A 57,671-nucleotide genomic window follows, 5' to 3' on the forward strand; every position below is an offset into this window, starting at 1 on the left:
AACATTACACTGGAAGTAACCAGAGCAATGCTATTGGGGGGAAGCCCCCACGATTCCTGAATTTGTGGTAAAATGGCATTGCCGGCAAACCAAAGTGAAGTGCCGGCAAATTGAGCCAATACAATAATGGGCAATATGTATGCAGGTGGTTGCTTCAAGGTCTATTGAAGTAATCCGGCTCTTCTCAATAGTGCCTTCACATCGGGTTCCTGACCTCTAAAGCGCTTGTATAGCTTCATTGGGTGTTCAGAACCACCGGCCGAAAGTACATGCTCTTTGAACTTATCGGCAATACTACGGTTGAATATGCCATGTTCCTTAAAGTATTCAAAGGCGTCTGCATCCAACACTTCGGCCCATTTGTAGCTATAGTATCCGGCCGAATAGCCTCCCTGAAAAATATGAGAGAAGGAGCAACTCATATTGGTGCCTTCAATGGGTGCCAGAACATCGGTTTTACTCATAATGTCACTTTCAAAGGCTGCCACATTTTCTACTTCGAGGTTTTCTGTACCGTGCCAGGCCATATCTAACATACCAAAGCTTAGCTGGCGCATGGTTTGATAACCTTCCATAAAGCTGGCACTCTCCTTAATGCGTTCAATATACTCCTGTGGAATTTTCTCACCGGTTTTGTAATGGCGTGCAAACAGGTCGAGACATTCTTTTTCATAGCACCAATTTTCCATGAGTTGAGAAGGTAGCTCCACAAAGTCCCAGTACACACTGGTTCCGGAAAGACTCTCGTAAGTGCCATTGGCCAACATACCGTGCAGGGCATGTCCAAATTCATGAAACAAGGTAGTTACTTCATTGAAGGTAAGGAGGGAGGGGGTGGTTTTACTTGGCTTAGTGAAGTTGCACACAATTGAAACCAATGGACGATGATTGCCTGATTCATCTTTATACTGTCCCGCATATGAGGTCATCCATGCCCCGGCACGTTTACCTGCTCTGGGAAAAAAGTCGGCATAGAAAGTAGCTACATCGTTGTCGTTTTCATCCTTTACCTCATAAACGGTTACGTCTTTGTGGTAACGGTCTATCGATGGGTTTTCGATAAAGCGAATTCCAAAAAGCTTTTCGGCAGTTTTAAAAACGCCTTCCACCACATGCTCTAACTGAAAATAGGGCTTCAAAAGCTCATCGTCTACATTATATTTTTCTTTCTTGAGCTTTTCAGAATAGTAGGCAAAGTCCCATTTTTCTAACTTCTCCAGGCCATCTAGCTTTTGAGCAAACGCAGCCACTTCTTCCACATCTCTGCGAGCTCCGGGCTTACCATATTTTTCCAATTCACTTAAAAAATCCATCACCTTGTCTGGCGATTGAGCCATGCGCTCTTCCAATACGAAATGAGCATGAGTTTTATAGCCCAGTAGTTTTGCACGTTCATTCCTGAGCTTCACAATTTGCTTTACAATCTCCCGGTTGTCTAAATCATCGCCTTTAAAAGCCTTAGAGCCAAAAGCCTTCGCTAGTTTTTCGCGCAGGTCTCTTCTAGCCGAGTACGTCATAAATGGCACATAGCTGGGGTATTCAAGGGTAATCACCCATTTACCCGGATAGCCTTTGTTTTCTGCGGTTTCCGCAGCTTGTTCTTTAATCTGGTCGGGCAGACCGGCCAAATCGGCTTCATTTTCAAGAACCAGTTCATATTTATTGGTTTCTGCCAAAACGTGTTCCCCAAATTCCAGAGATAACTGAGCTAGTTCAACATCAATTTTTCTAAGCCTGGCTTTCTTTTCATTGGAAAGTAAAGCTCCGTTTCTTGTAAAGCTCTTGTATGTTTTATCGAGCAGAGTTTGGGCTTCGGGTGATAGGTCTTCCCTGTTTTGTTGATCGTAAACAGTTTTAACACGCTTAAAAAGCTGTTCATTCAACAATATGTCATTTGAAAACTCAGTAAGCATGGGCGATACCTCTCGGGCAATGGCCTGCATTTCATCGTTGGTTTCAGCACTGTTCAGGTTAAAGAATATGGCACTTACTCTGTCCAGATCTTTACCGGCAAACTCCAGCGCTTCAATGGTGTTTTCAAAGGTAGGTTGCGCCTCTGATGCACCGATTTTATCAATTTCTGCTTTTGCTTTTTCAATGAGTTGTTCGAAAGCAGGTTTAAAATGATCATTGGTGATTTTGGAAAATGCAGGTGGATTATTTAGCGAATTTGATATTGTCAGTAATGGATTCATTCGATATGGTTTTATTCCAAATTTTCTGTGGTGTTGAAAGTCCTAAAAAGGGCAATACAGCCCAAAAATAAGGTAAATTTCGAACTATGCAGGTAGGGTGTTTGTTGCCGTTCAGGTAATTATAGCGACACTTTTCAAATACAATTTTTTGTCGTTAAAAAAACAAAAGAAATTTGGTCATAAGTCCATCTGAAAGTGCGCGGTTTTCGTACATGTCAGCGGCTTGTATTATTTCACCTAAATGTCGAAGTCTTTAATCGGTTTATTGCTTCTGATTGCGCTTGCCCATATGGCTCAGGCGCAAGGGGTGTTTGTTTCTGCAGGGTCTGGGCAATGGCGCGATAGAAATACCTGGACGCTGGTAAGCGGTAGTGATGCCAATGGTCGACCGGATGGAGATGATCAGGTGACAATACAATCGGGCCATACCATTACCATATCTAACAATGAAGATTGCAATGTGCTCATTTTACAGTCGGGCACCATTAACTATAGCGGCAACCGTACCCTTACTATTAATAGCTCTGTAACAGCAACCGGCACTTTTACTCTGTCGGGTTTTAATACCAATCATGTATTCGATAACCTGGGGTCTCTCACAGTAAATTCGGGGGCTACTCTTAATATAGGTGCACTGACTTTTCAAACCGCAGGAGCCACCTCAGTGAACGGAACCATATCCGTTTCAGGTTCTTCCCGAACACGCACCTTTGGAGCAGTAACTGTAAACTCTGCCGGTAGTTTCTTAAATGCCGGTAGCGGATCCACATGGACTATTGGCGGGAATTTGACTGTGAATAATGGTGGTACAGCCACCTTCAACGGCTCATCCAATACTTTTAATTTTTCGGGCAATGTACAAAACAACAGTGGAGGCTTTATGACCATGAATGCCTCAAGCGGTACATATAATTTTGCCGGAAACCTGGTGAATAATGGCACATTTACCAATACGGCCTATGGCACACAGTTTAACTTCAATTCTGCTTCGGGAAGTATTAGCGGTTCCGGGCTTATTAGTCTTTTTCAAGCCAATTTCAACAGTCCATCCAATTATACCAATACCGGTAATCTACAGATTAGAGACGGCATGGCCGGAACGGGTGCTTTTACAAATGGTGCTGGCGCCCAGCTGGAGTTGCAAAATGGTGGGCCTTTTGCGGTAACAACCTTTAATGCAGCGGCTACGGGAAATACCATCACCTATACGGGCTATGGCAACCCTACGGCATTTTCAGGTAACTATTACAATCTGGTATTGAACAAGTCGAGTGGCAACCTGAGCTTTGGTAGCAGCCTTACGGTGGGTAATGACCTGACTATTCAAAGTGGTATTTTACAAGTCAATGCCGTAACTCTCAATATTGGTAATAATGTGAATATAAGTGGGGGAGAACTTACTCCCGATAATGCTTCGGCTGTGGTGAATATTGGAGGTAATATGAATCTTTCGGCCGGAGAGTATGACCACAACAATGGCGATGTGAATGTAACAGGAGCCATAACCGTAACGGGAGGAGACTTCTTTCTCAACGGAGCATCATCTACCATCGATGCCGGGTCGGTAAGCTTGCAAAATGTGTCTCTCACGCTTTCGCAAGGTACCTGGACAACTACTGGCGATTTTAATGTGGGTTCTGGTGCGAATGTCACAGCCAATGGAGCGGCTATTTCTGTTGGAGGGGCGTTTAATCTCAATGCCGGAGCAGCTAATTTTACAGGAGGATCGCTTTCGGGCAATTCATTATACGTGGCTTCCGGTAGAGAGCTTTTTATTAATTCCGTAAACCTGGCCATGACAGGAGCTGCGGTGCTGGATGGTACAATGACCTTTAACAGCTCTACCGGTACAAAGTCTGTTGGTTCTGTGTTGGTTAATTCTGGAGGTAACTGGAATGTGACTCAACCGCTCAATATTACAATCAGTGGAAATATTACCAATAACGGCACCTTTACAGGAGATCCCGGTTACGGAAGTAGTGTGTATACCCTCACCAGTAGCTCAGGCACCATTGGGGGCAGTAACCCGCTTACCATACGCGACATAGTGATTAACAGTCCGGCTAGTTATACCAATACAGGCCAGCTAACAGTGAGCAATACCCTTACAGGTTCCGGCAGCTTTATCAATGGAACGGGAGCAACATTTACCTATTCAGGAAACAATAGTTCGGGTTCTAATTTTACGATTACCAACTTTACTGCTTCCGCAACAGGCAATACCGTAGTTTGGGCAGGCACCACCCATAGTCAGCAATGGCGAACTACCACCAGCACCGCCAATGATTACTACAATGTGGTGGTAAACCTGGGTACGGGAGACTATCAACGCCTCAACTTAGTGGCTGATGTTCGGGTAAATGGTGTGTTGACCATTACGGAAGGAGACCCTGTGTTGGGGAATTTCGATCTGGAACTGGCCACAGGAGCTTCCATAACCGGAGGAAGCAGCAGCAACTGGATTCGGCAAAATGGATCGGGAGTGGTCAGAAAATACTATAGTGGTTTTGGAGATGACCTGAGTCTACCTATTGGAGACAATAACAACTATTCGCCCATTGGCTCTTTTGTGGTGCATTCGGCCACACTTGGAGCCAATCCATATGTAGAGTTTAGCGTAACCGATGCGGCTCACCCCAATCGAAGTACAAGCAACACCGCTCAGGGGGGGGGATGATGACGGTACGGCTGCGGCTGACTATATATCCAGATACTGGACTTTGACAGGCAATGACATGACCGTTCCTAACTTTAGTGCCAGCTATACCTATATTGATGGCGATGTGGTGGGTACGGAATCTAATCTGGTGGCTACTTTGTATAGGCAGCCAATAGGGTCTTCATTTATGGACTGGGCCCAAAAAGGTACGGTGAATGCAGTAAATAATACAGCCACCATCAACAATGGAGATAACTGGGGAGTACTTTATGCCATGGATAACAACATGCAAAGACTGCCGGTAGAGTTGGTTGAATTCAAAGCAAAAGCAGTCAACCGACAGGTAAAACTATACTGGACTACCTCGAGCGAGGTAGACAATAGTTATTTTGAGATTCAACGCTCCAAAACAGGTTACGATTTTAAAGCCATTGGCACCGTAGACGGGCAGGGCAGCTCTGGCACATCGGTTCATTATCAGTTTACTGATCAAAGCCCCGGCTTCGGCCATGTCTTTTATCGCCTTAAACAGGTAGATTTTAATGGAGCTTCTGATTATTCGGAAGTGGTAGGGGTAGATGTGGTTAACCATGAAGGCCAACCCATGTCTGTTAAAGTATATCCAAACCCTGCGCCATCGGGAAGCCATGTAAAGCTGTTGGTGGAGGAGGGAGCTACTTTAGAGCCCGGAGCACAATTGCTATTAATTAATTTGTGGGGTCAGGTGGTTTGGGAGTATACGGTGGCAAGCGAGTCTATAGAAGAGTTAGATCTTCCGCAAATGGCCAGCGGTACTTACGTGCTCAGAATTGCCAGCAAAAACCGACAAATGACTAAGCGATTGGTAGTTCGATAGATTAGAACTCTGAATTACAGAGGGTTATGGACCTGTCTCCATTTAGGTAGCTCTGGTTTTGTGTGCCGTTAATGCCAATGTTGGTGGCTCCCAAAATTTCATCTTTCATAGGTCCAGAGGCCTCAAAGTGAATTTTGACGCTTCCATCAAACACCAGAAGATCACTATAGGTAATAGACTCTCCATTCTCCAGCTTACTCAATAGGGTTATACTTTGGCCTACACCGTCAACTTCAACTACCGGGTTGAGCATGGTGGCTATACTGCCATTATCTTCGAGACTTCCGTAGTGTAAATGTGCCGGGTGATTGGCATTGTTAAATACACCGTTTAGGGTAATTTCTATCTGAGCCACACCACCGGTTCGTTCACGAATAAGCAATGTGCCTGTGGTTTCGTTGCCCTGAACATTGCCGGGTATTAATTGATAGCTAATCTGGTTGCCGGTAAATTCGGCATCGCCTGAATTGTCGCAAGCCGAAATTATCAGTACAGAAGCAAGGGCGATTATAAAATTCTTCATGGTGCTTAAATCTGCTAATTCAACGCAGCAACGCCATGTTTGGTGCAAAGCTGGGCGGAAAATGTGCCTTGAAAGCAAGACCTAGGCAAAGCCAATGGCTTTTTTAAATCGCTGTAATACTTCCCGGGCAATTACTCTGGCCTTTTCCTCACCAATAGAGAGCTGCTTCTCCAATTCATCGAGGTTGTTCATGTAATCGTTGTATAGGGCTCTTTCCCTGGCAAATTTTTCAACAATCAGCTCAAAGAGTTCTTGTTTGGCGTGGCCGTAGCCATAATTACCTGCCAGGTATTTTTCCCTCATGGCTTTAGCTTGTTCTTTATCGGCCAATATAGAATAGAGCGCAAAAGTATTGTCAGTATCCGGGTTCTTAGGTTCTTTCAGCGGAGTACTATCGCTTACAATTTTCATGATGTTCTTGCGCAAGGCCTTATCGGGCTGAAAAATATCGATGATGTTGCCGTATGACTTGCTCATCTTCTGCCCGTCAATTCCCGGTATGGTCATAATTTGCTCATCGATTTTGGCTTCGGGCAAAACAAATATTTCACCATACTGATGGTTAATGGCACTGGCAATGTCTCGGGTTATCTCCAGGTGCTGCTTTTGATCTTTGCCCACGGGCACTACATGTGCATCGTAGAGCAGAATATCGCAGGCCATAAGTACCGGGTAAGTAAATAGTCCGGCATTGACATCGGCAAGCCTATCCGACTTATCCTTGAAGCTGTGCGCATTGGCCAGCATAGGGAAGGGAGTAAAGCAGTTGAGATACCAATTGAGTTCGCACACTTCGGGTACTCTCGATTGCCTGTAGAATGTATTTTTACTGGTATCGAATCCAAATGCCAACCAGGCTGCGGCTACGGCATTGGTGTTTTCTATTCGAGTTTTCGGGTCTTTAATGGTGGTGAGAGAGTGCAAATCGGCAATGAAGAAGAACGATTCGTTGCCCTCATCTTTAGATAGCTCTATGGCTGGCTTTATTGCACCTAAAATATTACCCAAATGTGGTTTTCCGGAACTCTGTATACCAGTAAGTATTCTTGCCATCGGTAAAATTTTGGGCAAATTAAAGAAATATGACCCGCTCAAATCAAATTAACATCGTTTATTTTGGTTGATATTACATATGGAAAATATGACTAGGCTTTCGAGGTTAACTCTTATTTCGTTTATGTGTCTCGTTTACACGGTATTAGGGGCGCAGGAGTTAGAATTTATTGATTTGGGAGTGGTTGAAGGGGAGTTCAGAACCCTTCACAAAGAGGTTGCCTGGGTTAATACAACCCATGAGCAGGTCGACTTACGGGTGGTAAGCAAAAGCAGAAATCTAATGGTTAGCCGGGAGTCGTTTTCTTTAGCTGTAGGGGATACGGCTCACATTGCCTTTGAAATTGCCCTGGCCCAGCGTCCCGGATATTACGAATATGAGATTCAACTGCTGGCCGGTGAGAATTTTCTGTTACACGGAATGCAATTTGGTTTGCAGGTTTTGGCTGCTGAAATAGATGTTTTTAGAGCGTATAGAAATATTCATTGGCCTTTTCGGGCAAAAGAGAATGTATTCAATTTACAGGCTGGCTATAAGGGAGATACCCTTCGAAAAACTTTTGATGTATTCAACCTGAGTGGTGAAAATTTATCGCTCGAATATGTTCAGGCCAATGATTCTACCTGGGTTACTTTTGAACCTAAATTAATAAAACACAATCAGTTTGGTCACATGACCATAGCCGTACTATCGGGCAAAAAGGCTCCTTCAGGCTTCCAAAGGTATAATCTTGAGCTTATCAATGAGGGAAAAACATTGGCCAACCTTCCCATACAGTTTACCCTTTTGCCCCCTCCGGTACAGGCCGATTCTGTGGTTCACGAGCGACCAATCTTTACCAGCAGCTTAATTAATCACGATTTCAAAGAGGTTAAAAAAGGGCAGGTAAGAGAAGTAGAGGTAGTGCTGGCCAATGTGGGCAATGCAGAGTTGGTTATAGAGCAGTTGGAGTCTAACTGCACCTGCCTCACGTATTCTTTGGCCGAAAGCAAATTACAGCCTGGAAGCAGTACCGTATTGACAGTGACATTTGATGCTACCAACCGGAGCGGACTTGAAAAAAAGACGCTGGCCGTCTTTACCAACGACCCCAATAACCCAACTCAAGTACTTACTTTTAGGGCTCATGTAAAGTGAGGCATACCTTTGACAATAATAAGGTGCTATAATTCTTAAATAGGGCTGTTCTTTAGTAGTTTTTTCTATATTAGTCGCCCCTGATAAGTAACCCAATGAGCGAGTTTTTAATAACAGACGACTCTATTAATAATAACCTACAGGCTTCTAAAAGGCTGACCAACGCTGATTTTAATAAAATTAAGACACGGGCCGACCTTGAAGCAGTATTGCAGAGTAAGAATAGAGATTACAGCAAGGCCCTTTTTAATCTGGAGTATGAACGACAGTTGGAACAACTACAGATTGAACTGGTGAAATGGCAACGATGGGTGGCCGAAACGCAGCAGCGGGTGGCAATAATTTTTGAAGGCCGTGATGCTGCCGGAAAAGGGGGATCTATAAAGAGATTTATCGAGCACATGAACCCGCGTTCGTTACGCGTGGTAGCTCTTAACAAGCCAACCGATCTGGAAAAAAAGCAATGGTACTTTAGGCGCTATATCAAGGAGCTTCCCAATGCTGGCGAAATAGTATTTTTTGATCGAAGCTGGTACAACAGGGCGGTGGTAGAGCCGGTAATGGGATTTTGCAGCGAGGAGCAGTATCAGCAATTTATGCGTCAGGTGCCTGAGTTTGAACATATGTTGTTTGAGGATGGGGTTCATGTAATTAAACTCTGGTTTTCCATTAACAAAGAAGAACAGCATCGGAGGTTCGAAGACCGCAGAAACAACCCACTTAAACAATGGAAGTTGAGCCCGGTTGATGAAAAGGGACAGGAAATGTGGGAGAAATATACCTACTACAAAGAGCAAATGTTTGCCCGAACGCACACCACATTTAGCCCCTGGACCATTATTAAAACCAACAAAAAGAAGATAGCCCGCTTGGAGAGTATTCGCTATGTGCTTTCCAAATTTGAATATGATGGTAAGGAAAGTGCCAATACCACCGTGTTGCCCGATCCGAATGTGGTAATGAGGTTTCACCGTTCAATTTATCACCTGGTATAATGGATAAGAAGTATATGTTTTCAGAAAAGGAGCTAAGGCTTCTTAATACCAATAAGGCCATAAAACTATTGCTGGCACAGGGCGATGAAATTAACCCCGAGAAAGTGTTGCGTTATGTGCGTTATGAAAAAACTCTCGAAGACCTGCAGGTAGAACTTATTAAAATGCAGCAGTGGGTGATTAAAAATAACAAGCGGGTTTGTCTTCTGTTCGAAGGCCGTGATGCGGCCGGAAAAGGGGGGGCAATCAGACGGGTGACTCACCACCTGAATCCTAGAAACTACCGGGTTGTGGCCCTTCCAAAACCCACCGAACAGGAGAGAGGGCAGTGGTATTTTCAGCGCTATATTACCCGGTTGCCTAACCCGGGAGAGATTGTTCTTTTTGACAGAAGTTGGTACAACAGAGCTGTTGTGGAGCCGGTGAATGGCTTTTGTAGTCAGGAAGAGTATGAACGCTTTATGAGTGAGGTGAACGACTTTGAGAACATGATTACCAACGATGGCATTATTCTCATGAAATTCTACTTCTCCATTACCAAAGGTGAGCAGGCCAACAGGTTCGAAGATATTGCTTCTAATCCATTGAAAAGATGGAAAATGTCTCCGGTTGATGCCAAAGCGCAGGAGCTATGGGATGTATATACCCAATACAAAGAGCGCATGTTTGCCCATACTAATACAGACAGAAACCCCTGGATAATTCTACGGGCCAACCGAAAAACCACCGCCAGGGTGGCAGTGATTAAGCATATCCTAAAACGAATTCCGTATAAAGAAAAAGCTTAACAAAACCCAAGTGGGTGCTTAAACCCCAGTGTTCGAAACATTCTCAAAAATTCAGGCTGGGGAGAAGCCTGTATTTGAATCTCCCGGCTCAAAATTGGATGTCTGAAGCTTAATGAACAAGCATGCAAGAGCATAGTGTTCATGTTCCATTTTTCCAAAAAGAGCTTGTTTTGTTTATTGCAGCCATGAGGCCTGTCGCCAATAATTGGGTGCAGAATATGAGCAAAGTGCTTCCTGAGCTGATGCATTCTTCCGGTTTCGGGTTTGGCTTCAACCAGTGAATACCTTGAAGTAGCATGCTTGCCAAATGGAACTGCAATTTCAGTTCTATCCAACGTCTTATAATGCGTTACCGCTTCCTGAGTTTTGCCTTTGTCGTTGGTTAAGGCATAGTCAATAGTGCCTACATCATCCGTGTATCCTCGCAAAATGGCCCAATAAATTTTGGTTACGGAGTGTTCTTCAAACTGCACCATCAAATCCGTTATCAGTTCTTTATTCAACGCGAAGAGTAAAACTCCCGAGGTCTTTCTGTCTAATCTATGGATAGGGTACACGTGTTGACCGATTTGATTCCTTAGCTCCTGAACGGCATAAGTATCGGTGTTGGTAGCAATAGGGGAGCGATGTACCAGCAGACCATGGGGTTTGTTAATGGCTATGAGGTGGGAGTCTTGGTAGAGGATTTTGAGCATTTGGCGTAATGAGTATTGCGTACCGGGTATTGCGATGATGCAAGGTTCAAAGATACGTCACCCTGAATTTATTTCAGGGTCTTTTTCAGCGATAAAATAGATGCTGAAATAAATTCAGCATGACGTTTTTTCTTAGTGTCGCCACCCTGGACTTGATTCGGGGTCTTCCTCAAAGATTGACAAGATGCTGAAACAAGTTCAGCATGACGTTGTTTTATTGTGCCGCCACCCTGAACTTGATTCAGGGTCTTCCTCAAAGATTCAATAGATGCTGAAATAAATTCAGCATGACGTTGTTTTATTGTGTTGTCACCCTGAACGCGTTTCAGGGTCTTCTTCAAAGATTCAGAGGATGCTGAAACAAGTTCAGCATGACGTTCTTTTTTAGTGTTGTCACCCTGGACTTGATTCAGGGTCTTTCTCAAAGATTCACAAGATGCTGAAACAAGTTCAGCATGACGTTCTTTTTTAGTGTTGTCACCCTGAACTTGATTCGGGGTCTTCCTCAAAGATTCAGAGGATACTGAAACAAGTTCAGCATGACGTTCTAAGAGAGAATTTCCTTTACTCGCCCGACCTGACCATCTTCCAGCCGTACTTTGATGCCGTGGGGATGGGAGGGTGACTTGGTGAGTAAGTCTTTCACAAAGCCATGCGTGAGTTTACCGGTTCTCTGATCTTGCTTGAGCACAATGTTGACCTCTGTACCCGGTTTGATATCTGCTCTTCTTGTTCCGTCCATTAGATTTCTTCTAAAATTGAGGTGCCTTTAGACAGGTTTCCCGATGTCCATTGCCAGTCTTCATGCAGTCTGATTTTGCCATTGGGAAGAATTTCAGGAGTGGAAGTGCACTTACCAGTATTTTGCTTCAATTCGGTATTCACCTGGGTGTAGTTCATGTCAATCACTCCATTTTCATCCACTGTGCCTTCCAGCCAGCCCTCCAGAATTTTACCACCAAAGTACTGACAAACCAGTCGATTTCCTTCCTGCTTGTAATGAAAGATCAAATCCCCCGTAACCTCGCCATTGGGTGAGTTCTCTATGGCCCTGAATCGTTTGTCGTTGTAGTTGATCATCTTTGCATGGCTTTTAAAATGAAAACCGAACCCACAGAAAGACCTAAAAATTCCATAAACCCGACCATATAGTAATCGAACCAGCCGGTTTGAAATGCGAGGCCTTGTAACAATCCAATAATAACTAATGGAATCAACCATTTCATTTTCTTTCGAATGCTGAAATCTATAATAATGCCGATGTAAACAGCTATGGAGGCAAAATAATTATGAAGAGAGATGTACTCTGTAAAGTAAGAGCTAAAGGTTGCTAAGCATATAAAACCAATGCCCACAAACCACTTGTGATAAAGAAGGTAACAACCGATTGCCAATAAAAAGAATGTATAGAAATAAACTCTATCGGTATCCATACCCATTATGGATGAGTAGGAAGTTTTACTGTGGACAAGTAGGTCCACAAGGCCTGTAATGATGAAGCCAAATAATAAGATGCCCGTGACTAATTTATTTGGCAAGTCTTTCTTCAAAACCTGATTCCTTTATTAGGTATTAAAATGAGTTGATTACCCTCTTGAATGTAATGAAAGATCAAATCTCCGGAAACTTCCCCGTTGGGTAAATTTTCAATAGCTCTAAATCGTTTGTTGTTGTAGTTGATCATTTATAAGATAACTGTTTGGCCTTTTTTTACTAAAGGGTTTTAAGGGTACGTGTCTGTCTTAATTCACCAAAATCCAAATTACGCTGAGCTTAGGTTGTATGAATTACTTTTTCTTAAGAGCTTCTAGTTCTTTCTCGAGTTTTTCGATTCGAACTTGCTGTGCTTGATTTTGCTTATTTTGCTCAATGAGGTAAAGGGTTAATTCTTCTATTTTCTGTAATAGTTTGGAGTCCATTTGACCAAGGTCAATTCCGTTAAGTTTGACTTCTTCGGCACTTGGGATTTCAGGAAGGTGCTTGTGGTGTGAGATGAATAGCTCCACTTCTTTGAGAGGTCTTAGATAATAATCGTTTTCAAATACAAAGTCTGACCATCCTGTGGCTTCTACTTTAACCTTTCTAGCCCCAATTGAGCCGTCTACCGCTAGGCGATGAGTTCCCGTGCTACCGGTTCCAATTCCAACACTGCCATCAGCTTTTATTCTCATTCTAATTTGACTATCATAAATATTGGATCCGCCAGTACTAAAAACCAGTTCTCCTGAAGCGTGGCTGGCAGCAATGTAGTTTGAACCGGCTCGATTAAAATTGATAGTCTCTCCGCTCATTGTCAATACTCGCCCATCAGTACCTGTCGTAAGTCTAAATGATTCTTCTGCTATAGCATTGTATATGTCCAGCTTTTTCGATGGAGCTGTAGTTCCAATACCAACTAAACCTCCACTAGCAATAGATATTCTAGTTCCATCAAGTCCTTTTTCTATGATGTCTAGGGATGAATTTACACCAACACTTCTAACACTAAATCCCCAGCCTCTTCCTCCTATGTTTTCATTAGCAACACCTAGGTATAATCCGATATTCCCGCTATTGGCAAAGGAAGTAATTGAGCCCAGAGAATATGCGGTTCCTGAGCCTGTATAGCTATTTACTTGAAGTTTTGATAGAGGGTTAGCAGTGCCTATGCCAACATTGTCAGAAGTTGTAAGATTGTTTCCACTGTCTGTCCATTGAGCGTCTAAAGAAAAAGTCCCAAAAGATAGTAAAAAGATTAAAACAAGTTTTTTCATTGTAAAGTGTTTATGATTCAAAAAATAACATTGAATTTAATTAATAATAGGATTTCTATACCGTAATATTCTAGAAGAGTAATTAAAGTGCATCATTATACAACCCATACGTACCTGGTCTTTCCACTACCTACTTCCTAAAGACTCTTCACCTCACTAATTAACTTCTCTAATGAGTCTTTGATATCGCCAAAAAGTATACGGTTTTTGTCGTGGAAGAAGAGGCTGTTTTCGAAAGGCCTAAATCGTTTGTCGTTGTAGTTCATCCATATTTTACGTTTCTATTTATTCTGAGTAGTAATGAAGATACCTCCATTTTTAGAGTTTTCCCCATAGAGACACCACGGGACTCGAGATGATCTGACAATTCCCTGAATATCCTTCTTTTTGAGTGATTGAAGCACATTCCAAAATTCTTCATGTGGAATCGCTTTCTTGTCGACAAACAGATATGGAAGTCCTAGATCAGTTTTATGAACCGGAATAACATTCGGCTTAGGAAATTCCTCCAAGATACTTTTAATCTGACTTTTTAGGTCCTTTACTTTCAGAACGGTTTCATCTGAAATTATAATAAACGCTTCTTTTTTTGCATGTAGGACTGCACTTTGCAGCTTTTCTTTTCCTAGAATACTTACTTGAAAAAACTCTTTGCTCTTATTTAAACCTCGCTGAGATTTTTTGAAATCTCTTTCAGTCATTGGTACTCCATTATAAATGACCAAAAAATCATCTTCTGAATATTCAACGGAGTCACATGCAGTGATCAAAGATTTATAGAAATCAAGGTCTAGCTTTTGAGCAGAACATAAGATGGAAATGAAAAAGAAAGGTATAATTAGAAGATTCCTCACTTTAGAATAACAACCAAATCCATCTAATCCTTTAACCCACGATCAAAGACTCTTCACTTCACTGATCAACTTCTTTAATGAATCCTTGGCATCGCCAAAAAGCATACGGTTTTTGTTGTTTAAGGATAGGCTGTTTTCAATATCTCTGAATCGTTTGTCGTTGATCATTTGTTTTGTGTTTGCATATTTAGGCCAAGTTAGAAGCATTTTTTATTATTCTTTTTAAGCTTTTTAAATCGCTACAATCTTCTAATCTATGAATCATACTATGGCAATTGCTGCATAATACCGCAAAATCTTTTTGAATATCGACTTGGTATTTTCCGATTGCAAGTGTCGAAACAGGAGTGAGGTGATGTGCTTCAATAAACTTCTCTCCCAAAACTCCATATTTTGAACTGAATTCAAATTCACAGGCTTCACAAGTATATCCTTTTTCCTTTTTTACCTTATTTGATATGGAGCTATTTCTTTCAATCCTGAAATGAAGTCGATATTGCTTTTTTTCTAATGCGGTAAGATTCTTTTCCTCATTCAGGTGAGTGTCATTAAATGTTAGTTCCTCATAATAACTCAAATATTGGAGGACGTCCTCAGTTAGGACTTCGCTGCTTGGTAGACTATCTTTTGAATAATACCTGGCTATTATATTGCCTGCTTCGTATAGTTTAGCATTTGTGGTCCTTGAATTCAGTTCAATTTTGAGTAGTTCATTATTTCCATAATTCAGCTTGGCTCGATAGTCTTGAGCTCTTAATTTTAATACTTTCTTTGTATCACTTTTATAATTCTCTTTAAGCGCTGTTACTCCTTGGTTAAGAGATAAATAAACTCCAGACATATCTCCTTTAAAAATAAACACTGGATAATATCCTGATTGCGGAGTGTCCGTTATTAGTTTATCCAAAATTGCAATCCAGGGATTATCTGTCCAAACTCCCTGTCCAGGAGATCCTTGAATTTTGTAACGCTCAGTGTCAGCAACGATTTGAGTTAACAATTTTGGAAACTCGTGTCGAAACTTATTGGCAATCTCATTCCCAGCGAAATCCGATTCTTTAGCAGCTAAATATCGTTCGATAGGTTCTCGTAAAATCTGTTCCATAGGTAATATTGGATAATGCAGTGTTTAAATCTCTGAAATGACTGAAGGGTAGCTGCTTGGCTCCTCTGACATCCTATCCCTACAAACTCTTCACCTCACTGATCAACTTCTCTAATGAGTCTTTGGCATCGCCAAAGAGCATACGGTTTTTGTCGTGGAAGAAGAGGCTGTTTTCAATGCCGGCATAACCTTTACCCATCGATCGCTTCATCACAATCACATTCTTGGCATTGAGCACTTTAATAATAGGCATGCCATAGATTGGGCTTGAAGGATCATTCTCTGCTGCGGGGTTCACCACATCATTCGCACCAATCACCAGCACTACATCAGTATTAGACATGTCGTCATTGGCATCTTCCATTTCCAGCAGCTTAGGGTAGGGCACGTCAGCTTCAGCCAAGAGTACGTTCATGTGGCCAGGCATACGTCCAGCCACTGGGTGGATGGCGTAGTTCATTTCTACGCCTTTATCATCGAGTATCTTTTCCAGGTTGTGCACAGTATGCTGCGCTTGCGCTACCGCTAAGCCATATCCAGGTACCACTGTCACTTTATTGGCATAAGCCAAAAGGATAGCCGCATCGGTCACCGAAATCTCTTTGATGGTGCCTTGCTCTCCATCACCGGCCGCAGCAGCTCCACCACCTCCAAACGAACCGATAATGACATTGGTTAGTGAACGATTCATGGCCTTGCACATCAGTACGGTCAAGATGGTTCCGGCAGAACCCACCAGAATACCACCGGTAAGCATGGCCTGATTACCATAGAGGAAACCACCAAAGGCAGCTGCCATACCGGTAAAGCTATTGAGCAGGGAGATGACTACGGGCATATCTGCTCCGCCAATCGGCATCACAAAGAGAACTCCATAAAGGAGGGAAACTCCTAATAAAATGTAGATGTAAATGGCTTGTGGCTCGGCTGTATTGGCCATAAAGATGGCCATGCCCAACATACCCAATAGCAGAATGATATTGAGTATTTGGCCAGCAGGTAGGGCTTTATCCCCAATTTTCCCTTCCAGTTTACCATAGGCAATAATGCTCCCGGAAAATGAAACGGATCCAATGATCAGCCCCAGAAGGATGACAACCAGCATGCCTGAACTTATAGTGCCTCCATGCATCACATGGTCGAACTCAACGAGTGAAATAACCGCTGCACAGGCGCCTCCCATACCGTTAAAGAAAGACACCATTTGAGGCATGGCCGTCATTTTCACCTTCAATGCCATGCGTGTTCCAATAACGGTTCCCACAACCAAGCCGGCTAAAATCAGTGCGTAATTGAGCCACTTATCGGCTGTCAGTTCTTCCTTAAAAAGAATGGTGGCCAGAATGGCGATGCCCATACCATAGGCGGCAATGAGGTTTCCTTTTCTGGCTTTGTCTGGGCTGGAAAGCATTTTCAAGCCCAAGATGAAGGTAATCGAAGCGGCTATGTAGCAGAGTTCGAGAATGGATAATCCTAAAAGTTCTGTCATGGCTTTACTTCTCCTTTTTCTTAAACATTTCCAGCATTCGGTTGGTCACCACAAAACCGCCAACCACATTGAGCGTTCCTAGTACCACCGCAAAAAAGCCCAGAATCAAGGCGAGATAATTAGTTGGGTGGGCCTCCAGCATAATGATGATGGAGCCGATAATGACCACTCCATGAATGGCGTTGGCTCCAGACATCAAAGGCGTATGCAGTACGGCCGGAACATTGGATATGACTTCGATTCCGAGGAATATGGAAACGATAATGAGAAAAATGAATTCCCTGTTTTCAACAAACAGTTGTAGTATGCTTTCCATGTCTTAGGCGGTTTCAGTTTGAAAAAGGATGTTTTTAACACGTGAGCTCATCACCTCACCGGCATGAGTCACACAGGTATTGGCCAGAATATCGTCTTCCCAATTGAGATTGAGGTTTCCTTCTGCATCAATAAGCAGCTTCAGGAAGTTGACCATGTTCTTGCCATACATTTTGCTGGCATCGAGCGGCATTGTGGAGGCCAAATTGGAATTACCGATAATGGTAACGCCATGTTTTTGCACCACTCGGTCGTTTTCTGTCAACTCGCAATTACCTCCTGTTGAAGCCGCTAAATCTACAATCACAGAGCCTTCAGCCATATTGCCAACGGTTTCTTTTGTGATTAAGACTGGGGCTTTTCTTCCCGGAATCTGTGCGGTACAGATTATGATATTGGCTTTGGCGGCATGTTCCTGAATCAGTGCCTGCTGTTTAGCTTTATATTCTTCCGATTGTTCCACGGCATAGCCTCCGGCTGATTTATCGTCCGTAGCACCTTCAACCTTCACAAATTTGGCCCCCAAGCTTTTTACTTCCTCTTCAGCTGCAGTTCTAACGTCAAAGGCTTCCACTACAGCACCTAATCTGCGAGCTGTGGCAATGGCTTGAAGACCTGCGATCCCGGCTCCTAACACTAATACCTTGGAAGGAATAATGCTACCTGCGGCAGTCATAAACATAGGGAAGAAGCGGGGAGAATTGGAGGCTGCTAAAAGCACTGCCTTGTAACCTGCTACGGTAGCCATAGAGGAGAGCACATCCATAGACTGTGCCCTGGTGGTTCTAGGTACATTGTCCATGCTAAAGCTCGTGATCTGTAAAGACATGAGTTTTTCTACCAGCTGTTTATTAGATAATGGCTGAAAAACAGACATCAAAACCTGACCGGCTTTCAGGTCTTCAAGCTCCGGGTCGGTAGGAGGGTTAATTCCTAAAACAAGATCAGCGCTAAGGACATCCCTGCGCTGACCAATTTTTGCTCCTGCCTTTTCGAACTCAGAATCGGTTGTAAAGGCAGCCGTACCTGCCTGAGACTCTACGATGAGTTCTACATTAAGAGCGATAAGGGTTTTAACATTTTCCGGTAGAAGAGCCACTCGGTTTTCACCCGATGGTTCTTTCAATAGACCTATGATCATAGCGGTTTTTAGAATTAAAAATCCCTATGAAGATAAAAGTTTTTAGGGCTTTTGAAAATGAGGCTTATGTACCCGATTAAAAATAGTCCCTCTGAAAATGAGTGGCTTAGCCTGTTGCATACGGCCTTAGTCATTCATTTGCTCATATTTGACTACGGTTTTTTCTATGGCAGGCACGGTTTTCAGGTAAGCATAAATGGCTTTAAGGTCAACCGTATCCATACCGGCATACATGCTCCAGGGCATTATGGTATTCATGTCTCCCTGACTGAGTGTGTAGGCATTGTTTTCGTAGTTTTTAAATTTGGCTATAAACATTTCTTCGGTCCACTGGCCCAAACCTGTGCTATGAGGCGTAATGTTTGGGGTTCTCATGATTACCCCTCCAGGCATTAAAAACTCACGTCCACCACTAAAAGCCTGCTCAGCAACAATTTGCCCTTTTTCTACTGGGGTATGACACTCCATACATGCTGCGAATGTAGCCATATACTTACCATAAGCAATTTCATCGGTTCTCTGAGGGCGAGGTTGTGGTGATGCATTTACGGGAATTGTCTTTAGAATAAGGCTGAAAGGAAAATCGGCCTTAGAGTCTGGGATTTGACTTTCTACAGGTGGAAGACTACGTAAATAGGCTATGATGGCATGAATATCGTCTTCAGCCATTTGACCATAATAAGGGTAAGGCATAATGGGGAATAGGGCTTTGTTTTCTTTGGTAACTCCTGTGGTAATAACCCGGAAGAGTTCGCCATCGGTATACCGGCTTATACCAAAAGGAGTGATGTTTTTAGCATAGAAAACTCCCGGCATGCCCATGGTTTGATCGAACCGGTCGCCACCTGCACCTTCGGTGCCTGGGGTTGGTGGCCCGGAATATCTGGAGAAATCTCTTTGTGAGTGACAGTCCATGCATAAGGCCACATGGTTGGCCAGGTATTCTCCCCGTGCGATAAGCTCCGGTGTTGGGTTCACCGTGAGTTCGGGGGCAGGGTCCACTTTTGGGTAGGTAAAGTTGAGGTAGGCAAAGGCTAAAACCACCAGGATAACCACGGAGGCAAGCACAAAAATTGTGATTCTCGTTAACTTTCTCATTTGGTTGAAGATTGATTAAAAAATTGAATATGAGTAAGTTAAGGTTTTTTATTGTGAATTAATAGTGCTTGCCGGCTTCGGCCTTTGCTCCACAGTTATTGTCTATCCTTCATGGGCCTCTACAAGCGGTTGAATCAAAATTTTCTTCATGCCCATTAATGCCTGCATTACCCGGTTTCTTTGGGCTTCTGTACCGGTTTTCATTAGGTTCAACAACTGGCTTGGCACTACCTGCCATGATAAACCAAAAGAGTCTTTGCACCATCCGCACATGCTTTCCTGACCTCCGTTTTGAGTAAGGCGGTTCCAAAAAAGATCTACTTCGGTTTGACTGTCGCAAAGAATCAAAAACGAAACAGATTCATTGAAGGTAAATTTTGGCCCTCCGTTTAACGCTATGAATTTTAAGTTCTCTAATTCAAACTCTACGATCATACCGGAATCGGATATTACTTTGGAACGATCGAACAGCGTGCAGTAAAAGTCGGCTGCTTCTCTGGCTTGGTCATTGAACCATAGGTAAGGAGTGATTTTTTGAGTAACAATTTTTGACATGCTATAATGTGTTAAATGGAAAATAATGAGGAACCTCTGATAGGTCTTATGCAAAAGTCATAATTGTAAGGTGTTTCCGTTGCTGTCATATGCGGCACATTAAGGGTGTGTTTGCGACAGAGAATGTTTCAGGCTGAGTATTATTCCTACTTACCCGTCTCACCGCTTTGAGCGGTCGGACGGTTGCTGAATATTTCTGAAAGTATTGCCGTTGTGTTTTCCTCATAGTCCTCATTGAGAGACTATGAGGGGTGAAGAACAATAGGGTATTGATGAATCAACCTTGGGGTGAGTTCATAAAAAAGGCTGTTGCGAAAGCGCTGGAGTTCGTCACTCTGAATTTATGTCAGAACCCGGGTGAATGGTCAATCAATCACTTACAGATCCTGAAACAAGTTCAGGGTGACATTCAGCTAACTTTCGCGACAGCCTCTTTAAAATAAATTTGGCCTTGTCGGCTTATTTGTTTTGCTCCTTGATCAGGTTAAGCGCAGAACCAGCTCTGAACCAACCAATCTGGGCTTCGTTGTAGGTATGGTTAGCCACAATCACATCTTTGCTGCCATCGGCATGAACAAATTCTATGTTCAATGGCTTGCCTTCACTAAACTGATCCAGATCCAGGAAGTTGATGGTATCATCTTCCTGTACTTTATCATAGTCGGCTTCGTTGGCAAAAGTCAGTGCCAGCATACCTTGCTTTTTAAGGTTGGTTTCGTGAATACGGGCAAATGATTTTACCAATACTGCTTTTACACCAAGGTGACGAGGCTCCATGGCCGCATGTTCGCGAGAAGAGCCTTCTCCATAGTTGTGGTCTCCCACAACAATAGTAGGAATGCCCTCAGCTTTATATTGTCGCTGTGTGGCAGGCACCGGGCCATATTCACCAGTAAGTTGGTTCTTTACCTTGTTGGTTTCTTTATTAAATGCATTTACGGCACCAATCAGGCAGTTGTCTGAGATATTGTCCAGATGACCTCTAAACCTCAACCATGGACCAGCCATTGAAATGTGGTCAGTTGTACACTTACCAAAGGCTTTAATCAGTAATTTGGCGCCAGTGATGTTCTTACCATCCCAAGGTTTGAAAGGCTCCAGAAGTTGAAGTCTTTTAGAGTCAGGACGAACAACCACTTCAATATTGCTGCCATCTTCTGCCGGAGCCTGATAGCCATTGTCCTCTACTGCAAAGCCTTTGCTTGGAAGCTCTTCACCCACTGGTGGGTCCAGTTTAACCTGTTCGCCTTTTTCGTTGGTAAGAGTATCGGTAATGGGGTTGAAGCCTAAGTCGCCTGATATAGCAATAGCAGCTACCATTTCCGGTGAGGTAACAAAGGCATGGGTATTAGGGTTGCCATCGGCTCTCTTAGAGAAGTTTCTGTTAAAAGAGTGCACAATGGTATTTACTCGGGTATTGTCTCCTGATCTTTCCCACTGACCAATACATGGGCCACAGGCATTGGTAAATATGGTGGCATCCAGGTCTTCAAAGATTTTCAGAAGTCCGTCTCTTTCTGCCGTGTACCTTACCTGCTCGGAGCCAGGGTTAATACCAAAGTCTGCTTTGGTCTTTAGCCCTTTTTCTACGGCTTGTTTGGCAATAGAAGAGGCCCGGGAAAGATCTTCGTAAGAAGAGTTGGTGCATGAACCTATAAGACCCCATTCTACTTTGGTGGGCCAGCCGTTTTTCTCGGCTTCTTCACGCATTTTAGAAACCGGAGTGGCACGATCCGGAGTAAAAGGACCATTTACGTGCGGTTCTAGCGTGCTTAGGTCAATTTCTATAACCTGATCGAAATATTGTTCAGGATTGGCATATACCTCATCGTCACCAGTAAGGTGCTCTCTTATCTGGTTGGCCATTTCAGCCACATCAGCCCGGTCTGTAGAGCGCAGATACCTTTCCATGGAATCGTCATAACCAAAAGTAGAGGTGGTTGCTCCAATCTCAGCACCCATGTTACAAATGGTGCCTTTTCCGGTTGCTGAAAGGCTTTTGGCACCTTCGCCAAAGTATTCGAGAATGCAACCCGTACCACCTTTTACGGTAAGAATGCCCGCTACTTTAAGAATTACATCTTTTGGCGCAGTCCAGCCGTTCATTTTGCCGGTTAGTTTTACTCCAATGAGCTTAGGGAATTTAAGCTCCCAGGGCATTCCGGCCATTACGTCTACGGCATCGGCACCGCCAACACCTATGGCTACCATGCCCAAACCACCTGCGTTTACAGTGTGAGAGTCGGTTCCAATCATCATTCCTCCAGGGAATGCATAGTTTTCTAAAACAACCTGGTGAATAATTCCGGCTCCGGGTTTCCAGAAGCCAATACCATATTTATTAGACACAGACTCAAGGAAGTTGAACACTTCTCCTGAAGCAGTGAGTGAATTTCTTAAATCTTCTTCGGCACCTTGTTTAGCCAAAATGAGGTGGTCGCAATGCACGGTAGACGGTACCGATACTTTGGCTTTACCAGCTTGCATAAACTGTAAAAGAGCCATTTGTGCTGTGGCATCTTGCATGGCCACCCGGTCAGGAGCAAAGTTTACATAAGACTTACCTCTCTCGTATGCCTCAGTAGCGTTTCCATCCCACAAGTGTGAATACAAAATTTTCTCAGCCAGGGTAAGTGGTTTACCCACAGATTTTCTGGCTGCTTCTATACGAGAAGGCATCTTCTCGTAAACAGCCTTAATCATATCAATGTCAAAAGCCATGAAAAATATTTTTAAATGATTAGTTCTATTAGATAACTATCTAGGGGCCGCTAAGTTATCAAAAATCGAAGAATTGAGTATGCCTCAGAGGTATTTGTTGGAGCAGAACTTATGTCTTTGCTCTAATTTCTTCCTTCAGTAGGCTAATGAGTATTTCAAGGCTTCTTTGTACCGGGTTTTCAAAGTAGATGGTATGCTTGAGACGGTTGTATCTGAGGTATACCAAATCCAAGAACTGACGGTCGTTGAGCAATACCCGAATAATACGGTCCACCTGTTGTTCGGAGATGTTAATTTCATCCATATCCTCCATGGGCTCCAGCAAAGAAAGCACCTGTTTTTGAAGCAAGTATGGTTCTAGTTTATCTTCGATGAGGCGTCTTTCTACATTTTCGGTAATGGGGGCGCGGGCGAGTCGTCCCTTGTATCGGATAATGGTTTTACGAATGGTGTCCGACTCTATTAGGCGGAGATTGCCCGAACTGGTCAGATCCTGATAAACCACATCGGACGGTGAGAAAATACGGTTGATGAGCAATTCTTTTACGGCCATTCTCAGGGTGTCTTCGGCTACTTGTCGATTGGCTGTTTCCAGTAATTTTCCAAAGAGTACAAGCTGATGCTTACGCGTTTGCTGATCGGCCCTGAGCTCTTCCAAATTGGTCATAGCTTCCTCCATCAGTTCCTGAAGGTACTTTTTTTCCAGTGCCTTTTGCTCCTTTCTTTCTCCATACTTATCGAGCGCAAAGGCCAGGTAAATACCCACTACAATAATCAATAGTTCTACCACTATTTTTCCCATGCCTCTGAAAGAAAACCTGGGAGCTTCGCCTTCCAGTCTGTATTTGTTTGCCATGTATCAGAAAATCAATAGGTTGCTTATAAATATAAGCATTCCGAGCATCATCACTAAAACGCTGTAAGGAAGAATATCTTTTGCTTTAAGTTGAGTGATGCCCAAAAGGGGTAGAGCCCAGAAGGGTTGGAGCATGTTGGTCAACTGATCTCCATAGGAGAGAGCCATAATGATTTTAGGTATAGAAACTCCTAATGCTTCGGCTGCTTCGGTCACTATTGGTCCCTGAACAGCCCATTGTCCGCCACCACTTGGCACAAACACATTGACAATGCCGGCACTAATAAAGGTAAAGATGGGAAGGGTGGTTTGGTTGGAAATAGCCACAAAGGCGTAAGAGATTTCAGCTCCTAATCCCGAGTACTTCATAATGCCCATTATGCCCGCATACAGGGGGAATTGAATAAGGATGCCCGAGGCACCACCAATAGCTTTTTGTATGGCTGTTAGGAAATTGGAAAAGCTACCGTGCATCATCAGGCCCAGGCCGAATAATAAAAAGTTAATGTAATTAAGGTCAATAAAGCCTAACCCCGATCCGGAAGGGGTGTTCCAGGTCTGACGAATGGCTATAAAACATATGAGTAAACCCAGGCCAATGGCCGGAAACCTGGCATGGTCTAGCTTCTCGGCTCCAACGGCTTCGGTGGTCAATTTTTGACTCTTCTTAGATTGGCTTTTAAGTTTAAAGGTTCTATGTGGCGACAAACGTCCGAGCAGATACAGAAACCCGGGAATAAGCACAATAAGGCAGAGACTTGTACTAATATTCATTGTGGAAAGGAGCGTTTCCTCAATGCCTATCACACCGATTTGGTTGACTAAAAAATGACTTTTACCCGATACGGTGAGTGGTGCCGACCCGGAAAGCCCGCCATGCCAGCACATCATGCCGGCATAACCGGCCGCCCCAATGAGCGGATAGTTCAATGGCTGACCCAGCTCTTGGGATCTTTCGGCCACTTTTCGCGCAAAAATTGCCCCAAATACTAAACACAAGCCCCAATTGAAGAAGCTGAGCAGAATTGTAATCAGGCCAACAATCATGGCAGCAGTGGCTGTAGTGTGGCAATAGCGAGTAAGGAGATTAATGAGCCGGTTGAACAGAGGGGTTAAAGCGATAGCATGGCCAAGAATAAGAATGAGGGCCATTTGCATGGTAAAGGCCAGTAGCTCCCAAAAACCGGTTTGCCAATATTCCAATAGCTTTATTGGGTAAGATGATACTGCATTTTCCGGCCTTTGAGTAAAAATGAGTGCCAAACCGTAAACTAAAACGGTAAGTAAAACAGCTATGGCAAACGGGGAAGGGAAAAGATGATAAAAGAGTTTCCTAAATCTTTGGCTCATACCTAAAGATGCAAATTCCGGGGATTTTTATTATTGAAATTCAGAATAAGAAGTATGTAGCGTTCAGCCAGGTGAAAATAACCATCCCAACCGCCAACAGCAGAGCACTGACTATACTAGTGCCTCCTTGTTTTCTGAGATATTTTTTGGCTTTCTCGTCTTCCTGAATCTGGATATTGTCAATTACCTTGATTGCTTTGGCTAAGTATAATCTATTGAAAATGAATCCCGAGACAGTTGCGAACAGAAATGTCATAAAGATATTATATCCGGTATCATGCATAAAAGTTAAGTTGAACGTAGTAGCTATGTTCAATGAAAGAATTTGTTCAGTATAGATCAGAATCAAGAGAATAACCCCCTCTTTGTACATTTTCCGGTAAAAGAAATATACTCCCCCTAATAAAAATGAAGGCAGGTTAAAGGTGTATCTATTCCCCTCTTTAAACTCACGGAGCTTGTTCAAAAAATACACCCTACTATTAGCGAAGTATATAGAATAAAGTTGATCCTTGTTCATGGATTGGATTACAAGCTTGCCAAAAACTCCAGCGTATCAACCCCATCGGCATAATCCCACAGCTCAGGGCATTGGGCAGTGCCAAAGGGTAAGCTGCCTTCGTACCATCCATCTTTAGCAACGATACACTGGATTTTATCTTGTTGAGCTGAAAGCTTTAGTGATAGTTCGGCTTCAGAAGCGTATGATTCGTAAAAAACCACCGAAATGGGAGAGACCAGTTCAGAGCTCTCTCGCATAAGAAAGAAGCCCGAGTCGAGATGCGGTTCCTTGTTTACCAAATACACGGACTTATTGTAGTCATAATTGTTCTGGTATTTGTGATGACTCAATACATTCTCGTGAGTGTCTTGCGCAGCAATAAACTGAGTGAGGTCAAATGTTTTAGGACAATAAATCTTAGCCACATTTCTACAGCCAAGCCCGTAGTAGGTAAAAATGTCCAGGCCAAGGTTCTGCAGATCGGTGGTTGTTTCTTCTCCGTTCAATAGGCCAACCGATACCCTGTTTTGCCGAATAATGTGAGGGTGTTTAGCAAAGTAATGTTTGAAATACCGAGCTGTATTGTCCGAACCGGTAGCAATTACAGCTTCTATATCATTTAGCCGATCAACTTCCGCAAGTTGACTTTTTAGCTCAGGTTCCAGATCAATAAGCGTTTGCAATGCGGCTTTCATCAATACAGCATCTTGCGATGAGTATTTCACACAAGCCTTGTGTCCGCTTATAATTACCGAGAGTACATCGTGCAAGCCCACTAAAGGAATATTGCCGGCTAGCACAAGACCAACCTTTCTGGGGCTTTTAGACCAATTATGGCCCTTTATCCAGTGACCGATCTTTTCTTCGGTGAGAGCCTCGCCCCAGGCATTAAAGGCCTTTTGAATATTGTCTTTAGTGAACCAATTGTTTTGGTTTATAGCCGCCTGGCAAAGGTTTGAGAACTCTTCCGGGGTTATTGTTTTGAACCAATTTCCCAAATTTGCCAGTGCTGTTGCTCTTCTTTCTATACTCATTTCCATAATTGTGCCCCAAAAATACAAGCTAAGTTTGCGCCTGAGAACTATTACCTATTACTTTTGCGGCAAATATTTTTAGAAACCTGAAACTTAGCCAACAAATAATTGTTGCACTAAGGACTACCAATAAAATTAGAGCACTATGGCCATAATGATTACAGACGAATGCATTAACTGCGGTGCATGCGAACCTGAATGCCCCAATACAGCGATATATGAAGGAGGAATGGAGTGGACCTGGGCCGGAGGAACTGACCTGAAAGAGGTAGAAATGGAAGATGGCACTGTGGTAGACGCCAACGAACCACAAGAGCCCATTTCAGATGAGTTTTATTATATCGTATCAGGCAAGTGTACAGAATGTACCGGATTCCACGAGGAACCACAGTGTGCAGCTGTGTGTCCGGTAGATTGTTGTGTGGATGACCCTGATTACAGAGAAACCCAGGAAGAGCTGGAAGCCAAGAAAGAATGGCTACACGTGTAGTACCAAACTCATTATGAAAGCATCAAAAAAAGGCCTCAACAGAGGCCTTTTTTCGTATAGGTCTACTTTATTTAATCATATATAGATGTAATTAGGCCACTTGAGCGACAAGCGGTGCCTTTACCAACGGTGACAGCATGTCGAATCATACGCTATGCGACTTAAGTAAGTAATCCGGTTTTATTATTAAGACTCGCAATTCTTTATAACTTATGGCTATGGAAGTGTCTCAACTTACGAATTGGCTTTCGGAGCCTCTTGCAAAACGCTTTTTGTTGCTGCTGGTAGCCTTTATCCTGGTTATGCTGGTGGCAAGGTTTCTTAAACGAGTACTTTCACGCTATGTAAGCGATAAGAGTACGCGCTATCAGGCTAAAAAACTGGTAACCCTATTGGGTTATGTTGTTTTTGCCCTCAGTGGCATGCTCATTTTCAATTACAAGCTTTCTAACATTACACTGGCTGTAGGTTTGGCCGGAGCAGGTATTGCCTTTGCCCTTCAAGAAGTAATAATGAGTATTGCAGGCTTTTTGGTCATTCTTTCCGGTAAATATTTCAAAGTAGGAGACCGCGTACAAATGGGGGGAGTGAAGGGAGATGTAGTAGATATTGGCGTATTGCGCACTACACTTATGGAGATTGGCGACTGGGTAGATGGTGATCTTTACAATGGAAAAATGGTGCGATTGACCAATAGCTATTTATTCAAGGAGCCGGTTTACAACTATTCGGGAGATTTTCCCTTTTTGTGGGACGAGATTAAAATTCCGGTGCGTACTGATAGCGATCAAGAATATTTTAAAGGTGTGCTGAATCAAATACTCGATGAGGTGGTGGGTGATTTTAGTCGTGACTCACAGGCCTCGTGGGATAAACTAACCGGGCAGCTTTATGTGGAGAAGGCCCAAATTCCTCCAATGATTACTTTCTCTTTCGATGAAAATTGGAGCACCTACACCCTTCGTTATGTGGTAGATTTTAAAAAGAGAAGAACCACCAAAAACCTCATCTACGAAAAGGTACACAAGGCTATTCTTCAGAGTGGGGGCAAGGTTTCGTTGGCAGGAAGTAGCCTGGAAGTAACTCTGACCAAATAAGTCCCAACCGGTATGTATTGAAATTTAGTGATAACGTAAACTGCTCCGTTGCCTCTAGTTTGAGGTTATTACGATGGCTTCGTTTAGGCCGGTTTCCGGGGTCAGAGTGAGGCCATACGTGTTTTTGAGCGCAAGTAATAAAGCCTCCGTGTCTCCGTTTGGTAATTCTATGTCTAATTTAAAGTCTAATTTGGGCACATCCCCCCTGATTGGTGTATCGACTATTTTTTCGAGAAATAAGATGAAGTTATCCAGGCTACCAATAAACCTCACTCTTTTGGGGTGTGTAGAAGATAATTGATCAATTCCCGGGTGTACGTTTTTCGCCTGATGTAGAAGACAACTGTCCGACACTGCAAGACTATAAAACGATTGTTTTCTGTTTTCAATCTTCCACTTAAAATCGGCTTTTTCAGCCATGAAATTCAAAATATCTTCGCTTAAGTCAGAAATTTGGGCTGAGGGGTAATTGGTCACCTTCAGGTTGAAGTGATAGCGATCAGGTATACTCTCAATTACCACCACTTTCTCAGGATTAAAAGATTCCACCACTTCTTTTAAATTACCAAGTCGTTGAAATAAAAACTCTCCATCAGCTGTACCAGACGATTTTGAGGTAGAGTGGTTTTTACTTTCTATTACCAACTCTATTTTGGCATCACCTTTATCTTTAAGCACTTTTTGCCATTCAGAGATTGAATAGGGAGTATTGCAGGCAATCAATAGAAGAATTATGGAGAACAGTATTAGTGTGTTTTTCATGTGCTAAATATTGGTATTCTATTCAAGTCATTTTTTGACGCTTTATCAAGTAAGCTTTAAGTATCTGGTCAAATCCCTGATTGATGTCGGCTGTGATCAGGTCAATTTTTAGTTTGGCACATTTGAGATAAAGTTCATGGTAATAGTTGTCCATTTGCTCACGGAAAGCCTTTTTGATGGAAGCCGGGTTAAGTTTAACTCTTTCACTAGTCTCTGCATCGATAAACTCATAGGGGCGGTCTTCAAAGTCAAAATCCAACTCAGTTCTATGGTCTGTTACGTGAAAAAGCAGAACTTCATGCTTTCTATGTTTAAGGTGTTGCAGCGCGGCCATTAGTTCCTCTTCATTGGCCTCATTGTCGAACATATCACTAAAAATAACCACGAGCGAACGTCTGTGAATTTTCTGAGCCAATTGATTTAAGATGGCCGCAACGTTAGTCCGTTTTTCGGTTTTTGGCTTGTTCAACAATTCGTTGAGCATTAAAAAGAGTTTATGCACATGAGAGGCCGATGACTTGACGGGAGTTTCCAGTTCCAACTGACTGCTAAAAGTATGCAACCCAACAGCATCGCGCTGCTTGTGTAGCAGGTAGGTGAGTGCGGCCGATGCCAAAACGCTAAATCGCATTTTGCCAAAGTTGGTCTCCGGGTAATACATGGAAGAAGACTGATCGATGACTAACTGGCACCGCAGGTTAGTCTCTTCTTCATAACGTTTGGTATAGAGTCTGTCCGTTTTGGCATACAACTTCCAGTCTATGTGGCGGGTACTTTCCCCGGTGTTGTACAGTCTGTGCTCGGCAAATTCTACCGAAAACCCATGATATGGCGATTTGTGCAAGCCTGTAATAAAGCCCTCAACCATCTGCCTTGCCAGTAATTCTATATTACCAAGATGCTTAATATCTTCTAATGAAAACTGCATAAACTCTGTTTTGCCGTGTATGCCAAAGGTTTAATTTACCATAAGAATCACAAATGGGTTGCGCTTTTTATTTTTACGGTGTTTGCAATAGTAGCTAATATTGGTTTATATTAGGACAGCTATTTTTCGAAAATCAACTGAAACCAAGACTAAATACTTTGAGAAGTGGAAGATAAGGACAGGAATGAGATTTTTTCAAAGAGGGTAAGGGCAGGAAAAAGAACGTATTTTTTTGACATCAAGGCCACTCGATCAAACGACTACTACTTGACCATCACGGAAAGCAAAAGAAAATTTAAAGATGATGGGTTTAGCTATGAAAAACATAAAATATTCCTCTATAAGGAAGATTTTGGGAAGTTCGTAGAAGCACTGAATGAGGCTGTAAGTCACGTAAAAGAAGAATTGCTTCCTGATGTAGACTTTTCTCAATTCGACAGAGAAGAGCTCAGCGTTAACGGAGAAACAGATCATGACAGCGAACTCAGCTGGGACTAATACATCTTCATGCAAAGAAATTAAGGGGCTACGGCCCCTTTTTTATTGGCCCATTCAGTGCAGATTGTATTAATTGCTATCTTTGCCGCTCATTTAAAAACAAGCAATTCTTTAGACAGTTATGGGTTTAAAATGTGGAATTGTTGGGCTTCCCAACGTAGGTAAATCAACCTTATTTAATGCGCTGTCAAGTGCAAAGGCCGAAGCGGCCAACTTTCCATTTTGTACTATAGAACCCAATGTTGGGGTAGTAACCGTGCCCGATGAGCGACTGGAAATCTTGAAAGAGCTTGTGAACCCGCAAAAAGTACTGCCTACGGTAATTGAATTTGTGGACATTGCCGGGCTGGTGAAAGGTGCCAGTAAAGGAGAGGGGCTGGGCAACAAGTTTTTAGCCAACATAAGAGAAGTAGATGCTATTATTCATGTGGTCCGCTGCTTCAAAGATGATAATGTAGTCCATGTGGCTGGTAATGTAGACCCTGTTTTCGATAAAGAGGTTATTGATACCGAGTTACAGCTCAAGGATCTTGAGTCCATTGATAAGAAAATTCAACGACTGATTAAAATTGCTAAGTCGGGCGATGCTAAAGCCAAGAAAGAGCTGGTTGGTCTTGAGAAATTTAAGGCTGCTTTAGAAGGAGGTGCCAATGCACGTGCAGTAGAAGCCGATGCCGATGAGTTGGCTGCCGTTAAAGACCTTTCTTTGCTCACTATTAAGCCTGTTATTTACGTAGCCAATGTAGAAGAAGCATCTATCCATACCGGAAACGAACATGTAGAAGCACTAAAAAATGCGGTGAAAGACGAAAGCGCAGAGGTGCTCCTTATTTCAGCTTCTATAGAGTCTCAAATTGCAGAATTGGAAGATGCCGATGAAAAGGCCATGTTTTTGGAAGAATATGGCTTGAAGGAGTCGGGGCTCAATAAACTTATTAAGGCTTCTTATTCTCTGCTAAACCTGATTACCTATTTTACTGCAGGAGAGAAAGAGGTAAGGGCATGGACTATTACCAAAGGCTGGAAGGCCCCTCAGGCTGCCGGAGTTATTCATACCGACTTTGAGAAGGGCTTTATTCGCGCTGAGGTTATTAAGCTGGCTGACTATCAGCAGTATAAAACCGAGGTGGCCGTAAAAGAAGCCGGTAAAATGGCGGTAGAAGGTAAAGACTACATTGTGAAAGACGGAGATATTATGCATTTCCGCTTCAATGTGTAGGCCGATCGTATAAATCACTTTATTTTTTTCGTTCAGACTGAACAATCCTATAGGCCATTGAGTTATGGTCATACCGGTTGCATGTCAATGCATTAGGCTTGGAAAGTTTTGTATTTTAAAGTAGAGTGTCGTGAGAGTCAGGGTAATTTTTAAACTTAAAAACCGTGGAGCTTACCTTCCGTTTCATCATCAACACATATTAGCCCAATTCTTAAAAGGAGTGTTGGTAAAAGGAGGGAAAGAAAAATTTATTCATTACGAATTTTTCAATTTTTCAGGACTGAAAGGTCAAACTAAAGTTTCGCGCAATGGGCTGCATTATTATTCCAACTTTGTAACGTTGGTCATTTCTGCTTCCGAGCAGGAGTTTTTAGACTACCTTCTGGAACAAATCTTTGAGTTTGAGGTAATAGAACTTGGTAATTTACAGGTGCTTCCGTTGTTTACGGAGCTGGAAAAACCAATAGAACTGACTGGAGAAAGCAAGTTCATTTGTATATCACCCATAGTTCCGTTTAAGGCGAGGTTTAATGACGAGCGCTCCAAGCGCTTTATTATGCCCGAAACCGATGAGTTTTCAGATCTGCTCTATGAGTCTACCCTTCAGAGGCTAGAGCGTACCGGCAACTACTCTACCAAAGATTTTGAGCGCTTCAAACGCTTTCAGGTAGTGCCAGATATGGATTATATTGAAAGAATGAAGGCCAAAGAAAAGAAGTTTGCGCGTATCTATTCGGTTTTTGAAAATGATGTCAAATATGAGGTGCGCGGATATACCTTGCCTTTTAAACTATATGCCGAAAAAGAGGTGCAGGAATTTATATTCAGTTGTGGCCTGGGCAACTATACCTACAAAGGCTTTGGAATGCTCGATTTGGCCAATGCCGATCCATTGGAGCGTACCGAGAAGTATCATTTTCAGAAAAACGCCCCAACAGCTACCGCCTAGTGTTGTAGCCCAGCTGCGAATAACCCACCAGGCGGTCGCCACGGCCGCCCATGGGTGAAAAATAAACAAAGACTTCGTAAAGGTTTTCGGTTTCAAAGAAAGAACCGTCTATTCCGAATGGATTAGCTCCTTCTTGGATATAGGAGTAATTATACCATCCTTGCTTCAGTAATATTTCGGCTTCATATGCCTCCTCAACTTCGTTGTATTTCATGAGCGATGCACTGTTTTTTTGCCAGTTATTAAAGGCGCCCACTACGTAGACTTTTTCATCGGATTTAGGAATCTTAAGCCTAAAGTTGGTGTAAACATATTCTGCACTTATACCTCCCGGTTGTCCCTCCACATCGCGTATGTAGTACTGGCCATTAATGTCCAGATTTTGCAGGTAGGTGTCGGCCAAAGGGGCGTCTGTTCTCAATTGAGCCACCACACGCCTGTTACTCATATAAATTTCGTCAACCCTTCTTCCTGTAAAAGTGGTGGTGCTCAGATCGAAGGCTCTGAATTCGTTGGTACCGGGAAAATCGAATACCTCGTCTAGCCCCTGATACCTTATAAACTGAGCGTTCTCATCGATAAAAGTTGGTGGTAGTTCGTAGCGGGTTAAGTCTGGTCGTTGGTTTTGCCGAACCACTATTTTAAACTGTTCTCTTGGGTCTACAGCCTTTAATCCGGCATAGTTGAGGGAGACCTCTATGCGTTGGTTGTTCACCCGGTGGATTTGCTCAGTGGATCGTTGAACAGAAATTCCTACGGCAGTATTTTCTTCATATACATAAAAGCGCTGGCTGAGTACAAGGTCTTTTTTGTTTCGGTTTCGGTATACCACTGCCAGATAGTTGCCCGATATTTCGAAAGCAGGTATTGTAAACGTGTAATTTACATATTGTTGCTTAGCCTCCTGGCTGAATTCAAAGTCTGTAATTTCGAATTCATTGTAGTTTTTCAGAAACATGTTGGGTCTTAGATTAGAAGATTCCCAATTAGCGTTGCAGTGTACAAAGTAGACGTAGTAATAATCGGCATCTTCTTTTAAGTCGTCAAAGCTCAACATCAGGTTCGATTGCCCAACTTTAGTTACGGGTGGGGCAATGCTGCTTTGCACATTATTTCCTGCCGGGTTTAGCCTCACCGTTCTTATGTTGGTGTCATAAGTATGGTTATTGTATTGCAAATTTTGTTGAGCCCAAAGCCCCTGGCTGCAGAAGACGAACACAAGGAAGAGAAATCTCACAGACTTTAAAGACATTTGTTGAAGCAAACGAAATTAGGATTAATTATTGCTCTTACAACCAATTTTAATACCACAGTGTCTAAAGGCGAGAAGAGGGGATCTTCTTGAAGGTTAATGATTCAGGATATAGAATTAATCAATAGGTGCATTAAAGGAGAAGTTAAGGCGCAACGCGAACTTTACGATCGCTATGCGGCCAGACTTATGCCTGTTGCTATGCGTTATGCCAAATCGCAGGCTGATGCTGAAGATATTCTTCAAGATGCCTTTATAAAGATCTTCAATAGTCTTGAATCGTTTAGGCACGAAGCACAGTTTTCTACCTGGCTAAGGCGTATAGTAGTGAACACCGCCATTAACCACAACCGCAAGAAGCTGTATCAACAGCCAATGCTCGATATAGACAAAACCCCGCTTCATGTAGAGAAAGAACTGGTGATTTCGCATTTACACTTTACTGAAATAATGGCCATGATGCAGAAGTTACCGGTAGGTTGTAGAACAGTATTCAACCTTTTTGCCATTGAAGGCTATGGGCACAAAGAGATAGCCGAAATGATGGAAATAACCGAAGGCACTTCCAAATCGCAGTATGCCAGAGCAAGAGCTCTGCTGAAAGTGATGATAGAAGAGGCCAATACAGTGATAAACTCAAATGTGTCGATGTAATGGGCAGTTTTGAAAACGATCTGAAGGATATGTTTGATGGGGTTGAATTTCAACCCTCAGAACAGGTGTGGGCCGGGGTAGAAAAGGCGCTTCAGCAAAAGAAAAAGAGAGGTATATTCTTCATGTGGCAGACCTATGGAGTTGCCGCAGCTATAGCCTTGTTTGCTATTGCCGGTTTTATATACAACCAGGGAGAGAGTCCCGTGGTCAATGCTGAAACGCCCAAGGAGCTGAGCCAAAAAGAAGATATATCTGCCAAGAACGAACCACAGGAAAATGATTTAAATAGTGGAGCAGGTACCGGTCTCGCAGCTGATTTAAAAACCAGCTTGCCCAAGGCGCAAGACACAGAAAATAGCGACAGTAGAGCAGAAGTAGCAGCTCGCAACAGAGAGAGGCTGGTTGCTGATTACTCCAATTTAACGGAAGTTGAAAGTGTACCTAAGGAAGAGCAGTTCTTTTTACCAGAAGTATTAATGGCTACTCCAAAGGCATACAGAGCTAGTTTGGCAACCACCAGAGCTTTGTGGATGAAAGACCTGGGTGTAAGCACCCGGCCGCTTTCTGAGCTTATTGCCGGTGTAGAAATAGAGCCGGAAAATTATGCAAGACAGCAGATACTCTCGGGCCATGTGGGTAACAATAGTTTAAATATTGAGTCGGAAAGTAGTCACCTGGCTGCTTTTAATATTGAAGATGCCAATGTTGCATCCCTTCGTTCCGATGTAATCAATAGCTCAGAGCGGGCTATAGGTGCCATAAGTGCAGGATTCGGCCTGTCTTATGATCTCAGTGAAAAGCTTGCCTTGGGTGCTCTGGTTAGGTATAGTCAGTTTAAAGTGAGTAGTACCTCCAATGCCTATTCCATAGAAAACGGGAAGTCTTTGCCCATTTACCTACCATTGGGTTACGACCCGGATAATGTAAACTTCACCGGTAACTACAACCTTACCAATACACTGCAGGGTATTTCTGTATTGCCAACGTTAAGCTACAAAGTGGTTCAGTGGAATGGCTTCGATGTTTCTTTGCTCGCAGGGGTAGGAGTGGACTACTTCTTCGACTATAAAGTGAAAGGTGACCTGAATTTTCTTTCGGTTCGTAAGGCAGACCTGAGCCGGGCCGATTTCATTAGTGAATGGAACCTGAGTGGCATGGCAGGACTTGGTTTAAATTATCGCATAAACGAGCAGTTTGGAGTGGGAGCCGATGTTCACTATCGATACTTTGTACCTGTAAGCCCACAAGACCGGCAAGCTTCGGTGTTTGGTTTTGGCCTTGGAATCAATTATTACCTCAACCGAAAACCCTAATCGGCTTCCTGAGCCTCTATTTCAAGGTAAAGCGATTCCCATTCTTGCTGCACTTTCTGCAGCGATGTTTTCAGCGCTTGGTGCTTATCCGTTTTTTCGGCTAGTACTTCCTGGTTTTCGAATACTTCCGGAAGAGCCATTTCTCCTTCAATGGCTTCTACCTGTTGTTCTAGTTGTTCTATTTGAGCTTCTTTGTCTGCCAGGTTTTGCTTTAGCTTCTTCAGTTGTTGTTCGTCTTCGTTGTTCCTTACCTTTTTATTTGAGGTTTTAGGCTTTTCTGTTTTGGCCGATGATTGAGTGGTTGGTGTGCTTTCGGCTTTAACTCTTTGAGACATCCAGTATTCGTACTCCTCGTAGGTGCCCGGATAAACCTTTATTTGCTCATCTTCTATATACCAGATTTTATTGGCTATCTGAGAAATAAAGTGGCGGTCGTGCGATACAATAACAAACGTACCTTCATATTGCTGTAGGGCTTGAATGAGAATGTTAACCGATAGGAAATCTAGGTGGTTGGTCGGCTCATCCATCATCAGAAAGTTGGCTTCAGAAAGCAGGGTTTTGGCCAGAGCCACCCGCGACTTTTCTCCACCAGAAAGTACTTTTATCTTTTTAAATACTTCTTCGTTCTGGAAAAGAAAACAACCTAGTATGCCTCTCAATTCTCTTTCAGACTTATTCGATCCGGCTTGTTGCAGTTCCTGTATGATCTCATTTTCAATGTTCAGAGATTCCAGCTGGTGTTGAGCATAAAAGGCAGTGTTTACATTATAGCCCTCTTGTCTTTGACCTTCAATTTTTTCTGTGCCGGCAATAATTCTCAGCAGGGTAGACTTTCCCTTACCATTGGCACCTATGAGCGCAATTTTATCTCCACGCTCTACCTGAGCTGTGGTGTTTTTGAGTATTTGCAAATCGCCATAACTCTTAGATATGTTGTTTAGCTCAACAATAAAGCGTCCCGATTTTTGCTTAAAGCCAAACTGAAAGTTCATGGTAATGTTTTCATCTACCACGTCTTCGATCAGGTCCATTCGTTCCAGTGCCTTTACCCGCGATTGTACCTGGCGGGCCTTTGAAGATTTAGCCCTAAAGCGCTCAATGAATCGTTCGGTTTGCCTTATTTGTGCTTGCTGATTTTCGTAGGCGTTTTTCTGTATCTCCTCGCGCTGCGCTTTTTCTTCCAGATAGAAGGAATAATTGCCGCTATACTGCGTGAGTTTAAAGCCGGAAACCTCTACGATAGAGGTCACCACATTGTCAAGAAAATACCTGTCGTGTGATACCACAATAATGGCTCCCTCATAGGTTCGGAGGTAGTTCTCAATCCACTGAATAGAGGGTAAGTCCAGGTGGTTGGTTGGTTCATCGAGCATTAGCAGCGATGGCTTTTGAAGCAGTAACTTTGCCAACATTACCCGCATGCGCCAGCCACCGGAAAATTCGCGTAAAGGTCTTTTTAAGTCTTCGGTTTTAAATCCAATGCCTTCTAAAATGGCCTCAGCTTCCGATTGCATAGAGTACCCTCCTAGAGCTTCAAACTGCTCCTGAGCTTTAGCAAGCTTTTCCACCAGCTGGTCTTCATAGTTCACCTCCATTTGATGAAGCAACTGGTCTATTCTACGCTGGAGTTTGTTTGCTTCCTCAAATGCCTCCATAGCAATACTCAGAATACTGTCGTCACTCTGGTACGACAACAGATCCTGATTGAGGAAACCAATGGTGCACTCTTTGCTCTTGGTAATTTCTCCGGCTGTGGGCTGGTAGTCGCCAATGATTAAGCGCAGTAAAGTAGATTTTCCCTTGCCATTCAACCCAATCAGGCCAATTCTGTCATTTGGTTTAATGTGTAGGTTGGCCGAATCGTATAAAGGACGGTCTCCTATGTAATAAGAAAGGTTGTTAATGGCAATCATGGCGCAAAATTAGCTTTCAGTAGAAGAAAACAAACAGCAGGGTAATAAAATACTCAAAGACCTGCCACGGCTCACTCAATATTTAAGCAACTCATAAAAACAATGATTTATGTATGAACACAGTTTTGTAAATTGTGAACCATGAAACGTACCTTTATTAACCCTAGTTCAAGTGCTTTGGCCACGTTTTGCTTATTGCTGCTACTAAGTTGCAATGGCCAGGCTCAAACCAAGACTGACAATGAATATGCCGAAAGGCTGAAGCGAATTAACCTGCCCGAAGGTTTTGAGATATCTTATTATGCCAAAAATATAGTAGACGCCCGCTCGTTGGCGCGCACCGAAGATGGACGGACCGTCTTTGTGAGCAACCGGAGAAGGAAGAATGTATATGCCCTAACCGATACCAATGGTGACATGGTGCCAGACAAGATAGATACCATAGTAACCGGCTGGAACTCGCCCAATGGAGTGGCATACAAAGACGGTGATTTATATGTGGCGGAAATTAACCGAATACATCGATTCCCTGATATTATAAATAACCTTAATCAGCCTAAGTCGGAGGTGATTTATGATGAATACCCTACCGATGGTCACCATGGCTGGAAATTCATTGCCTTTGGCCCTGATGGCAAGTTGTATGTGCCTGTAGGGGCTCCTTGCAATGTTTGCGACAAAGAAGATGAAAACCCTGTATATGCGACTATTACCCGGATGAACCCTGATGGTTCTGGTATGGAAATTTATGCCAGAGGAGTAAGAAACACCGTAGGTTTTACCTGGCATCCACAAACCGGAGAAATGTGGTTTACCGATAATGGTAGAGATATGCTCGGTGACGATATACCGGCCTGCGAACTAAACCATGCTCCGCAAGAAGGCATTCATTTTGGCTTTCCTTTTTGGCATCAGGGCGATATTCCCGATCCGGAGTTTGGTAAGAAGTTTCCGCGTAGTCAGTTCAAAGAACCGGCCTATAAGTTTGAACCTCATAGTGCTCCGCTTGGGCTCCGGTTTTATCAAGGAAATATGTTCCCTTCCCAATACAAGAACAATCTGATTGTCGCCCAGCACGGTTCGTGGAACAGGTCTCAGGAAGCCGGCCATATCGGATATCAATTGCGATTTGTACAAATCGAAAACGACAAAGTGGTAAAGAGCGAAATCTTTGCTGATGGCTGGCTTGACAAAGAAAAGAACCAGGGATGGGGCAAGCCGGTAGATGTGCTGGAAATGCCCGATGGCTCACTTTTGGTTTCAGACGACATTAATCATTGCATCTATAGAATCACCTACAAGCAATAGACCGGTTAAAGTAAAAGAATTGGAAAGGCCGTCTCGAAAGAATAATTAGTTTTGGGTCGGCCTTTTCTATTGCCCTTAAAATGCTCAAAATAACGCATCTTCATAAAAAATACCCTGGCGAAAGTTTAGGTGCTGTGGTAGATGTTTCGTTTGAAATGAGCGGACAAGAAGTGCTGGCTATTGTTGGTAGAAGTGGGTCCGGGAAAAGCACTTTGCTGCGTATGATTGCAGGGCTCGCTAAGCCCGATTCGGGCACTATTGTATTTCGTGGCGAACCGCTCAAAGATCCTGAAGAGCAGTTGATTGCCGGCCACGATAAAATTAAAATGGTTTTTCAGGATTTTCAGGTAAAGCCCAATATGACTGTTGCCGAAAATGTGCGCTACAAGCTGTTACATTTTACCGGGCAGTTTCAGCAAGAGCGAACCAATGAGTTGCTCGAAATGTGTGGGCTGGTGAGCCTGGCTTCTAAAATGCCTCATGAACTGAGTGGCGGACAACAACAAAGGCTCTCTTTGGCCAGGGCATTGGCCGATGATCCTGAACTGCTGGTAATGGATGAGCCTTTCAGCAATTTGGACCCCATCATTAAACAAGATCTCCTTTTGGAACTGACGGACATTGTGCGCAAAGAAGGTATAGGTCTTATATTGGTGAGTCACGATGTTCAGGATGCTTTGCTAATAGCCGATAGAATAGCCTATCTGGAAGACGGTAAGCTCTTACAAATGGACTCTCCTAAAGTTATTTATCGTCATCCTGCTACCTTAGCCATAGCACAGTTTTTTGGGAGGGTAAATAATGTTTCTGCCCTGATGAATAAGAAAAATACCTTTGTTCGGGCGGAAGATGTACATGTACATGTTGAAGGAGCTTCTCAGGCTTTGTCTATAACGGCAATGGTACAAAGCTGTCGTTTTTTGGGGTCAAGGTATTTGGTTACAGCTCAGAGTGGCGACACCAATCTATCACTGTATCATAGTCATACGTTAAAAACAGGCCAAAAAATAGCACTCCGTATAGACCAATCATGTGTACTACATTTTTCTTGATTTAAACGATATATGAAAGATTTTTAATATCTTGGCCTTATGTTCAGCAATGAACATCCTCGACTACCATCAACGTTGCGACTGACCTGTCGTTATTTTTGTATTCAACTATCAGACCTTAATATGAAACGATCATTATTGACCTTAATGATTTTCAGCCTTATCGGAATAGCGAGTCTTCAGGCACAAAACCTGAACAAAGTGTATGGAGCTATGGCTGAAGAAGACTGGGAGGTGGCTCTACAAGAGTTAGAACCCATATTAGCCAAGAAAAAGAAAAATTATGAAGCCATGTGGCTGGCTGGTATTTGTCATACCAAGCGCTATCGCATGGACAAGGCCTTTGAGCTCTTTAAAGAAGCCTTGCCATTGGCAGAAGAGCTCCCTTACTTTTGGATTCCTTATGCCGAGGCCTATCTGGTAGCCGAGCGAGTAGACGATGCAGAAAGAACTCTGCGCAGACTGAATGTAAATTCGTTGGAAGATGCTGATCAGGCTGATTGGTATGCACTTTTTAATAAAATTCAGAATGCCAGAAAGTATTTGTCCAACCCAAAAGACATTATCATTAAAAATCTGGGGCCTAATGTAAACACAGAGGGTAACGAATACTCTCAGGTGGTTACGGCCAATCAAATGGGAATTTACTTTACGGCCAGAAGAGACGGACTCGGTAAAATTGCCGATGATGGTGAAAACTACGAGATGGTGATGACTGCTGAAATGGACGACTTGGACAAGTGGAAGAAAGACCGCCCCTTAGATGGCTTCTCGGCCAGAGATGCCAATGAAGCACCGGTGCAGCTGACAAATGGCGACAGTACTTTGCTCACCTTTCTGGATGAAGACCTTTACATTTCGTACCGACAGGCCGATGGTACTTGGGGTAAGCGGCAGCCATTGCCCATCAACACCAATAAGTGGGACTCTCATGCCTTTCTGTATAACAACGGAAACTCAATGATTTATGCCTCGAGCTTTGGCAATGACGATGAAAACTCTGACCTATATATTGTGCATAAGAATGCCGATGGCTCATGGACCAAGCCTTATTTTATAGAAGAACTTAATACGCCTGAGCGTGAAGACGCTCCCTTTGTGGCCGAGGATGGAACCCTTTACTTTTCTTCCCAAGGACACGACTCCATGGGAGGGTATGATATTTTTTCCACTCGTTTAGATAGCGCCACGGGTAAGTTTTCTGAGCCCCAAAACATGGGAGCCCCAATTAACCTACCTAACGATGACACCTTCTTTACACTTTACGGTAAGAACGCATATCTGTCGTCCAGTCGCCCGGATGGCTACGGACAGGTAGATATTTACCGAATCATCATGTTCAACAAGTCACAACTTCAGGGCAAACTGCTCGACTGTGATAACGAAACGCCTGTAGCCTATGCGGAAATAAAGGTAACGACTGAAGATGGTGACGAGCTAACCACTACCACTGACGAATACGGAGTGTATAAAATGGTAATGCCTATTGAGCGAGACTTTACGCTTAGCGTTTCTAAAGACGATGAGGTACTCTACGAAAAGGAGCATGCTATTCGCGTGTTGTTTAGAGACGAATTTGATGTAGAGCAAGACTTTTATATTGGATGCGACAGGGTAGAGAAAGAGATTTATGTAAAAATGATCAACAGCTTTGACCTGGATCCAACCAACGTTCCTGTACCTCCGGTTTCTACCGAAGGAGTTCAGCCTGTGGTAGAAGAAGAGGAAGAGCCGATAGTTGAAGTGATAGCCGAAGACCCCGTTGTGCCAGACCCACCGGTAGTAGAAGAAAAAACCGAAGCATTGCCTCCGGCTGTTACGCCTGAGAACATTGAGCTACCAATGGTTTACTTCGACTTCGATAAACATAACATCAAGTCGGAATTCTTTAAACGACTGGATGAGGCGGCTGAGCTATTGGTACGAAGAAGAGACCTTAGAATAATGGTAGCCGGTCATACGGATGCCTATGGTACCAACCCATATAACGTAGCTCTTGGCCGAAGAAGGTACACAGAAGTATACAATTACCTTATCAATAAAGGAGTGAACCCGGAGCAGCTAGAGACCAAAACCTTTAGTGAAGATATTCCTGTGGCCTCTAACCGTACAGTACAGGGTAGGGCATTTAACAGAAGGGTAGAACTTTACTTTATTGATGAAGATGGAAATAGAGTAGACTACTAGTCTTTGCTTATATTGATTCATGGAGAGGCTGTCTGAAACGCTTGAATAGGCGGGAAAGACAGCCTCTCTTTTTATTTACTTAATACGCTTATAGAATATCCGCCAGTTGAGCGTCCAGGTTTTGCCTCCATCGGTGGTTCTTTCCCAGTCCCAGGTAAAGGAATCTTCAGTGAAATTGTAAAAGACCATCCTTGATTGCGTGGTTTGGCCATTAATGGTTTGGGAGGCGGTGCTGAAAATTTTGCGATCACCTTCCACAGAGCCTGTGAAAATCAGATTACCACCCTGATTGTCCATCCACGTCTGATGCCAGGTGGAAGTATTGGGGTTAAACACAGAAATGCTGGTACCCTGAAAGCCTGCCAATTGGCCTTTGGTGGCCGAAAAATTTTCGTGCAACACTTTGCCTCCGGATATTCTGTTGATCACGTTGGTGCCACTACCGGCCTGACCGTTGGCATCGGTCCAATGGAGTTCCCAGGTGCCTTCCCAAAAATCGAATGTAGAAGCATCTATATTTTGGGCTTCAGCCACAAAAGCAGACACAGCCAGGCTGAGAATGATGATGAGTTTTTTCATGCTTTTTTTAAGCCCATTATAGGGCCTTTGAGGGTTTTATTCGGCAAATCCGATCATATTTTCCCTGTTTTGTGCCTTGCCTATTCTTTCGCGATAAAGAGAGGGAGATATACCCTCATGTTTTTTAAAGGCATTGAGAAAGCTGGTTTTATTATTGAAGCCGCTTTCCAGGGCAATGGCCAGAAGCTTTTCATTTCGGTTTTGTAAATAGCAATCCTTAATCAATTGCTTGGCCTTGGCTATTCGCCAGGTATTAACATAGTCGTTGAAGTTTTGTTGCTTCATGGTGTTCACTGCTTCTGAGAGGTGGTGGGCACTTAAGTTTAAAGATTCGGCCAGGTCGGAGAGCTTCAGGTGGCCATCTAAGTAAGGAGAGTTGTTTTGCATGTGTTCATCAAGTCTTTTTATGAGCTGCTCGCGCATGGTAACTGAGAGTCCCGAGTGTTCATACTTTTCAATAGTTTGACGCTGTTCAGCAGGGAGTTGAATAAACTGATACCCTATGTAATAGACGCAAATGGCCATGCTGAGTGAAACGGCATAGTCATAGGCCGGTACAAGCCGGCCCGTCCATACCAATAGGTAATAGATAGAAAAGCTAATAGAGTATATCAGGAACAAGTAGCCATAAACACTGTTCTTCGGTTTGTAAGTTTGCAGTATTGCAATGCTGTAGCTCAGGTTCTGAAGAAGTTGCAAAGCAATAAGTGCCAATCCCATTATGGGCCATAATGATGAGCCAGCAAAGACCAAAAACAACAGACAGGCGAGAATAAAAGGTAAAAAGTGAAGCCATTGAGTTTTTTGTTTTAACTGACTTTGAGCCGATAAGTGCATCCATAACAACGGTCCTAACAATAAGGTCAGGTACTGAAGAAGCCCCAGCCATGTAGGTAGTTTCGGGGTAACTTTCAACCAAAACAGCAAGTAGTAGCCTAACAAGAGAGTGAAGCAAAGTACAAAGGCTCCTAACCAATGGTAACTATTGGACTTACGGCTTTTTACAACCAGTGCCAGTCCGAGCACGGTTCCCTGGCACAGGGTAGCGCTAAATAATACCAACCAAAGAGTGGGCATAGTATACATAACCTTAATTTATGACCTGGCAGTTGGAGCTAATGTCAGAAAGCTCATGGCATTGAGTCCGACCTTTGGCCAAGTTACCTGTTCAAGCCAATGTTTAAGGTAATTATAAATGAGCAATTATGCTCAGACCCTCACCAGAGGAAGGGTGGAGCAGCGTAGCAAACCGCTCAACTTTGAGGTTTCAAAGTATTTCACTTTATGGCATGTGATACCCCGGGCTTCGAGTTCAGCGATGAGCCTGGTAAAACCTTTCTCTATTAACACATCGTTTGGTCCAATGGAGAAAATATTAGGGAACATGAGGTTCTTCTCTTCCTGGTCGATGCGGATAAGGTTATCTGTGCCAAACAGGTCGTAGATTATTTCGGGTTTGTGTACAAAGCCCTCTTCATAAAAAATAGCATACTTTTCACCCACTGGCTGAAAAGCACAGTCCAGGTGCAGAATATTTACTTTGGGGTCGTCACTCACAACAAGCTCCAGTGCATGAAAGGTTTTGTTAGGAAACTGATCTTTCAGGTAGTCAAATCCTTTTCTGTTTGTGCGCTTACTAATGCCAACAAAGACATGGTTTCCGTGAACCAGAACATCGCCCCCTTCTATAGTGGCACCATCCGGTATCCGTACTATTTTTTCGGGGTTGAACTGGCTCATAATACGTTCAATGCCTTTGATTTCTCCCTGCCGAAGTGGTTCTTTCATATTGGCGATCACAAATCTGTCGTCAATCACAAAACCAATATCCCGGGTGAAAATTTGTTTCTTCTCTTTTAGATTGTCTGGCTGAAGCACTTCCACACCGGCTTTCTCCAGAGCCAGTTTTGCCTCATTTATTTCCTCCTCAATATCTTCCGGTTTGGGGTAAGTGCCTTGTTGCTTATGCATTTTGGCTACCGGATTAATCTCATAAGGCTCTCCCTGGTCGGTGCCAATGCCCAAAATAACGGTTTTTAGTTGGGCTGTTTCGCTGGTGATATTGAGTGGTATGTAATTCAATGTTGTCCTTTTTTGCTGCTAATTTACTCAAGTAGCCTCCTCAGACCAACCTTTAGGCCATTTAAACTGATTCGGCCGATGGCTTGTCAGTCTTTGGTTCTTTGGCTTGCTTAAGTACGCGAGAAGCTAATAGCCAGCAAATCAGAGCGAACAATGCACCCAGAGCAAAGGCCGCTCCGGGAAAGTAATAATCTGGTTTGGTAAAATAATAGAAGGTTTCGCCCATCATGGAAGGCCCAAAGATGGCTGCAAGACTCATCAGACTGGTGATTCCTCCCTGTAGTTCTCCCTGTTCGTTACGGGGTACTTGATTAGACATAAAGGCCTGAATGGTTGGCCCGGCCAAACCTCCCAATACGTAGACAATTAGAAAGCCATAGAGCATGGTAGTGGTTGTAGTGATAGCAAAGAGGGCCAATCCGGCACATGTAAAAAATAAACCCAGGTGCACGGTTTTCTTGTATCCCAATTTTAGAGTTAAGTTGCCTATGAGGCCAGCCTGAACAATGGCGACTAATACGCCCACCACACTCAGTGAAAAGCCTATGTCGCTGCTTTCCCAATCAAACAGTTCAGCTCCAAAATAAGACCAGGTAGATTGTACGGAGTGTGAGGCTATGTATAAGAAAAACAGAGCAAGAGCAAAACCAAAAACGATGCGGTTCTTTTTTAGCTGCCGGAGCGACCCCAAAGGGTTAGCCCGTTTCCAGTTAAAGGCTCTTCTTTCTTCTTTTGGCAGCGATTCGGGGAGTATAAAGAGGCCATAGAGAAAATTAATGAGTGTAAGACCGGCTGCCACAAAGAAGGGGGTACGTAGTCCATAGCTGCCGAGATACCCGCCTATGGCCGGGCCGATAATAAAACCCAAAGCAAAAGCAGCTCCCAGTAATCCGTAATTTCGAGCTCGCTTTTCGGGTGGACTGATATCGGCCATATAGGCATAAGCGGTAGTAAAACTTGCTCCACAAATGCCAGCTATAAATCGCCCCACAAAGAACAACAATATGGTAGGAGCCATGGCCAGGAACAAGTAGTCTATTCCAAGGCCGAATAAGGCAATTAGCAATACCGGTCTCCGGCCATACTTATCACTCAAACTGCCGAGAATGGGAGCACAAATGAATTGCATTAAGGCATATACAGTTACCAGCCGAGTACCCACCCTTGAAGCTTCACCATATGTCAGGTTGCCCAGTTCTTTAAACAAATCAGGGAAAATAGGGATAACCAACCCCAAGCCGATGATATCGATGAGAACAACTGCAAAAATGAATCCGAGAGCGGGTGTACGTTGTCTGGTCATAAAAAACGAAAGGGTGAATTTACAGCTTTGAATTCAATTAATGAGAAGGTGGGCTTTAGGAAGGAGAAAGTACTTTTCTAGTTACCAACCATTCCGTTATGGCTGCATGGTTTTGCCGGTGATTTTTCCAGATGGTTTCACACCACTTTCTAATGGCGGCATCTCTTTCTTTTCCTTCTTTTACCTTTAAAATTTCGCTCACAGAAAAGTTCACTTTCGATTTTGGCAGCATTAACTGTGGCCAATTGCTTTTGTCTTTGCTTAAAAATACGTGGACATTCTGCACTTCTTTACCTGTAAACCCATGCTCCAGATACAGGCACAAACCCAATAAACCGTAAACCAATTTTATGGTTTTGGTTGATTCATTGGTGTGTTGAACGGCAAAAGCATCTACTATATGCTGATGGATAAAATATGCCTGGTTGGGGTGCGTCAGGGTGTAAAACGAGAGTTCATGAAAAAGATCTTCTTCGTTGGGCATATCAGGCAAACTTAATATTGTTAAGAATAAGGCCTGAAGAGGGAGCTACCAGACTGAGGTGCTGATCAAAGCCCGGTTGCAAGGTTTTTCGATGAGCTTCCAGGTCTGTTTCGTGCGTACCCAAGCGTATCAGTTGCCCCATCATGTAGCGAATTTGATTGCGCATAAAGCCCTTGCCACATACTCTGAAGGCATAGGAAGGGGATGGAAAGAAGTTGGCGGTGAGAAAAGTGTTGTCTACTATTTCAGCGCTGTCAATAGTGCGTACAGTTTTAGTTTCACTTTTTGGCTTTTTAGTGTAGGCCTTAAACTCATGTTCTCCTTCATACATTTTAGCACCCTCAGCCATCAATTCCAGATCCAGTGCATCGGGGAAGGTATAGAGAAAAGGAGAGGAGAAGGGGTGTGCTTTTTGTCCGAAGGCAAACAGGTAGATATATTCCTTTTGCTTGGGGGTTTTAATGATGTTAAAGTGCCTGTCTGTTTCTTCTATAGCCAGCACTTTAATATCGGGTGGTAAGTGTTTGTTAAACAGCTCAAGAAAGGCAGATTCATCTTCGATAGGCTCGGTTAGAAATAATTCGAAGATTCCGTGGTTGGAAGAAACCATAGCATCGGTTCGGCTGGCTCCCAATGTTTTAAACCATCTGTTTTCCATAATGAACGTAAGGGTACGGTCTATCATGTAATGTATGGTTTTAACGTTGGGCTGTTTGGCCCATCCATGGAAGCGGTATCCGAGGTACTGAATATGCACCAGATAAAAGTAACTGGCTTTCATTGCTGTATAATTAACAAGGGTTCGGCAAAAGTACTGCTCTTTACAAAACCCCTAAAGAGTTTTTGGTAAAATGGGCAAGAGTGCCCCAGTACTTTAACCGAACCCCGGCCAATAAGCCAAATAAGGAGGCTATTTTAAAGGACGTACCCGTATGTTGCGATAGTGTACCTCATCGCCATGGTTCTGAAGGCTGAATGCTCCTTCTTTAAAAGCTGCATATGTAGCAGAATTAGCCCATTTTCCGGCCGCTTTTCTGGCTAGCCAGTCTTCCGATCCTTCTTCAAATTCCAGTACTTTTTCATCGTTGAGCCAATGCTCTACATGACCATTATTGTACACTATTTTTACCTTGTTCCATTCCATGTGAGGGTTAGGTTTTTTGGTTTCGGCAGGGGCATGCATGGCATAGTTCGATGCTACCATTTTATAGGGCTCAGTTTCTGAGCGCGAAAACTCATCGTCTAAAACCTGATACTCCGGTCCGGTTATAAAGTCGAAAGGTAAAGTATCGGCCTCAATCACATGATAGAAAATACCACTGTTGCCGCCTTTGGCAATTCTATATTCTAATTCGAATTCAAAGTTGCCCCAGGTAGAGGTGGTTACCAGCGATTCGCTGCTAAAGCCCACATTTTTTTCTCCTGCACCGGCATTGCAAACAATGGCACCGTCTACAATAGACCAGGCGGTTGCCATCGTGTCTTTGCCATAGGTTTTCCAACCGTCAAAATTTTCACCATTGAAAAGAGTAACCCACTCTGTTTCTTTTTCTGAGCTGGTGTTGGTTGTTTCTTCTGCTTGTTTGCTCCCGCAAGCCATTGTAGCCAGGGCAATCATGGAAAAACAAATAGTTTTAAAGTTCATAGTCTAAAGGTTTATGCCAAGTTAGCGAAACCTCCAATAACTACGCAAAGCCTTGTGGGCAGAATCGTCAAACGATTGCATAGAGAGAAGACGAGAATAATTAGGGCCTGGAGTCTCTCCAAACCACCCCCAGAAATTCTGCTTTCTCATTAAAATCGGGGCAAGTGTTTACACCGGCAAAGCCACCGCTTTCGCAAACCACCTGACAATCTTCATTATAGAAGGTGTACAGCCAGTCGGCATAGCCCGACCCCGGATTGAAAACATAGACCCGCTGACCGTTGTATAAATAGGCTTCTACTGATGCCCTCTCGGGGCTTCTTACATTGCTGTTGAGTGCCACAGTTTTGATTTGATCCTGAATGCAGGAAGGAAGATCTACCGGAATGCCCTTATTGTCGCAGCTCAAGGCTAACAAGAGCAAAAATGTACTTGCAATTAATTTTTTCATCTGTTTGACCTTATTTGAGAGTTTAGACACAAAGGGGAGTCAAACAGTTGTATTGGTCGTTTTTACCCGAGCCTAATCAACAAGTTTCTTCTTTTTCCATCGGCCCATTTTAAACCACGCCACCGTAAGTATACAGGGAATAACATAACTCACCGGAAAAGACCACCAAACCCCAAACTCCTGAAAACTCTCCATTTCTGAAGTAATCCATGCAAATGGAAACTGAATAATCCATATCCCAATAATGGCCAGAATCATGGATTCTACCGTGTTGCCCGAACCACGCAAAGTGCCCACTAAGGCCAGTTGGGCACCCATAAAGCCAAAGGCCAACGAGGTTATTTTTAAGAAATCTACCCCCATGCCAACCACCTCATCGGTAGAGTCGAGAAAAGCTCTTACCAGGGGTTCGGCCGAAAAGTAAAAGACTATGCCAATGATAGTGAGGGCACCAAAACCAATCCATGCGGCATAAGTGGCTCCCTTTTCAGCCCTGCCAACCTGTCTGGCACCCATGTTTTGGCCAACAAATGTAGAGGAGGCGTGGAGCAGGCCCAGACCAAATATGACCACAAAACTTATGAGCCGTGAGCCAACTCCATAGGCGGCCAGTACTTCAGTTCCAAACTTAGCGGCTATGCCTGTCATAATGGTAAGCCCCAGAGCTCGTGCCGAAATTTCTACAGAAGAAGGAGCTCCCAACCTGAAGGCCTTCTTTAACAGGGGCAAGTCGAACTGAAAATTCTTTAAGGAAAGCTGAAAATCAGTTCTACCCTTGAACAGAATATACACTCCGGTAAAGGCTGAGAGGCTTACCGTAACCAGTGTACTGACAGCTGCTCCGGTTACGCCAAAGGCCGGAACAGGCCCCCAGCCATAGATAAATAGCGGATCTAAAACAAAATTAATGGCAAGGGTGGCTGCGTTGATGTAGAGTGGTATTCTTACTTCGCCAATGCCCCGCATAAGTGATTGGAACATAATGAAACCGAAGTTGAAGACCAGTCCAATAAAAATGGTTCGTTGAAAGATGTTGGCGTCTTCGAAAATTACTTCTTCGACTCCGAGCCAATGAAGAATAGAAGGAGACAGAAAGTAAGCCACCGTGGATAGAACAAGGCTGATGATTACCACCATGGTGAGCGTTTGAGTAGCCACATGGTTGACCATGCCAAAATTTTTGGCCCCGGCATACTGAGCGACCAGAATGGTTCCGGCAAAGGCAAATCCTGAACTCAGTGAAATGAGCAGGAAATTTACCGGAAAACTGACAGAAACGGCAGCTACCGCATTGGCTCCCAGTTTACCCACCCAGAAAGCATCGACCAATTGATAGCCTGTTTGTAGCAGGTTTGCACCAATAATTGGGAGGGCAAGGGCAATGAGTCCTTTTAATATGGAACCTTGAGTAAGATCTAACCGGCCTCTTTTCATGAACGGACAAAACTATGTTAAACAGTGCAGATGGGAGAAAATAGTTTCAGTTTTTTCTAATTCTTCCATGAGAGGTTGCCACCGTTAGTATTCAATGAGTGCCTGCTCTTATGGTTTGTTCAGTTCATACTTTTTTATGGCCAATCTCCATTAAGCCAACTTCGTTTTAAAGTTGAATTCTTTATCTTGAAGGCTTGCTTTAAACTATTCATCAACTAACAACGCGCTATGCAAATAATAGAATCAGCAAAAACCTACGATGTGGCCATTGTAGGTTCCGGTGCTGGAGGCGGAATGGCCACCAAAATCCTGTCAGAAGCAGGTTTTGATGTGGCAGTGCTGGAAGCCGGACCCCATTTTGACCCTGCCAAAGATGAGGATCGTACTCAACTGCGATGGCCCTGGGAATCTCCCAGAAGAGGGGCCAGTTCAGACAGAAGATCGTTTGGCGATTTTGATGCGGCCTATGGTGGCTGGAACATCGAGGGAGAACCTTTCACCAACGGTCAGGGAACCGATTTTAGGTGGTTTAGATCCAGAATGTTGGGAGGAAGAACCAACCACTGGGGTCGGATTTCACTACGTTTTGGTCCACTGGACTTTAAGCGAAAAAGCATTGATGGTCTCGGTGATAATTGGCCCATTGGCTATGACGATGTAAAGCCTTATTATGATAAGGTAGATAAGCTGATTGGTGTATTTGGTTCCAGAGAGAATCTGCACAATGAGCCCGATGGCTTCTTCTTGCCACCACCCAAGCCCAGGCTGCACGAACTTTATTATGTAAAAGGAGCCAGAAAGGCCGGTATTCCCGTAATACCTTCAAGACTTTCCATTCTTACCAAACGAATAAATAATCAGAGAGGTAGCTGTTTCTATTGTGGGCAATGCAACCGGGCATGTTCGGCCTATGCCGATTTTTCTTCAGGTACCTGCCTTATTTTTCCGGCCCAGCGGAATGGCGGAAAGGTAGAGATACTTACCAATGCCATGGTAAGAGAGGTAACAACCAACAAAGAAGGTAAAGCCACAGGGGTAAACTACATCAACAAGCTCGATCGCAAAGAGTACCACCTGAAAGCCCGGGTAGTAGTAATGGCTGCTTCGGCTTGTTCTACGGCACGCATTTTACTCAACTCAAAAAGCAGTATTCACCAAAACGGACTTGGCAATAGTAGCGGGCTTGTAGGACACTACCTACACGACTCTACCGGAGCCAGCCGATCGGCTTTTCTTCCTCAACTCATGGATCGCAAGATTTACAATGAAGACGGAGTGGGAGGGATGCACGTATATACACCCTGGTGGCTCAACGATAAAAAACTAGACTTCCCAAGAGGCTATCATATAGAGGTATGGGGAGGCATGGGTATGCCCGGCTACGGTTTTGGCTTTAACCCCAACGACCTGAATAAGATTACTGGAGGTACTATTGGAGGCTATGGCGACTCACTTCGAGACGATGTGAAGCGCTACTATGGCGCAGTACTTGGTGTTTCCGGAAGAGGTGAAAGTGTGCCGCAACGCGATAACTATTGTGAAATTGACAACAATGTGGTAGATGAATGGGGAATACCCGTACTCAAGTTCCACTATAAATGGACAGAGCACGAAGTGAAACAGGCCAAGCATATGCAAGATACATTTGAGCAAGTACTTGAAGCAGCGGGCGGAATACTTTTGGGTTCAAAACCCGGAGCTGACCGACATTATGGACTTACCAAGCCCGGTGAAATTATTCACGAAGTAGGAACCACCCGAATGGGTGATGATAAAAGAGAGTCGGTAACTAACAAATACAACCAATTGCACGATTGTGAGAATGTATTTGTGATGGATGCCGGGCCGTTTGTATCGCAAGCCGATAAAAACCCAACCTGGACCATTTTGGCCCTGGCCTGGAGGGCTTCCGACTATCTGGTAGAACAAGTAAAACAAAGAAACATTTAAACCATGGACAGACGAGATTCATTAAAATCATTATTGGTGGGTTCTGTAGCCGGAGGCCTGTTGGTAACCGGTTGCGCTCCTGGCGAAAAACCTGAAGAGACGGCTAAAACCCCTGAATTGCCTGGTTATGGTAGAAATGAGAAAGAAAAGGAACACGACCGTAAGGTATTGGCCGAAGTATTTCTCAATGAACACGAGTTGGAAATAGTTGCGGTACTTTGCGATATTATTCTCCCTGCCAATGCCAACTTTGGCTCGGCCAGCGATGCCGGAGTGGTAGAGTTTATAGAGTTTATAGTGAAAGATATGCCGCACCACCAACTACCTATCCGTGGTGGCATTGCCTGGCTCGATTCTTATTCCAATAAGCTCTATAATGCAGAGTTTAAAAAGCTCACTGAAGAACAGCAAAAAAGCATTTGTGACCAAATTGCTTACCCGGGCAAAACGGCCCCCGAGCTATTGCCTGGCGAAAGATTCTTTACGCGAATGAGAAACCTTACGCTAACAGGTTACTTTACCTCTGAGATGGGAATTAAAGACCTGGGCTACAAAGGCAATACACCCGGAGTATGGGATGGCGTTCCGGCCGATGTCTTGGCCGAACACGATGTAGATTATGAACCGGAATGGTTGGCCAAATGCGTAGACCAAAGCAAGAGAACTGCCATAGCCGAATGGGACGATGAGGGTAATCTCATTACCTAAGCGGCTGAACTGGTAGGCTTGTACTACAAATAAAGAGCTGTTTCAATACTCAGTAACTTCTTTACCTGTAAGGATTATGCATTCTAAGCATGGCCTTCAATAAGTATGCTGATGGTTGGAACAGCTTTTTTATTCCCAATGTACTACCTGCTTTAATGATACTCTTTACTTACCTTCAGGTTCGAAAGAACTAATTCCCAGACTTCTCAGTTTTTAGTCCATGAAAGATCAAGAGCTAGTTGACAGACTCTGCGCATTTAACATACTCTCCGATATTCCCCGCCAACAAATTGAGTGGATTGTAGAGCGGGGTAAGCTCACCGCCTTTAAGGCCGGAGATCAGATTTTTAAACGTGGCGATTCAGTAGACCGGCTGTTTATTATGGTCGATGGAGCGGTTTCGCTTAAAATGGCGGTAAATGGCCAATATAGAGAGATGGCCAGAATTTCAACCGGAGAAATTTCTGGTGCATTGCCTTACAGCAGAGTGCAATCAGCTACAGGCAATGCCTTTGCTCTGGTCGATTCAAAAGTATTTTACCTTTCTAAAACCTTCTTCAAAGACCTCATTTGCGAGTGCCACGAGCTCACTGAGCTATTGGTGCATTTAATGACAGACAGGGTTAGGGATTTTTCAAGGTTTCAACATCAGAGCGAAAAGCTAATGGCTCTAGGCAAACTTTCGGCTGGTCTAGCTCATGAGCTTAACAATCCGGCAGCAGCCATTGTGCGTTCGGCCGAATCGCTGCAAAAGCATTTGGGCACTGTGCCCGATAAGCTTAAACGGGTTATCTCTATGGAGGTGACCAATCGCCAAATAGACTTTGTCAATGAATTAGTTTTTGGAAAGCTCGCCCGGGGAATCGATAAAGCTGAGCCAATGCTTTCGCGCGCTAAACGCGAAGATGACTTGACCGACTGGTTGGAGGCTAATGGTTATGGCGACTGCTATATGCTCGCAGAAACATTGGCCGATTATGGTTTTTTGGATCAGGATCTGGACCGGGTGAAAGAAGAAATCGGAGAAAAGGAGTTTCCGTCTGTTTTGGTATGGATAGACAATGTGCTTACTACCGAAAAGATGGTAGGAGAAATAAAAGATGCCTCCAACAGAATTTCCACTTTGGTCAACTCCGTGAAAAACTACTCACACATGGATCGGTCGTCCGATTTTGAGCCCACCGATGTACACGAAGGCCTGCGCGTAACGCTCACTATTCTAAACCATAAGATCAAGAAGAACCGGGTGGAAGTAATAGAACATTGGGCCGAAGAGTTGCCTAAACTAGCGGCCTCACCGGGAGAGCTCAATCAGGTTTGGACCAACGTAATAGACAATGCGCTAGACGCTATGGAAGAAAATGGCGGTACGCTTAGGCTTTCGACAGAGGTAGTAGGCGAATTTATAGTCGTTAAAATCTCAGATACCGGAAAAGGTATTCCTAAAGAAATTCAAGACCGAATTTTTGAACCATTCTTTACTACCAAAGACGTAGGTAAAGGAACAGGGCTGGGGCTTGAAACTGTGCAACAAATTATGGACAAGCACAATGGTCGAATAAAACTTGAATCTAAGCCCGGCCTCACTACTTTTGAATTTTGTATACCCATTCATCATCAATAGGTCAAATGCCCAAACAACCCATTATTTTTACAATAGACGATGACGAACAAGTACTGGCAGCTATTCGAAGAGACATACGAAAGCAATACCGGGCCGACTACAGAATACTCAGTACTACCTCTGCTAAAGAAGCTTTAGAGGCCTTGCGCGAACTCAAGCAAAAGGGAGAAGACGTAGCTTTATTTCTTTCTGATCAGCGGATGCCCGAAATGAGTGGAGTAGATTTTTTGGAGCAAGCCAAAAAGCTCTATCCATCGGCCAAAAGAGTGCTGCTAACAGCCTACTCCGATATTGAGGCAGCTATAAAGGCCATTAATGATGTTCAGCTCGATTACTACCTAAACAAGCCCTGGGATCCTCCGGAAGAAAAACTATACCCGACTCTGAACGATTTGCTCGATGAATGGCAGATAAACCATATTCCGGTGTTTAAAGGAATACGTGTGGTGGGTTATCAGTATTCGCCCAAATCGCATGCGGTAAAAGACTTTCTGGGCGGAAACCTTATTCCCTTTCAGTGGCTTGATGTGCTTAATGAGCCGGAAGCGAAGGAGTTAATGGAGCTGGCGTCTATAAGCGACCAACAACTACCTGTCGTGTTTTTTGAAGACGGTAGTTGCCTCGTCAACCCCTCTGCTGTAGAACTAGGTGAAAAAATAGGGCTTAGGTCTAGGGCTGCAGAAAAAATGTACGATGTAACCATTGTAGGTGCAGGTCCGGCTGGTATGGCCGCAGCGGTATATGGTGGTTCAGAAGGATTAAAAACCCTGCTTATTGAAAAGCATGCCCCTGGCGGACAGGCAGGTACCAGTTCCCGAATAGAAAATTACCTTGGTTTTCCGAAAGGGCTTTCCGGTGCCGACTTAACACAGCGAGCCATTACGCAGGCCAGGCGCTTTGGGATTGAATTTCTTTCACCACAAAGTGTGGTGGGGGTAGAAACGCAAGATCAATACAAGAAAGTGATTCTGGAGAATGGAGAGCAGATTCATACCAAAGCCGTGATTATTACAACAGGCGTTCAATACCGAAAGCTTAATGCAACGGGCATAGACAACTACACCGGAGCCGGTATTTATTATGGAGCCGCAACCACCGAAGCACACGCCTGCCGCAACAAGGATGTGTATATAGTGGGCGGGGGCAACTCGGCCGGGCAGGCCGCCATGTATCTCTCCAATTTTGCCAGCCACGTGTATATTGTCATTCGCAAGCCCGATCTTTCCAGCAGCATGAGTCAATACCTTATCGATCAGATAGGGCAAACAGAAAATATCAGTCTTTTGCCGAGATCGGTGGTAGAGGCAGCTCATGGAAAGACGCATTTGGAGTGTGTCACTCTCAAAAACCTGGAAACACAAGTTACCCGGCAAAAGCCGGCCGGTGCATTGCTCATTTTTATTGGTGCCAGACCTTATACCAGTTGGACGGGCGAACACATATTTAAAAACGAAAGAGGGTTTATTCTTACAGGACGCGATGCCCAAAAGGAAGATGAGTTCAAAAAAGTATGGAAGAAAAAGCGAGAACCCTTTTTGCTGGAAACTAGTACTCCCGGAGTTTTTGCCGCTGGCGATGTGAGGGCAGGAGCCATGAACCGCGTGGCTTCCGCAGTGGGAGAAGGGGCAATGGCCATCAAGTTTGTGCATGAGTATTTAGCAGAAATATGATCAAGCTATAAGCTGAATATTAATCGTGTGGCATCAGGTCATCAGCGGGTGAGTAGTGTGCTCAATGCCAAACATTTATTAACTTTGAACAACATTAACATTACCCAGAAGGGGTATGTATACATATGGGTGAGTAATGAGAGTAATCAGAACCACAATACCTACTTTGACGACCTGAAGGTAACCCATACCAAAGGGCCTGTATTGCAGGAAGATCATTATTATCCCTTTGGGATGAATATACAGGCATTGTCTTCCAATGCTCCATTGAGTAAGCCTAATCAGTTTAAGTATAATGGGAAGGAGCTTAATGAAGAGTTTGATTTAGGTCTTTATGACTATGGATGGAGAATGTATGATCCAGTTTTAGGTAGATGGAATGGGATAGACAGAAAAGCAGAAGATTATTATTCACTAAGTCCTTATAATTATGTATCCAATAATCCTGTAATTTTTATTGATCCAAATGGCGAATTTATTGGGACTTTAATAGGTGGTGTAGTTGGAGGAATAGTTGGAGGGGTTAAAGCTGCAATTAAAGGAGAAAGTATTGCCAGAGGGGCAGTTGAAGGAGCTATTACAGGGGCAATAACTGGAGCAGCAATTGATTTAACTGTTGCAACTGGTGGAACTGCAGGAGCAGTAATACTTGCAGGAGCAGCAGGTGGTGGACTTGGTGGGGCTTTAGGAGATTTGGCTGGTCAAGTTACTGAGAATTTAATGGCTGGTCAGGGTTTAGAGAAAGCAGTAACTAATGTTAATTTTGATAACACCTTGGATAAAGCCGCTGATGGAGCAATGGCTGGTGCAATAGGTGGTGCTGCTGGGGTTGTTGTTGCTAAAGTAGGTCAGGCCGCTGTGCAATCAACATCAGCAACGCAAAAGATCATGTCTGCTAATATCACTGAAACAGCAGAAACATTATCTAAAATGGGAGCCAATACAAGCACTATTCAAACTGCAACATCTAAAATAACGGGCGGAATGGGAGCTGCAGGAAGAAGTACATCCAACGCTGTTGCTGGTTTTGAAGCTGCTACAGGAGCTGTCACGTCAGTAGCTACATATAACATATCTGCACCAGTGCAGATAAAGAAAGAAGAAAGATCTGGTGGTTACCAAATAGAACATAAGATTAAAGCTCCATCAGGAATACTGAAATAATGAAATACTTAATCAAGTATGTTTCAATTGCAGGAATTATTTTTTCAATTGGAATAATATTTTACTCTTTGTATCAGCACCTTATGTTTAATGCTTACACTCAATATTTTATATATGAGTGTGTTGAAGTGAGTGACATCAATGTAATTGAGTTAGAGAATGATAACTTGAAAGTTCAGTATACTTTTAAAAATAAGGGAATTGAATATTCAAATCAATATATAATTTATAAAGATATTTACTTCGATAACAGTCCAAAAATGGCTTGTTTTAATCT

General features: G+C 43.5%; 58 protein-coding genes (2 of these 58 running past the window's edge). 21 read left to right on the forward strand and 37 right to left on the reverse strand.

What is annotated here, in order from left to right; genetic code table 11:
* On the reverse strand, positions 1–158 hold the beginning of the coding sequence (locus B3O12_RS15880; protein WP_286757018.1) for an MFS transporter. It extends 1,003 nt beyond the left edge of the window; 158 of the gene's 1,161 nt are visible here — the first part of the coding sequence; it begins with the start codon at positions 156–158; the stop codon falls past the left edge of the window.
* A gap of 3 nt (positions 159–161) precedes the next feature.
* Entirely contained in the window at positions 162–2,195 is a 2,034-nt protein-coding gene (locus B3O12_RS15885; protein ID WP_286757019.1) for a M3 family metallopeptidase, read from the reverse strand.
* A 241-nt stretch (positions 2,196–2,436) separates the two neighbouring features.
* On the opposite strand from B3O12_RS15885, the gene B3O12_RS15890 reads away from it, so the two are divergent.
* Together B3O12_RS15890 and B3O12_RS15895 are read left to right on the forward strand one after the other, a co-directional pair.
* Complete coding sequence (locus tag B3O12_RS15890) at positions 2,437–4,872, forward strand: beta strand repeat-containing protein (protein WP_286757020.1); 2,436 nt, start codon at positions 2,437–2,439, stop codon at positions 4,870–4,872.
* Positions 4,820–5,710, forward strand: a complete 891-nt coding sequence (locus tag B3O12_RS15895) for a T9SS type A sorting domain-containing protein (RefSeq protein ID WP_286757021.1) — start codon at positions 4,820–4,822, stop codon at positions 5,708–5,710. The genes B3O12_RS15890 and B3O12_RS15895 overlap by 53 nt, the downstream gene beginning before the upstream one ends.
* A 1-nt stretch (position 5,711) precedes the next feature.
* On the opposite strand, the gene B3O12_RS15900 is transcribed toward B3O12_RS15895, so the two are convergent.
* A complete protein-coding gene (locus B3O12_RS15900) occupies positions 5,712–6,233 on the reverse strand; it encodes a hypothetical protein (RefSeq protein ID WP_286757022.1) in 522 nt (173 codons plus the stop codon).
* A gap of 81 nt (positions 6,234–6,314) precedes the next feature.
* On the reverse strand, positions 6,315–7,286 hold the full coding sequence (trpS, locus tag B3O12_RS15905; RefSeq protein WP_286757023.1) for a tryptophan--tRNA ligase: 972 nt from the start codon (positions 7,284–7,286) through the stop codon (positions 6,315–6,317).
* A gap of 88 nt (positions 7,287–7,374) precedes the next feature.
* Between trpS and B3O12_RS15910 the strand changes: the two genes are divergently transcribed.
* From B3O12_RS15910 to ppk2 (B3O12_RS15920), 3 genes are all read left to right on the forward strand, one after another.
* Positions 7,375–8,424 (forward strand): DUF1573 domain-containing protein, encoded by a 1,050-nt coding sequence (locus tag B3O12_RS15910; RefSeq protein ID WP_286757024.1) that lies wholly within the window; start codon positions 7,375–7,377, stop codon positions 8,422–8,424.
* A 95-nt stretch (positions 8,425–8,519) separates the two neighbouring features.
* Positions 8,520–9,419, forward strand: a complete 900-nt coding sequence (gene ppk2, locus B3O12_RS15915; RefSeq protein WP_189631108.1) for a polyphosphate kinase 2 — start codon at positions 8,520–8,522, stop codon at positions 9,417–9,419.
* On the forward strand, positions 9,419–10,207 hold the full coding sequence (gene ppk2 / locus B3O12_RS15920; RefSeq protein WP_189631109.1) for a polyphosphate kinase 2: 789 nt from the start codon (positions 9,419–9,421) through the stop codon (positions 10,205–10,207). The genes ppk2 (B3O12_RS15915) and ppk2 (B3O12_RS15920) overlap by 1 nt, the downstream gene beginning before the upstream one ends.
* Here the strand turns inward: ppk2 (B3O12_RS15920) and B3O12_RS15925 are convergent.
* From B3O12_RS15925 to B3O12_RS16020, 20 genes are all read right to left on the reverse strand, one after another.
* The gene (locus tag B3O12_RS15925) at positions 10,204–10,902 is read right to left on the reverse strand and encodes a pseudouridine synthase (RefSeq protein ID WP_286757025.1); all 699 of its coding nucleotides are present in this window, start codon (positions 10,900–10,902) and stop codon (positions 10,204–10,206) included. The genes ppk2 (B3O12_RS15920) and B3O12_RS15925 overlap by 4 nt on opposite strands.
* A gap of 68 nt (positions 10,903–10,970) precedes the next feature.
* Complete coding sequence (locus B3O12_RS15930) at positions 10,971–11,411, reverse strand: hypothetical protein (protein WP_286757026.1); 441 nt, start codon at positions 11,409–11,411, stop codon at positions 10,971–10,973.
* Positions 11,412–11,449: 38 nt separating this feature from the next.
* The gene (locus tag B3O12_RS15935; protein ID WP_189631113.1) at positions 11,450–11,644 is read right to left on the reverse strand and encodes a YwbE family protein; all 195 of its coding nucleotides are present in this window, start codon (positions 11,642–11,644) and stop codon (positions 11,450–11,452) included.
* On the reverse strand, positions 11,644–11,982 hold the full coding sequence (locus B3O12_RS15940) for a n-acetylglutamate synthase (RefSeq protein WP_286757028.1): 339 nt from the start codon (positions 11,980–11,982) through the stop codon (positions 11,644–11,646). Before B3O12_RS15940 ends, B3O12_RS15935 begins: the two co-directional genes overlap by 1 nt.
* A complete protein-coding gene (locus tag B3O12_RS15945; RefSeq protein WP_286757030.1) occupies positions 11,979–12,452 on the reverse strand; it encodes a hypothetical protein in 474 nt (157 codons plus the stop codon). Before B3O12_RS15945 ends, B3O12_RS15940 begins: the two co-directional genes overlap by 4 nt.
* 237 nt (positions 12,453–12,689) lie before the next feature.
* Positions 12,690–13,655: a hypothetical protein gene (locus tag B3O12_RS15950; RefSeq protein WP_286757032.1), complete on the reverse strand. Its 966-nt coding sequence runs from the start codon at positions 13,653–13,655 to the stop codon at positions 12,690–12,692.
* A gap of 137 nt (positions 13,656–13,792) precedes the next feature.
* Positions 13,793–13,921 carry a hypothetical protein gene (locus B3O12_RS15955; protein ID WP_286743727.1) on the reverse strand — a complete coding sequence of 43 codons (129 nt, stop codon included), beginning with the start codon at positions 13,919–13,921 and terminating at the stop codon, positions 13,793–13,795.
* A 15-nt stretch (positions 13,922–13,936) separates the two neighbouring features.
* Positions 13,937–14,356, reverse strand: coding sequence for a hypothetical protein (locus tag B3O12_RS15960; RefSeq protein ID WP_286757033.1), 420 nt, complete (start codon positions 14,354–14,356; stop codon positions 13,937–13,939).
* Between the two features lie 195 nt (positions 14,357–14,551).
* Positions 14,552–14,677: a hypothetical protein gene (locus B3O12_RS15965; RefSeq protein WP_286757034.1), complete on the reverse strand. Its 126-nt coding sequence runs from the start codon at positions 14,675–14,677 to the stop codon at positions 14,552–14,554.
* Positions 14,678–14,696: 19 nt separating this feature from the next.
* Complete coding sequence (locus tag B3O12_RS15970) at positions 14,697–15,614, reverse strand: MrcB family domain-containing protein (RefSeq protein WP_286757035.1); 918 nt, start codon at positions 15,612–15,614, stop codon at positions 14,697–14,699.
* Positions 15,615–15,693: 79 nt separating this feature from the next.
* Complete coding sequence (locus tag B3O12_RS15975; protein WP_286757036.1) at positions 15,694–17,103, reverse strand: NAD(P)(+) transhydrogenase (Re/Si-specific) subunit beta; 1,410 nt, start codon at positions 17,101–17,103, stop codon at positions 15,694–15,696.
* A gap of 4 nt (positions 17,104–17,107) precedes the next feature.
* Positions 17,108–17,419 carry an NAD(P) transhydrogenase subunit alpha gene (locus B3O12_RS15980; RefSeq protein ID WP_286757037.1) on the reverse strand — a complete coding sequence of 104 codons (312 nt, stop codon included), beginning with the start codon at positions 17,417–17,419 and terminating at the stop codon, positions 17,108–17,110.
* A 3-nt stretch (positions 17,420–17,422) separates the two neighbouring features.
* Positions 17,423–18,559 carry a Re/Si-specific NAD(P)(+) transhydrogenase subunit alpha gene (locus B3O12_RS15985; protein WP_286757038.1) on the reverse strand — a complete coding sequence of 379 codons (1,137 nt, stop codon included), beginning with the start codon at positions 18,557–18,559 and terminating at the stop codon, positions 17,423–17,425.
* 126 nt (positions 18,560–18,685) lie between these two features.
* The gene (locus tag B3O12_RS15990; RefSeq protein WP_286757039.1) at positions 18,686–19,657 is read right to left on the reverse strand and encodes a c-type cytochrome; all 972 of its coding nucleotides are present in this window, start codon (positions 19,655–19,657) and stop codon (positions 18,686–18,688) included.
* Positions 19,658–19,759: 102 nt separating this feature from the next.
* Entirely contained in the window at positions 19,760–20,212 is a 453-nt protein-coding gene (locus B3O12_RS15995; protein ID WP_286757041.1) for a VOC family protein, read from the reverse strand.
* Between the two features lie 459 nt (positions 20,213–20,671).
* On the reverse strand, positions 20,672–22,933 hold the full coding sequence (locus B3O12_RS16000; RefSeq protein WP_286757042.1) for an aconitate hydratase: 2,262 nt from the start codon (positions 22,931–22,933) through the stop codon (positions 20,672–20,674).
* Positions 22,934–23,042: 109 nt separating this feature from the next.
* Positions 23,043–23,789, reverse strand: a complete 747-nt coding sequence (locus tag B3O12_RS16005) for a hypothetical protein (RefSeq protein ID WP_189631122.1) — start codon at positions 23,787–23,789, stop codon at positions 23,043–23,045.
* 3 nt (positions 23,790–23,792) lie between these two features.
* Positions 23,793–25,139, reverse strand: a complete 1,347-nt coding sequence (locus B3O12_RS16010; RefSeq protein ID WP_286757043.1) for a short-chain fatty acid transporter — start codon at positions 25,137–25,139, stop codon at positions 23,793–23,795.
* Positions 25,140–25,179: 40 nt separating this feature from the next.
* Positions 25,180–25,659, reverse strand: coding sequence for a DUF2628 domain-containing protein (locus tag B3O12_RS16015; protein ID WP_286757044.1), 480 nt, complete (start codon positions 25,657–25,659; stop codon positions 25,180–25,182).
* Positions 25,660–25,667: 8 nt separating this feature from the next.
* The gene (locus B3O12_RS16020; RefSeq protein WP_286757045.1) at positions 25,668–26,675 is read right to left on the reverse strand and encodes an acyl-CoA reductase; all 1,008 of its coding nucleotides are present in this window, start codon (positions 26,673–26,675) and stop codon (positions 25,668–25,670) included.
* Positions 26,676–26,820: 145 nt separating this feature from the next.
* On the opposite strand from B3O12_RS16020, the gene B3O12_RS16025 reads away from it, so the two are divergent.
* Positions 26,821–27,165 (forward strand): 4Fe-4S binding protein, encoded by a 345-nt coding sequence (locus tag B3O12_RS16025; protein ID WP_189631126.1) that lies wholly within the window; start codon positions 26,821–26,823, stop codon positions 27,163–27,165.
* Positions 27,166–27,383: 218 nt separating this feature from the next.
* Entirely contained in the window at positions 27,384–28,262 is an 879-nt protein-coding gene (locus B3O12_RS16030) for a mechanosensitive ion channel family protein (protein ID WP_286757046.1), read from the forward strand.
* A 54-nt stretch (positions 28,263–28,316) separates the two neighbouring features.
* Here the strand turns inward: B3O12_RS16030 and B3O12_RS16035 are convergent, their stop codons facing one another.
* A complete protein-coding gene (locus B3O12_RS16035) occupies positions 28,317–29,024 on the reverse strand; it encodes a hypothetical protein (RefSeq protein ID WP_286757047.1) in 708 nt (235 codons plus the stop codon).
* A gap of 22 nt (positions 29,025–29,046) precedes the next feature.
* Positions 29,047–29,952 (reverse strand): DUF58 domain-containing protein, encoded by a 906-nt coding sequence (locus B3O12_RS16040; RefSeq protein ID WP_286743698.1) that lies wholly within the window; start codon positions 29,950–29,952, stop codon positions 29,047–29,049.
* A gap of 165 nt (positions 29,953–30,117) precedes the next feature.
* Between B3O12_RS16040 and B3O12_RS16045 the strand changes: the two genes are divergently transcribed.
* The 3 genes from B3O12_RS16045 to B3O12_RS16055 all read left to right on the forward strand — a co-directional run bounded on the left by B3O12_RS16045 (position 30,118) and on the right by B3O12_RS16055 (position 32,618).
* Complete coding sequence (locus B3O12_RS16045; RefSeq protein WP_189631130.1) at positions 30,118–30,450, forward strand: DUF3276 family protein; 333 nt, start codon at positions 30,118–30,120, stop codon at positions 30,448–30,450.
* A 121-nt stretch (positions 30,451–30,571) separates the two neighbouring features.
* Entirely contained in the window at positions 30,572–31,669 is a 1,098-nt protein-coding gene (gene ychF, locus B3O12_RS16050; protein ID WP_286743695.1) for a redox-regulated ATPase YchF, read from the forward strand.
* Positions 31,670–31,799: 130 nt separating this feature from the next.
* Positions 31,800–32,618: a CRISPR-associated endoribonuclease Cas6 gene (locus B3O12_RS16055; protein ID WP_189631132.1), complete on the forward strand. Its 819-nt coding sequence runs from the start codon at positions 31,800–31,802 to the stop codon at positions 32,616–32,618.
* Here B3O12_RS16055 and B3O12_RS16060 read toward each other — a convergent pair.
* Positions 32,608–33,795, reverse strand: a complete 1,188-nt coding sequence (locus B3O12_RS16060) for a type IX secretion system plug protein domain-containing protein (protein WP_286757048.1) — start codon at positions 33,793–33,795, stop codon at positions 32,608–32,610. The two genes, B3O12_RS16055 and B3O12_RS16060, sit on opposite strands and share 11 nt — an antisense overlap.
* 174 nt (positions 33,796–33,969) lie before the next feature.
* On the opposite strand from B3O12_RS16060, the gene B3O12_RS16065 reads away from it, so the two are divergent.
* Both B3O12_RS16065 and B3O12_RS16070 read left to right on the forward strand, forming a co-directional pair.
* Positions 33,970–34,524, forward strand: a complete 555-nt coding sequence (locus B3O12_RS16065) for an RNA polymerase sigma factor (protein WP_189631134.1) — start codon at positions 33,970–33,972, stop codon at positions 34,522–34,524.
* Complete coding sequence (locus B3O12_RS16070; protein ID WP_286757050.1) at positions 34,524–35,837, forward strand: hypothetical protein; 1,314 nt, start codon at positions 34,524–34,526, stop codon at positions 35,835–35,837. Before B3O12_RS16065 ends, B3O12_RS16070 begins: the two co-directional genes overlap by 1 nt.
* On the opposite strand, the gene B3O12_RS16075 is transcribed toward B3O12_RS16070, so the two are convergent.
* Entirely contained in the window at positions 35,834–37,753 is a 1,920-nt protein-coding gene (locus tag B3O12_RS16075) for an ABC-F family ATP-binding cassette domain-containing protein (protein ID WP_189631136.1), read from the reverse strand. The genes B3O12_RS16070 and B3O12_RS16075 overlap by 4 nt on opposite strands.
* Positions 37,754–37,894: 141 nt before the next feature.
* On the opposite strand from B3O12_RS16075, the gene B3O12_RS16080 reads away from it, so the two are divergent.
* The 3 genes from B3O12_RS16080 (at position 37,895) to B3O12_RS16090 (ending at position 42,300) form a co-directional block, all read left to right on the forward strand.
* Positions 37,895–39,061, forward strand: a complete 1,167-nt coding sequence (locus B3O12_RS16080; RefSeq protein WP_286757052.1) for a PQQ-dependent sugar dehydrogenase — start codon at positions 37,895–37,897, stop codon at positions 39,059–39,061.
* 80 nt (positions 39,062–39,141) lie between these two features.
* Complete coding sequence (locus B3O12_RS16085) at positions 39,142–40,113, forward strand: ABC transporter ATP-binding protein (protein WP_286757053.1); 972 nt, start codon at positions 39,142–39,144, stop codon at positions 40,111–40,113.
* A 123-nt stretch (positions 40,114–40,236) separates the two neighbouring features.
* On the forward strand, positions 40,237–42,300 hold the full coding sequence (locus B3O12_RS16090) for an OmpA family protein (RefSeq protein ID WP_189631139.1): 2,064 nt from the start codon (positions 40,237–40,239) through the stop codon (positions 42,298–42,300).
* A gap of 75 nt (positions 42,301–42,375) precedes the next feature.
* On the opposite strand, the gene B3O12_RS16095 is transcribed toward B3O12_RS16090, so the two are convergent.
* The 9 genes from B3O12_RS16095 to B3O12_RS16135 all read right to left on the reverse strand — a co-directional run bounded on the left by B3O12_RS16095 (position 42,376) and on the right by B3O12_RS16135 (position 50,278).
* A complete protein-coding gene (locus B3O12_RS16095; protein WP_286757054.1) occupies positions 42,376–42,879 on the reverse strand; it encodes a hypothetical protein in 504 nt (167 codons plus the stop codon).
* A gap of 36 nt (positions 42,880–42,915) precedes the next feature.
* Positions 42,916–43,956, reverse strand: a complete 1,041-nt coding sequence (locus B3O12_RS16100; protein WP_286757055.1) for a helix-turn-helix domain-containing protein — start codon at positions 43,954–43,956, stop codon at positions 42,916–42,918.
* 132 nt (positions 43,957–44,088) lie between these two features.
* Positions 44,089–44,961, reverse strand: a complete 873-nt coding sequence (locus B3O12_RS16105) for a dimethylarginine dimethylaminohydrolase family protein (protein ID WP_286757056.1) — start codon at positions 44,959–44,961, stop codon at positions 44,089–44,091.
* Between the two features lie 61 nt (positions 44,962–45,022).
* A complete protein-coding gene (locus B3O12_RS16110; RefSeq protein WP_286757057.1) occupies positions 45,023–46,264 on the reverse strand; it encodes a TCR/Tet family MFS transporter in 1,242 nt (413 codons plus the stop codon).
* 55 nt (positions 46,265–46,319) lie between these two features.
* On the reverse strand, positions 46,320–46,748 hold the full coding sequence (locus tag B3O12_RS16115; RefSeq protein ID WP_286757058.1) for a DUF5946 family protein: 429 nt from the start codon (positions 46,746–46,748) through the stop codon (positions 46,320–46,322).
* A gap of 1 nt (position 46,749) precedes the next feature.
* Positions 46,750–47,529: a tRNA pseudouridine(38-40) synthase TruA gene (locus tag B3O12_RS16120; protein ID WP_189631145.1), complete on the reverse strand. Its 780-nt coding sequence runs from the start codon at positions 47,527–47,529 to the stop codon at positions 46,750–46,752.
* A gap of 129 nt (positions 47,530–47,658) precedes the next feature.
* Entirely contained in the window at positions 47,659–48,393 is a 735-nt protein-coding gene (locus B3O12_RS16125) for a 3-keto-disaccharide hydrolase (protein WP_286757060.1), read from the reverse strand.
* 100 nt (positions 48,394–48,493) lie between these two features.
* Positions 48,494–48,844, reverse strand: a complete 351-nt coding sequence (locus B3O12_RS16130) for a DUF6970 domain-containing protein (RefSeq protein WP_286757061.1) — start codon at positions 48,842–48,844, stop codon at positions 48,494–48,496.
* A gap of 72 nt (positions 48,845–48,916) precedes the next feature.
* The gene (locus tag B3O12_RS16135) at positions 48,917–50,278 is read right to left on the reverse strand and encodes an MATE family efflux transporter (protein ID WP_286757062.1); all 1,362 of its coding nucleotides are present in this window, start codon (positions 50,276–50,278) and stop codon (positions 48,917–48,919) included.
* A 228-nt stretch (positions 50,279–50,506) separates the two neighbouring features.
* Between B3O12_RS16135 and B3O12_RS16140 the strand changes: the two genes are divergently transcribed.
* From B3O12_RS16140 to B3O12_RS16165, 6 genes are all read left to right on the forward strand, one after another.
* Entirely contained in the window at positions 50,507–52,228 is a 1,722-nt protein-coding gene (locus tag B3O12_RS16140) for a GMC family oxidoreductase (RefSeq protein WP_286757063.1), read from the forward strand.
* A 3-nt stretch (positions 52,229–52,231) separates the two neighbouring features.
* The gene (locus B3O12_RS16145; protein WP_286757065.1) at positions 52,232–52,936 is read left to right on the forward strand and encodes a gluconate 2-dehydrogenase subunit 3 family protein; all 705 of its coding nucleotides are present in this window, start codon (positions 52,232–52,234) and stop codon (positions 52,934–52,936) included.
* 220 nt (positions 52,937–53,156) lie between these two features.
* Positions 53,157–54,560, forward strand: coding sequence for an ATP-binding protein (locus B3O12_RS16150; protein ID WP_189631151.1), 1,404 nt, complete (start codon positions 53,157–53,159; stop codon positions 54,558–54,560).
* Positions 54,561–54,565: 5 nt separating this feature from the next.
* Positions 54,566–56,230: an FAD-dependent oxidoreductase gene (locus B3O12_RS16155; protein ID WP_286757066.1), complete on the forward strand. Its 1,665-nt coding sequence runs from the start codon at positions 54,566–54,568 to the stop codon at positions 56,228–56,230.
* Between the two features lie 84 nt (positions 56,231–56,314).
* The gene (locus B3O12_RS16160; protein ID WP_286757067.1) at positions 56,315–57,394 is read left to right on the forward strand and encodes an RHS repeat-associated core domain-containing protein; all 1,080 of its coding nucleotides are present in this window, start codon (positions 56,315–56,317) and stop codon (positions 57,392–57,394) included.
* A protein-coding gene (locus B3O12_RS16165; RefSeq protein WP_286757068.1) for a hypothetical protein crosses the window boundary here: on the forward strand, positions 57,394–57,671 show its 5' portion. It continues 160 nt past the right edge of the window; only the first 278 of its 438 coding nucleotides appear in the window; the start codon lies at positions 57,394–57,396; its stop codon lies beyond the right edge, outside the window. The genes B3O12_RS16160 and B3O12_RS16165 overlap by 1 nt, the downstream gene beginning before the upstream one ends.

It is taken from the genome of Roseivirga sp. UBA838 (genome assembly GCF_002296035.1).
Classification (GTDB): Bacteria; Bacteroidota; Bacteroidia; order Cytophagales; family Cyclobacteriaceae; genus Roseivirga; species Roseivirga thermotolerans.

What these genes read in the sequence shown, in the direction of transcription:
- B3O12_RS16145 (WP_286757065.1), top strand. Translation starts at nt 52,232, where the DNA reads ATGGACAGACGAGATTCATTAAAATCATTATTGGTGGGTTCTGTAGCC.
- B3O12_RS16095 (WP_286757054.1), bottom strand. Translation starts at nt 42,879, where the DNA reads ATGAAAAAACTCATCATCATTCTCAGCCTGGCTGTGTCTGCTTTTGTG.
- B3O12_RS16100 (WP_286757055.1), bottom strand. Translation starts at nt 43,956, where the DNA reads ATGCCCACTCTTTGGTTGGTATTATTTAGCGCTACCCTGTGCCAGGGA.
- ppk2 (WP_189631108.1), top strand. Translation starts at nt 8,520, where the DNA reads ATGAGCGAGTTTTTAATAACAGACGACTCTATTAATAATAACCTACAG.
- B3O12_RS15895 (WP_286757021.1), top strand. Translation starts at nt 4,820, where the DNA reads ATGCGGCTCACCCCAATCGAAGTACAAGCAACACCGCTCAGGGGGGGG.
- B3O12_RS16040 (WP_286743698.1), bottom strand. Translation starts at nt 29,952, where the DNA reads ATGCAGTTTTCATTAGAAGATATTAAGCATCTTGGTAATATAGAATTA.
- B3O12_RS15990 (WP_286757039.1), bottom strand. Translation starts at nt 19,657, where the DNA reads ATGAGAAAGTTAACGAGAATCACAATTTTTGTGCTTGCCTCCGTGGTT.
- B3O12_RS15965 (WP_286757034.1), bottom strand. Translation starts at nt 14,677, where the DNA reads ATGATCAACGACAAACGATTCAGAGATATTGAAAACAGCCTATCCTTA.
- B3O12_RS15960 (WP_286757033.1), bottom strand. Translation starts at nt 14,356, where the DNA reads ATGACTGAAAGAGATTTCAAAAAATCTCAGCGAGGTTTAAATAAGAGC.
- B3O12_RS15955 (WP_286743727.1), bottom strand. Translation starts at nt 13,921, where the DNA reads ATGAACTACAACGACAAACGATTTAGGCCTTTCGAAAACAGCCTCTTC.
- B3O12_RS15950 (WP_286757032.1), bottom strand. Translation starts at nt 13,655, where the DNA reads ATGAAAAAACTTGTTTTAATCTTTTTACTATCTTTTGGGACTTTTTCT.
- B3O12_RS16020 (WP_286757045.1), bottom strand. Translation starts at nt 26,675, where the DNA reads ATGAGTATAGAAAGAAGAGCAACAGCACTGGCAAATTTGGGAAATTGG.
- B3O12_RS15995 (WP_286757041.1), bottom strand. Translation starts at nt 20,212, where the DNA reads ATGTCAAAAATTGTTACTCAAAAAATCACTCCTTACCTATGGTTCAAT.
- B3O12_RS16030 (WP_286757046.1), top strand. Translation starts at nt 27,384, where the DNA reads ATGGAAGTGTCTCAACTTACGAATTGGCTTTCGGAGCCTCTTGCAAAA.
- B3O12_RS16070 (WP_286757050.1), top strand. Translation starts at nt 34,524, where the DNA reads ATGGGCAGTTTTGAAAACGATCTGAAGGATATGTTTGATGGGGTTGAA.
- B3O12_RS16120 (WP_189631145.1), bottom strand. Translation starts at nt 47,529, where the DNA reads ATGAAAGCCAGTTACTTTTATCTGGTGCATATTCAGTACCTCGGATAC.
- B3O12_RS16065 (WP_189631134.1), top strand. Translation starts at nt 33,970, where the DNA reads ATGATTCAGGATATAGAATTAATCAATAGGTGCATTAAAGGAGAAGTT.
- B3O12_RS16005 (WP_189631122.1), bottom strand. Translation starts at nt 23,789, where the DNA reads ATGGCAAACAAATACAGACTGGAAGGCGAAGCTCCCAGGTTTTCTTTC.
- B3O12_RS16110 (WP_286757057.1), bottom strand. Translation starts at nt 46,264, where the DNA reads ATGACCAGACAACGTACACCCGCTCTCGGATTCATTTTTGCAGTTGTT.
- B3O12_RS16135 (WP_286757062.1), bottom strand. Translation starts at nt 50,278, where the DNA reads ATGAAAAGAGGCCGGTTAGATCTTACTCAAGGTTCCATATTAAAAGGA.
- B3O12_RS15885 (WP_286757019.1), bottom strand. Translation starts at nt 2,195, where the DNA reads ATGAATCCATTACTGACAATATCAAATTCGCTAAATAATCCACCTGCA.
- B3O12_RS16080 (WP_286757052.1), top strand. Translation starts at nt 37,895, where the DNA reads ATGAAACGTACCTTTATTAACCCTAGTTCAAGTGCTTTGGCCACGTTT.
- B3O12_RS15980 (WP_286757037.1), bottom strand. Translation starts at nt 17,419, where the DNA reads ATGGAAAGCATACTACAACTGTTTGTTGAAAACAGGGAATTCATTTTT.
- B3O12_RS16075 (WP_189631136.1), bottom strand. Translation starts at nt 37,753, where the DNA reads ATGATTGCCATTAACAACCTTTCTTATTACATAGGAGACCGTCCTTTA.
- B3O12_RS15940 (WP_286757028.1), bottom strand. Translation starts at nt 11,982, where the DNA reads ATGATCAACTACAACGACAAACGATTCAGGGCCATAGAGAACTCACCC.
- B3O12_RS16125 (WP_286757060.1), bottom strand. Translation starts at nt 48,393, where the DNA reads ATGAACTTTAAAACTATTTGTTTTTCCATGATTGCCCTGGCTACAATG.
- B3O12_RS16010 (WP_286757043.1), bottom strand. Translation starts at nt 25,139, where the DNA reads ATGAGCCAAAGATTTAGGAAACTCTTTTATCATCTTTTCCCTTCCCCG.
- B3O12_RS15890 (WP_286757020.1), top strand. Translation starts at nt 2,437, where the DNA reads ATGTCGAAGTCTTTAATCGGTTTATTGCTTCTGATTGCGCTTGCCCAT.
- B3O12_RS16115 (WP_286757058.1), bottom strand. Translation starts at nt 46,748, where the DNA reads ATGCCCAACGAAGAAGATCTTTTTCATGAACTCTCGTTTTACACCCTG.
- B3O12_RS15910 (WP_286757024.1), top strand. Translation starts at nt 7,375, where the DNA reads ATGACTAGGCTTTCGAGGTTAACTCTTATTTCGTTTATGTGTCTCGTT.
- B3O12_RS16150 (WP_189631151.1), top strand. Translation starts at nt 53,157, where the DNA reads ATGAAAGATCAAGAGCTAGTTGACAGACTCTGCGCATTTAACATACTC.
- B3O12_RS15970 (WP_286757035.1), bottom strand. Translation starts at nt 15,614, where the DNA reads ATGGAACAGATTTTACGAGAACCTATCGAACGATATTTAGCTGCTAAA.
- B3O12_RS16025 (WP_189631126.1), top strand. Translation starts at nt 26,821, where the DNA reads ATGGCCATAATGATTACAGACGAATGCATTAACTGCGGTGCATGCGAA.
- ychF (WP_286743695.1), top strand. Translation starts at nt 30,572, where the DNA reads ATGGGTTTAAAATGTGGAATTGTTGGGCTTCCCAACGTAGGTAAATCA.
- trpS (WP_286757023.1), bottom strand. Translation starts at nt 7,286, where the DNA reads ATGGCAAGAATACTTACTGGTATACAGAGTTCCGGAAAACCACATTTG.
- B3O12_RS15985 (WP_286757038.1), bottom strand. Translation starts at nt 18,559, where the DNA reads ATGATCATAGGTCTATTGAAAGAACCATCGGGTGAAAACCGAGTGGCT.
- B3O12_RS16130 (WP_286757061.1), bottom strand. Translation starts at nt 48,844, where the DNA reads ATGAAAAAATTAATTGCAAGTACATTTTTGCTCTTGTTAGCCTTGAGC.
- B3O12_RS16000 (WP_286757042.1), bottom strand. Translation starts at nt 22,933, where the DNA reads ATGGCTTTTGACATTGATATGATTAAGGCTGTTTACGAGAAGATGCCT.
- B3O12_RS16015 (WP_286757044.1), bottom strand. Translation starts at nt 25,659, where the DNA reads ATGAACAAGGATCAACTTTATTCTATATACTTCGCTAATAGTAGGGTG.
- B3O12_RS16090 (WP_189631139.1), top strand. Translation starts at nt 40,237, where the DNA reads ATGAAACGATCATTATTGACCTTAATGATTTTCAGCCTTATCGGAATA.
- B3O12_RS15975 (WP_286757036.1), bottom strand. Translation starts at nt 17,103, where the DNA reads ATGACAGAACTTTTAGGATTATCCATTCTCGAACTCTGCTACATAGCC.
- B3O12_RS15925 (WP_286757025.1), bottom strand. Translation starts at nt 10,902, where the DNA reads ATGCTCAAAATCCTCTACCAAGACTCCCACCTCATAGCCATTAACAAA.
- B3O12_RS16035 (WP_286757047.1), bottom strand. Translation starts at nt 29,024, where the DNA reads ATGAAAAACACACTAATACTGTTCTCCATAATTCTTCTATTGATTGCC.
- B3O12_RS16140 (WP_286757063.1), top strand. Translation starts at nt 50,507, where the DNA reads ATGCAAATAATAGAATCAGCAAAAACCTACGATGTGGCCATTGTAGGT.
- ppk2 (WP_189631109.1), top strand. Translation starts at nt 9,419, where the DNA reads ATGGATAAGAAGTATATGTTTTCAGAAAAGGAGCTAAGGCTTCTTAAT.
- B3O12_RS16155 (WP_286757066.1), top strand. Translation starts at nt 54,566, where the DNA reads ATGCCCAAACAACCCATTATTTTTACAATAGACGATGACGAACAAGTA.
- B3O12_RS15935 (WP_189631113.1), bottom strand. Translation starts at nt 11,644, where the DNA reads ATGGACGGAACAAGAAGAGCAGATATCAAACCGGGTACAGAGGTCAAC.
- B3O12_RS15900 (WP_286757022.1), bottom strand. Translation starts at nt 6,233, where the DNA reads ATGAAGAATTTTATAATCGCCCTTGCTTCTGTACTGATAATTTCGGCT.
- B3O12_RS16085 (WP_286757053.1), top strand. Translation starts at nt 39,142, where the DNA reads ATGCTCAAAATAACGCATCTTCATAAAAAATACCCTGGCGAAAGTTTA.